This is a genomic window from Thioalkalivibrio sp. XN8 (genome assembly GCF_011058255.1).
In the GTDB taxonomy this organism is placed as follows: Bacteria; Pseudomonadota; Gammaproteobacteria; order Steroidobacterales; family XN24; genus XN24.
Map to the genome: position 1 here is coordinate 1 of NZ_JAALFH010000033.1, position 55,929 is coordinate 55,929.

The following is a 55,929-nucleotide window of genomic DNA, read 5'->3' on the forward strand; positions in this document are numbered from 1 at the left end:
CGCCGGCCTCCGCCGTGGCCGGGCCGGGCGTGCCCGGCGCCGGTGCCTGCAGCAGCGGCAGGACCAGGCAGGCGGCGAGCACGCCCCGGGCGGGCACCCGCCAGGCGCCGCCGAAACGCAGCAGCCACAGGCCGAAAGCCACGCCGACCAGCGCGGCCAGCAGCCAGCTCATGGCCAGCACGCCGGTCTGCTCGCCGTAGACCCACAGCAGCCAAACCACGGTCAGCAGCAGCGGGAAAGCCAGCAGCCGGCGGAAGGTGTCCATCCAGGGACCGGGCCGCGGCAGCCGCCGCGCCAGCCCGGGCACCCAGCCCAGTAACAGGATCGGCAGCGCCAGGCCCAGGCCCAGGGCGGCGAAGATCGCCAGCGCGCCCGGGACCGGCAGGGTCAGCGCCACGCCCAAGGCCACGCCCATGAACGGCGCGGTACAGGGGCTCGCGACCAGGCAGGCGAGCATGCCGGTGAAGAAGGCGGCGCGATCGCCGCGGCCCTGCGCCAGCCGCTGGCCGGCGCCGGCGAGGCGGCCGCTGAACTCGAACAGGCCGGCGAAATTCATCGCCATGACGAAAAACAGCAGCACCAGCGCCGCGACGAATGGCGGGGCCTGCAGCTGGAAGCCCCAGCCGAGCGCCTCGCCGGAGGCCCGCAGCGCCAGCAGCACCCCGGCGACCACGACGAAGCTGGCAACCACGCCGGCGGTGTAGAGCAGCCCGTGGCGGCGCAGCAGGGCGCGGTCGCCGCCGGCTTCCATGGCGCCCGCCGCCTTCAGGAAGAGCACGGGGAACACGCAGGGCATGAGGTTCAGGAGCAGACCGCCGAGCAGGGCGAGCCCGAGCGCGGCCAGCAGGCCCGGGGCGCCGCCGGCCGGACCGGGGCCGGTAGCGCCGGCCGCGGCGGCGTCCGGCTCGCCCGGCAGCGCGGTGAACAGCAGGCCGGTGTCACCCTGCGCCAGCAGGAACTCGAAGCGCTCCGGGGGGCTGACGAAATAGTCGCTCTTCGGCAGGACCAGCGCGGTCCCGCCGGCCGTGTCGAGCCAGCGCGGCGCCACCGCGTTCGAGGTGACCTGCGCCGTCACCGGGAAGTAGGTCCATCCGGGTCCCGGTCCTGGGGACAGTCCCCGCGGGAGCCGCAGCTCGACGGTCTCGGCGGTGTAGCTGACGCTGGCGGCCGCGGGGGCCGGGACGGGCTGGCGGCGCTCGGCCGCGGCGAAAACGTCGGCCCAGCGCGGGTCCGTGGCCGCGCTCGCTGCCACCGGCAGGCGCAGCGTATAGCGGCCCTCGCCGGGCAGGCACTCGACCCGGCAGATCAGCCAGTCGGCGCGGGCCTCGATCACCAGCTCGGAGCCGGCGAAACCCGCCGGTACCGTGACGTCCAGCGGCAGCACCAGCGTATCGCTGTAGCCGAAGTTCACCAGCGGCGGGACCGGCAGCCGCTCGGGGACGGGCCACTGGATCTCGCCGGCAGCGAAACCCGGCGGCAGCTCCAGCATGATGCGCGTCGGCAGCCCGGAGTCGCCGGGGTTGCGCCAGTAGGTGTGCCATTCGGGATCGTGCCGCAGCCACAGCCCGAGCCGCAGGGTGCTGCCGGGCACCACGGCGGTCTCGGCCGCCACCAGGCGCGAGTCCAGGTGATCCGTCCGCAGCGGCGTGTCCGCCGCCGCGGGCACCGGGGCGAGGGCGAAGAGCAGGGTCAGCAGCGGTCCGGGCAGTCGCATCGTCCTGGCTTTTCCCGTGGAGCGGCACGGCATTGTACGACCCGATCGCCGTTGGCGGGTTCCGGGCCGGCGGCGAGCCTGACTTATACTGCCGGCACGCGTGAGGCCCGGGAGGATGCATGCCAGACGTCGAAGGCGGCCTGCTGTCCGCCCTGCTGCTCGGCGGCCACATGCTGCTGGTGGCCGGCCTAGCGGTGCGGATCCTGGCGCGCAAGCTGCCGGTCGGCAGCACCCTGGCGTGGCTGGTGGTGCTGTTCGTGCTGCCGGTGGTCGGCCCCGCGCTGTACCTGTTCATCGGCGAGAACCGCCTGGGCAACAAGCGCGCGCGGCGCTGGACGGAAATCCACGATCTCTACCGCGGGTGGCAGGGGCGCCTCAGGACGCGCGCCGAGATCGACTGGAGCCGGCTGCACCCGCGCGCCCGGGCGCTGGCCAGCCACGGCGAGTCGATCACCGGCTTCGTCGCGCTGCAGGGGCATGCGCTCGAGCTGCTGGAAGGCTGGGACGATTTCGTCGAGGCGCTGGTGGCGGACATCGATGCGGCCCGCAGCACCTGCCACCTCGAGTTCTATATCTGGGAGTCCGCCGGGCGCGCCGCCGAGGTCGAGGCCGCGCTGGTGCGCGCCGCCGAGCGCGGCGTGATCTGCCGGGTGCTGGTGGACGATGTCGGCGCCGGCCGCTTCCTGCGCAGCCGTGCGGCCGGCAAGCTGCGGGCGGCGGGCGTGCAGGTCGTCCGCCAGCTCCCGGTGGGCCTGCTGCGCATGCTGTTCGTGCGCATGGACCTGCGCAACCACCGCAAGATCGTGGTGATCGACGGCGAGATCGGCTACACGGGGAGCATGAACCTGGTGGACCCGGCGCACTTCAAGAGCAACGCCGGGGTGGGGCGCTGGGTGGACGCCATGGTGCGGCTGCGCGGCCCCGCGGTGGAGGTGCTGAACGGCACCTTCCTCGAGGACTGGGAGCTGGAAACCGACGAGGGCATGGAGATCCTCGAGACGGCCGACCTGAAGGCCGTGCACGAGGAGGGCGACACGGTCGTGCAGGTGGTGCCCTCCGGCCCGGGCCTGAACCGGGCCTCGATTCACCAGCTGCTGCTGTCGCTGCTGTATTCGGCCGAACACGAGCTGGTGCTGACGACGCCTTATTTCGTGCCGGACGAGTCGATCCTGACCGCCCTGATCTCGGCCGCCCGCCGCGGGGTGACAGTGACGCTGAACGTGCCGGACCGGCTCGACTCGATCCTGGCGCGCTTCGCCGGGGAGGCCTGTTTCTCCGAGCTGCTGGCGGCGGGAGTCCGGATCGCGCGCTACGAGCCGGACCTGCTGCACACCAAGGCGATTACCGTGGACGGCCGCATCGCCGTGCTCGGCTCGGTGAACATCGACATGCGCAGCCTGTGGCTGAATTTCGAGATCTCGCTTTTCATCTACGACCGTGGTTGTGTCGGCCGCGTCCGCGACCTGCAGGCGCGCTACCTGCACGACTCGGTGCTGCTGCAACCCAGCGCCTGGGAGGGGCGGCCGCTGGGCGGTCGCGTGGCCGAAGGCGTGCTGCGGCTGCTGGGGCCGCTGCTGTGAACGGCTCCGGCGCCGCCCACGGGCGACGCGCGGTCATCAAGACGCCGCGCTACCCCTGCTAGAATCGGCCGCCATGGACAAGGCCGAGCTGTTGCAGCAGTTGAAAATCGAGCGCGAGGCCCCGGCGCCCCGCGGTGCGCGCCCGGCGCTGTGGATCGCGGCCGGGCTGGTCGTGGTGCTCGCTGCCGTGGCCGGCTATTTCTGGGTGGTTGCCGCCGACGAGGCGGTGCCGGTGCGGGTCGGCACGGTCCAGGCGCCGGCCGGGAATGCGGCCCGCTCCGTGCTGGATGCGACCGGCTACGTGACGGCGCGGCGCATCGCCACCGTGTCCGCCCAGGTCACCGGCCAGGTCGAGACCGTGTTGATCGAGGAGGGGATGGAAGTCGAGGAGGGCCAGGTCCTGGCGACCATCGACGACACCGAGTGGCGCGCCCAGGTGGCGCTGGCCCAGGCCCAGCTCGAGTCCGCCCGCTCGCAGCTGGTGGAGATTCGTGCCCAGCTGGCCCAGGCCCGGCGCGAACTCGCCCGGCAGGAGGAGCTGGTGGTGCGCGGGCTGGCCTCCCAGGCGGCGGTGGATGCGGCGGCTACCGAGGTCGAGGCCCTGGCGGCGCGGCTGGCCAGCGCGAGCACGAGCGTCGAGGTGTCGCAGCGCTCCCTCGAGCTGGCCCGGGTACGCCTCGACAACACCGTGATCCGCGCGCCTTTCGCCGGGATCGTGACGGTCAAGGCGGCGCAGCCGGGCGAGATGATCTCCCCCGTGTCCGCGGGCGGCGGCTTCACCCGCACCGGCATCGGCACCATCGTCGACATGGACTCGCTGGAGGTCCAGGTGGACGTGAACGAATCCTTCATCCAGCGGGTGCATCCCGGCCAGCGCGTGGAGGCCATCCTCAACGCCTACCCGGACTGGCGTATTCCCGCCGAGGTGATCGCCATCATCCCGACGGCGGATCGCAGCCGCGCGACGGTCCGGGTCCGGGTGGCCCTGCTGGAGCGGGACCCGCGGATCGTGCCGGACATGGGCGTGCGCGTCGCGTTCCTGTCGCCCGCGGAAGAGCCGGAAGGCGCGCCCGCGCCGCGGCTGCTGGTGCCCGCCGCGGCGGTGCGGGAGGAGAACGGGGCGGCGCACGTCTTCGTGCTGCAGGGCGAGCAGGTGGCGCGCCGCGCGGTGGAACTCGGCGCCGAGCAGGGCGGGTCCCGGCCCGTGCTGACAGGACTGCGCAGCGGCGAACGCGTGGTGCTGGATCCGCCTGCGGGGCTGGCGGACGGCGACCGGGTCAGGATCGAGTAGGCAGGCAGGTGCAAACATGAGCGCAATGATCGAGATTCGCGGCCTGAGCAAGGTCTACACGCGCGGCAAGCAGAAGGTGGAAGCCCTGCATGCCGTGGACCTGGACATCGAGCAGGGCGACTTCGTGGCCCTGATGGGTCCTTCGGGCTCGGGCAAGACCACCCTCCTGAACCTGATCGGCGGGCTCGACTCGCCGACCAGCGGCACCATCAAGGTCGACGGCCAGTCGCTGGAGCGCATGAGTTCGGGGGCGCTGGCGCGCTGGCGCGCGGCCCACGTCGGCTTCGTGTTCCAGTTCTACAACCTGCTGCCGGTGCTCACGGCACAGCGCAACGTTGAGCTGCCGCTGCTGCTGACGAAACTGTCGGCGGCACAGCGCCGGAAAAACGCCGCCGTGGCGCTGCAGCTCGTCGGGCTGGCGGACCGCGCCAACCACAAGCCGCGCGAGCTGTCCGGCGGCCAGGAACAGCGGGTCGCGATCGCCCGGGCCATCGTCTCCGATCCCTCGCTGCTGGTGTGCGACGAGCCGACCGGCGACCTGGACCGCGAGACTGCGGACGAGATCCTCGAGCTGTTGCAGATGCTCAATCGCGAGCACGGCAAGACCATCGTGATGGTCACCCACGACCCCAAAGCCGCCGAGCATGCGCGCCGGCTGGTGCGGCTCGACAAGGGCACGCTGCTGCCGGAGGACGAGGCGGCATGAAGTACCTGCACCTCGTCTGGTCCGGGCTGTTCCGCAAGAAGTTCCGGACCATCCTGACGCTGCTGTCGGTGATCGTGGCGTTCCTGCTGTTCGGCCTGCTGCAGGCGGTCAACGAGGCCTTCCAGGCCGGCGCCGACCAGGCCCGCGCGGACCGTCTCATCACCAACTCCCGTTACTCCATCATCGAGATGCTGCCGATCAGCTACCTGCCGCAGATCGAGTCGGTGCCGGGGGTGAAAGAGGTTGCTTTCGCCAGCTGGTTCGGCGGTTCCTACCAGGACCGGCCGGCCCAGTTCGCCGTGTTCCCGGTCGATCCCGAGCGCTACCTGCGCGTCGCGCCCGAGATCGAGCTGAGCGAGGAGGCGCGCGAGCGCTGGCGCAGCACGCGCGACGGCGCTGTCGTCGGCCAGTCGCTGGCAGAGCGCTACGGCTGGCAGGTGGGCGATCGCGTCACGCTGGTGGCGGACATCTGGCCCCAGCGCGGCGGCGGCAACGAGTGGAACTTCGAGATTGCCGGCATCTACACCAGCCCGGAGTCCGAGCAGGACGAAGGCGCCCTGCTGTTCCAGTGGGAGTATTTCGACGAGGCGCGCCAGTTTGCCCGCGGCACAGTCGGCTGGTTCATCCTCCAGGTGGAGGATCCCGACCGCGCCGAGGAAGTCTCCCAGGCCGTCGACGCGCTGTTCGCCAACTCCAGCAACGAGACCAAGACCCAGACCGAGAAGGCCTTCGCGCAGGGTTTTGCGCGCCAGTTCGGCGACGTCGGCCTGATCGTCACGGCCATCCTCGGCGCCGTGTTCTTCACCATCCTGGTGCTGACCGGCAACACCATGGCCCAGGCGGTACGGGAGCGAATTCCGGAACTCGCCATCCTCAAGACGCTGGGCTTCAGCGACCGGGCGGTGCTCGGCCTGGTCGTCGGCGAGGCGCTGGTGCTGATCGTGCTCGGCGGCATGCTGGGCCTGGGGCTGGCGGCGGCCGCGCTGGGCGGGCTGAGCGCCGCGCTGGCGGGGTTCGGCATCCAGGGCATCAGCCTGTCGGTCGTGGCCACCGGGCTGCTGCTGATGGTCGCGCTGAGCCTGGCAATCGGGCTGCCGCCCGCGGTGCGCGCCATGCGGCTGCGCGTGGTCGACGCCCTTGGCGGCCACCAGTAGGGGGAGGCGGAGCACATGAACACTCTCAGGCAGATCTGGGCCGTGTCGCTGATGAACCTGCGAAGCGTGCCCCAGCGCTGGAGCACCTCGCTGGTCATCGTCGTCGGCATCGCCGGCGTGGTCGGCGTCCTCACCGCGATCCTCGCCATGGGCGAAGGTTTCAGCGCCACGCTGGGCGCAGCCGGGAAGGAAGACCAGGCCATCGTGCTGCGCAGCGGCGCGACCTCGGAGCTGACCAGCGGCCTCAGCCGTGAAACGGTCGACCTGATCAAGCGGGCGCCCGGGGTGGCCCGTGGCGCCGACGGCGAGCCCGTGGCCTCGGCCGAGATCCTGGTCATCGCCGACCTGCCCAAGGCGGGTACCGGCACGCTGGCGAACGCGCCGATCCGCGGCGTCCAGCCCGGGGCCTTCGGCCTCAGGCCGGAGGTCCGGATCATCGAGGGCCGGAATTTCGAGCCCGGACCGCGCGAGCTGATCGTCGGGCGCGGCGCGGCCAGCCAGTTCGAGGGCCTGGAGGTGGGGGCGCGGGTCGCTTTCCGCGACGCCGACTGGACCATCGTGGGGATTTTCTCGGCCGGCGGCGGCGCGCACGAGTCGGAGCTGTGGGGCGATGCCGAAACCGTGATGTCGGCGTACCGTCGCGGCGGCTTCCAGTCCGTGACCGTGCAGCTCGAGAGTGCCGAGTCGATGGAGGCCTTCCAGGCCGCGCTGGCCGATGATCCGCGGCTGAACGTCGAGGCGCAGACCCTGCGGGCCTATTTCAGTGCCCAGTCGCGGCAGATGAGCACGCTCATCAACGTGCTGGGCTACACCGTGGGCTACATCATGGCGATCGGCGCCCTGTTCGGCGCGCTCAACACCATGTACGCCGCCATTTCCACCCGCGCGCGCGAGATCGCCACGCTGCGGGCGCTCGGCTTCGGCGGCACGGCCATCGTCACTTCCGTGATGATCGAGGCCCTGCTGCTCGCCGTGATCGGCGGCGCCATCGGCGGCGGCCTGGCCTGGGCGCTGTTCAACGGCTACACCGTGTCGACGCTGGGCGCCAACTTCAGCCAGGTCGCCTTCGACTTCAAGGTCACGGGCGAGCTGCTGGCCCAGGGCATCGCCTGGTCGCTGGTGATCGGCTTTCTCGGCGGGCTGTTCCCCGCGTGGCGCGCGGCCAGGCAGGAAGTGACCACGGCCCTGCGGTCGCTCTAGGACGGGCCGCGGGGCGCCGGTGCCTCGTCAGCGCGCGGCTTCGCGCTCCACGAGGTAGTTGATCACCTCGGGGACCGTGGCCGGCCCGCCGGGCTGGTCGGCGCTGACCACATACTTGCCGTTGATCACGACCGCCGGCACGAAGGTGAGCCGGTAGCGCCCGGCGCGGACCTGGGCGGCGCGCACCTCGGCGTCCACGCTGAAGCTGGTCAGCGCTTCCCGGGCCTGGTCCTCGGGCACGTCGTAGCGACCCAGGAACGCGACCATCGAGTCGATGGTGTTCAGCGGGTTACGCTCGACGTGGTACTCGTTGAAGATGGCAGCGTGCGTCTGCTCCTCGATCCCGAGCGCCTTGGTGGCGAAATACAGGCGCGCATGGGGCTGCCAGGCGGGATTCAGCGGCGCGGGCATGCGCACGTACTCGGCCGCCTCGGGCTTGTTCTTCGCCCAGGCCTCCAGGTACGGCGACAGCATGTAGCAGCCGCCGCAGCCGTACCAGAACATGTCCACGACCTCGACCTTGCCTGGCGGCACGTTGGTGGGCTGCGCCGGCTTCAGCACCCGGTAATGCTGGCCCTCCACGAACCGGGGGGCGGAGTCCTGGGCCTGGGCCGGGAGGGCGGCCGCGAACAGGGCCAGGGTGAGCAGGGCAAGGGCGGTGCGGATCATGTCCGGTCTCCTCGGGAATGCTTGGTCTTGTTAAGGCAGCCGGGCCGGCCAGGAGTTCCGTCTCAGCGCAGGCCCTGGATGTAGGAGGTCACGGCCTCGATGTCTTCCTCGGACATCCTGGAGGCGATGTCCTGCATCATGGCGTTGGCGCGCTCGCCGGAGGCGTAGGCGCGCAGGGCGAGGGCCGAATAGGCGGCATGCTGGCCCGCGATCATCGGGTAACCGGCCAGCGGGTTGCCCTGGCCGGTCGGGCCGTGGCAGGCGGTGCAGGCGGTGATGCCGCGCTCCTGGTCGCCGCCGAGGTAGAGCTGGCGGCCGGCGTCCACCAGCCCCGGGTCGGCTTCCAGCGCGGCGGGCTGCTGGGCCTCGTAGTAGGCGCCGAGATCGAGCATGTCCTGCTCGGTCAGACCGATCGCCATCGGGGACATCAGCGGGTTCTGCCGCTCGCCGGACTGGAAAGCCTCGAGCTGGGCGACGATGAACTCGGCGTGCTGACCGGCCAGGCTGGGCCATTCGGGGTTCATGCTGTTACCTTCGGGCCCGTGGCAGGCCAGGCAGACAGCCGCTTTCTGTTGGCCCGCTTCGACGGAACCCTCGGCCAGCACAGTGTCGTTCATCCCCAGGGCCGCGGCCATCGCGGCAACGGCGAGAAGCATCCTCATGGCTCTATATCTCCGGTGATTGTCCTGCCGACTTGCCAGCGCATCGTCCGGCGGGTAGAACCCGAAATTCTACACTACCTCCCGGAGTGACAGTCCACTGCCATGAGCGCCTATCCCGACGCGGAGTTCCTCACCAGCGCCAACAAGCGCTCCCAGTTCCTGCCGGACGAGGGCCGGGAGGTCGCCTTCGCGGGCCGCTCCAATGCCGGCAAGTCCAGCGCCATCAACGCCATCCTCGGCCGGCGCGGCCTGGCCCGGACCAGCAAGACGCCCGGCCGCACCCAGCTGGTGAATTTTTTCGGCCTGGGCCCCGACCTGCGGGTCACGGACCTGCCGGGCTACGGCTACGCGAAAGTGCCGGAGGCCGTGCGGCGCCACTGGGGGAAGCTGATGGATGACTACTTCCATCACCGCCGCTCGCTGGCCGGCCTGTTCATCGTCATGGACGCGCGCCGGCCGCTGACCGAGTTCGACCGCGCCATGCTCGGCTGGGCCGAGACGGCCGGCTGCCCGGTGCATCTGCTGCTGACCAAGGCCGACAAGCTCTCCCGCGGGGCCGCCGCAGCGGCGCTGCTCGGGGTGCGGAAGGAGGTTGGCGGCCTCGCGACGGCGCAGCTGTTCTCCGCGCTGAAGGGTACCGGGGTCGAAGCGGCGCGCGAGGTGCTCGACGGCTATCTCGGCGTGGCGCCCGCGCCGGGGCCGGGCGGCGGATAAAAAAAGCCCCGGGGGGCAAAAGCGCCCCGGGGCAATACTTGGTCCGGTTTGGGGGAACCGGACTGCTGGCCCGCCCAGGGAGGGTGGCGGGCGAGCGTCACGTTGGCGCTCACGGATACTGACTCCCGCGGTGCGGCAAAAGTTCCGGCCCGGCTTGCCGGGCCGCCGGAATCGGTAAAAAAACCTATATACGCCGGTGGATTGGCCCGGTGATGATCCCGGTCCAGGCCGGCGTTTGTGGCCGGATGGAACCACATGTGGCGAGTCGCCACGGCCAGGAAGCCGGCTGTTATGCCCAGGAAAACCAGGATCATTCTCGCCAGCGTCGCGCTGTCGCTCGGCGCCTGCGGCGGCGGTTCCGGGTCCGGCGGCGACGAGCCCGCCACCGCCTACTTTGTCTCGTCCCAGATCATGCTCACCGCGATCCAGGGCGAGCCTCCGCCGAGCTACTCGGCCCAGGTCTTGTTCGACGGAGTGCCTGCCGACCAGGTGTTCGCCGAGTTGTCCTTCAGCGGCGAAGGCGTGGCTGAAATGGAGTTCATCGCGTGGAACGCGAGCTATGCCACGGTGGAAATTCGCTTCACCGACCCGGCGGACCTGGATCCCTGGGAGCACAAGGGCCTCGTGGGGATCAGGTTGTGTCACGACGCAGCCTGCAGCCGCCCGCTTTACAACATGCCGCGGTACCTCAACACCAGCTACATTGTCCGGGCCGCCGCGCCGCCGGAGCCGGATCCGGACCCCGACCCGACACTGGGGGTCCTGCCGGTGCTCGACCGGGTCGAACTCGGCCACGATGTCGTGGATGCGGAATACAGCGCCGCGCTGGAGGCGATCGTCATGGTGTCCATGCAGCCCGAGAACGCGCTGCATGTGCTTTACCCGGCCACCGGCGTCACTCACTCCGTGCCGTTGAGCCGCACTCCGGTCGCCGTTTCGGTCGCCCCCGACGGGCGCACGGCGGCGGTCGGGCATGACGGCCTGGTCAGTCACGTCGAGCTCGAGACACTCGGGGACGCCCTGCCGCCGCCGCCAGTGGAACTGGCGCTGTCGGCCCAGGTTTTCGACCTGGTGCTCGACGGCCGCGGCCGCGCGCATGTGATTCCGGTGGAACTGATTCCGGTGAGTTACCCGAGGAGCTTCGTCTCGATCGACATCGCCAACGGTACCGAGCAGCTGGGCTCCAGTTCCGTAACGCCAGGACGAGCTCGCCTCCACCCGTCGGGAGACTTCATTTACGTCGCCACGCACTCATATCCCAATGACCTCGAAAAATGGGACGTACGATCCGGCACGGCGGAGCTCGTCGACGACTCGCCTTACCACGGCGACTACCCCATTTGCGAGGACGTGTGGCCCTCAGAGGACGGCCAGGTGCTGTATACGCCGTGCCGAGTCGTGTTCCGAGCCTCGTCGGACCCCGCGCGGGACATGACCTTCGCCGGCGTGTTCAACGATTCCTTCGAGGGATGGGGCCGTTTCGAAGCCCTCAGCCACTCCGGCGAACTCGGCGAGATCATGGTGGTCGACGTGGAAGTTCGGCCGGACTGCGAATTCTCGGTGTGGGCGCCCCCGTGCCACCGGCGGCTCGGGATCTATGAGGACGGCTTCCTCAACCGCATCGAGCAGTACTGGATTCCGCCGCTCTCGGTGGGAGGGCGGTCCTACGCGCAGGAAATACTGTTCGTCTTCCACAGCAGCAACGGCGCCCACCGCTACCTGCTCAGCCGGCTCCCGGGCGTCCCGGCAGACCCCCACTACCTGAGCGTGCTGCGCTAGGCGGGGCCTGTCCCCAGGACCGGTCCCTGGGACCGGTCCTGGGGACAGGCCCCATCAGTGGGCTTCGTCCCAGTTCAGGCCGGCGGCGGCATCGACCTTCAGCGGCACCGAAAGCTCGATCGCCTCGCCCATCAGGTGATCGAGCGCCTCGATCAGCGCCTCGACGTCGGCCTCCGCCACCTCGAACACCAGCTCGTCGTGCACCTGCATGATCAGGCGCGCGTCGACCTTGCCGACCGCCAGCCAGTCGGCCACCCGGATCATCGCCAGCTTGATGATGTCGGCGGCCGTGCCCTGCATCGGCGCATTGATGGCGCTGCGCTCGGCGTACTGGCGCCGCTGGCTGTTGCGCGAGCGGATCTCCGGCAGGTGCAGCCGGCGCCCCAGCACGGTGGTGACGTAGCCGTCGGTGCGCGCTTTCTCGCGGGTCTCGTCCATGTAGCGCTTCACGCCCGGGTAGCGCTCGAAATACAGCTCCACGTACTCCTGCGCCGCCGCCCGCTCGATGCCGAGCTGGCGGGCCAGGCCGAAGGCGGACATGCCGTAGATCAGGCCGAAGTTGATGGCCTTCGCCGAGCGGCGCTGCTCGGCCGTGACCTGCTCGAGCGGCGTCTCGAACACCTCCGCGGCCGTGGCGCGGTGGATGTCCTGGTCCTCGCGGAACGCGGCCTGCAACCCCTCGTCCCCGGACAGGTGCGCCATGATCCGCAGCTCGATCTGCGAGTAGTCGGCCGCCACCAGCCGGTAGCCCTCGGGCGCGACGAAGGCCTGGCGGATGCGCCGGCCCTCGGCCGTGCGCACCGGGATGTTCTGCAGGTTCGGGTCGGAGGAGGACAAGCGTCCGGTCGCCGCCACCGCCTGGTGATAGGAGGTGTGCACGCGGCTGGCCGCGTCGCACAGCTCCGGCAGCTTGTCGGTGTAGGTGGACTTCAGCTTCGCCAGGCCGCGGTACTCCAGGATCCGCCCCGGCAACTCGTGCTCGGCGCTGAGTTCCTCCAGCACGTCCTCGGCGGTGGAGGGCTGGCCGCCGGGCGTCTTGCGCAGGGGCTTCAGGCCGAGGCGCTCGAACAGGATCTCCTGCAGCTGCTTGCTGGAGCCGAGGTTGAACTTGCCGCCGGCCGCCGCGAAAGCGGCCGCCTCGGCCGCCGCCATGCCCTGCTCGAGCTCGCGGCTCTGCCGGCGCAGCAGCGCGGTGTCGAGCAGCACGCCGTGGCGCTCCATGGCATAGAGAATCGGCACCAGCGGGCGCTCGATTTCCTCGTAGACCTGCTGCAGGCCGGGGGTGTCCTTAAGCTGCGGCCACAGCGCCCGGTGCAGCCGCAGCGTCACCTCGGCGTCCTCGGCGGCGTAGGGCGCGGCCGTCGCCACCGGCACCTGGTCGAAGGTGATCTGCTTCGCGCCCTTGCCGGCCACGTCCTCGTAGCGGATGGTCTGGTGGCCGAGGTATTTCAGCGCCACCGAGTCCATGTCGTGGCGCGTGGCGGTCGAGTCCAGCACGTAGGACTCGAGCATGGTGTCGTAGCGCACGCCGGCCAGCGCGATGCCGTGGTTGGCCAGCACGTGCCAGTCGTACTTGAGGTGATGGCCGATCTTGCCGCGCGCCGGGTCCTCCAGCAGCGGCTTGAGCTTGGCCAGCGTGTCCTCGAGCCCCAGCTGCTGCGGCGCGTCCGGGTCGTGGTGTGCCAGCGGCACGTAGGCGGCGCGCCCGGGTTCGACCGCGAAGGACACGCCGACGATGCGCGCCTTCATGTAGTCCAGGCTGTCGGTCTCGGTGTCGAAGGCGAACTCGTCGGCTGCGCCGAGTTGCGCCAGCCAGTCGTCCAGCTGCGCCGCGGTGAAGACGGTCTCGTACTCGGCGGGGGGGGCCGGCGGGCTGTCGGCCGTGGCGGCCCCGGCCGGGTTGCCGTCCTCGTCCGGCAGCTTGCGCAGCAGGGTGTTGAATTCCAGCCGCGTGTACAGCTCGCGCAGGCGCTGGACGTCGGGCGGCGCCGGCGCCAGGTCGGCCGGGCCCTGCTCCAGCTCGACGTCGCAGCGGATGGTGGCGAGCTCGCGGGAGAGCTCGAGCTGGTCCAGGTGGGCGCGCAGGCTCTCGCCGATCTTGCCGCCCACCTCGTCCGCGCGCGCCTTGAGCGTGTCGAGGTTGCCGAACTCCTGCAGCCACTTGGTTGCGGTCTTGGGGCCGCACTTCGGCACCCCGGGGATGTTGTCCGAGCTGTCGCCGACCAGCGCCAGCCAGTCGATGATGCGCTCCGGCGGCACGCCGAACTTCTCCTCCACGCCGGCGCGGTCCAGTACTTTGCCGGTCATGGTGTTCACCAGCGTGACGTCGCCGTTGACCAGCTGCGCCATGTCCTTGTCGCCGGTCGAGACCAGCGTCGCCATGCCCGCCTCGTGCGCCTGGCGCGCCAGCGTGCCGATGACGTCGTCGGCCTCGACCCCGGGGACTTGCAGGATCGGCAGGCCCAGGGCCTGCACGATCTCGAGCAGCGGCCCGACCTGGGCCGAGAGCTCGTCCGGCATCGGCGGCCGGTTGGCCTTGTACTCGGCGAACAGCTCGTCGCGGAAGGTCTTGCCCTTGGCGTCGAACACTACCGCGAAGTGTTCCGCCTGCTGCTCGTCGCGCAGCTTCAGCAGCATGTTCACCACCCCGAGCACCGCGCCGACGGGCTCGTCGCGGCTGTTGGTCAGCGGCGGCAGGGCGTGGAAGGCGCGGTAGAGGTACGACGAGCCATCGACCAGCACCAGCTGCGGCTTGCTCACGGCAGCGCCTCCTTGAAGCGCGCCTCGCCGCGCCACAGCTCCTCGGTGGTCTCGCGCCGGCGCACCACCCTCGCCTCGGCCCCCGCCACCATCACCTCGCAGGCGCGCGGGCGGGCGTTGTAGTTCGAGCTCATGACGAAACCGTAGGCGCCGCCGTCGGCGACCGCCAGCAGGTCGCCGGGCACCACCGCGAGCTCGCGGTCGCGCCCGAGAAAATCGCCGGTCTCGCACACGGGACCGACCACGTCGATCGGCTCGGCGTCGGGCGCCGCGCCGGCCCGCGCCGGCAGGATGTCGTGCCAGGCTTCGTACAGCGCCGGCCGCAGCAGGTCGTTCATGGCCGCGTCGACCAGGGCGAACTTGCGTCCGTGGCCCTGCTTCACGTAAGCGACCCGGGTCAGCAGCAGCCCCGCCGGCCCGGCGATGGCGCGGCCCGGCTCGAGCACGATGTCCAGGCCGAGTCCCGCCAGCGCGCCCAGCACCACCTCGGCGTACTGCGCCGGCGTCGGCGCGACCTGGCCGTGATGATCGATGCCCAGCCCGCCGCCGGCGTCGACGTGGCGCAGGGCCACGCCGTCGGCCTGCACCGCGCGGGCGAAATCGGCCACCTGGGCGAGCGCGGCCGCCAGCGGCTCCAGCGCCATCATCTGCGAGCCGATGTGGCAGGCGACGCCTTCCAGTTTCAGGCCCGGCAGGGTCATAGCCCGCACCACCAGGGACCCGGCATCCTCCAGCGCGATCCCGAACTTGTGCTCGCGCCGGCCGGTGGATATGTGGCGATGGCCGCCGGCCTCGACATCGGGGTTCACGCGGATGGCGATGCGGGCCTCGCGCCCGGCCTCGACCGCCAGCTCCGACAGCCGGTACAGCTCCGGCTCCGACTCGACGTTGAAGCAGGCGATGTCCTGCGCCAGCGCCGCGCGGATCTCGTCCTCCAGCTTGCAGGCGCCGGAGAACACCACCCGCTGCGGGTCGCCGCCTGCGGCCAGCACGCGCGCCAGCTCCCCGCCGGAGACGATGTCGAAGCCCGCGCCGTGGCCCGCCAGCACATCCAGCACCGCCAGGTTGCCGTTGGCCTTGACCGCGTAGCACACGCGCACCGGATGCCCCGCGAAGGCGTCGACGAATGCCAGGTAGCGCGCCTCCAGGGCGCCGCGCGAATAGACGTAACATGGCGTGCCGAAGCGGGCGGCGAGATCCTCCACCGGCACGTCCTCGGCGTGCAGCCGGCCCTCGCGATAGGCGAAGGCGGGATTCACCGGCGCCCCGCGGCCTGCCCGCCGTCGGGCGGCGGTTGTTTCGGCTGCGCCGGGTTGTCCTCTTCCTCGGGCGCGGCCGGCTCTGTCGCTGCCTCGTCCCCGGCGATCGGTTCGAGCTCCTCGACTTCGGGCCGGGGCGCCGGCTCGGGCTCCTCGAGATACAGGTCGCCGTACATGCCGCAACCGCCAAGCAAGAGCAGCACGGCCAGCGGCAGCCAGGGGCGGGCAGCGGTCGGTCGCAGTGCCATGCTCAGCCCTCCTCGCGCGGCATGACCGCCATGGTCAGCCGCGAAATGGCGGTGAGCCGCCCGGACTCGTCTGTCGTGCGGATTTCCCACACCTGGGTCCGGCGGCCGATATGAATGGGACGCGCCGTGCCTGTCACCAGCCCGCTGCGCACGGAGCGCAGGTGGTTGGTGTTGATTTCCAGGCCCACCGCATAGTGCGTGGACATGTCCAGGCAGCAGTTGGCGGCCGAGCTGCCGAGCGTCTCGGCCAGGGCGGCCGTCGCGCCGCCGTGCAGCAGGCCGAAGGGCTGGTGGGTACGGCCGTCCACCGGCATGGTGCCGGCCAGGTAGTCGTCGCCGACCTCGGTGAAGCGGATGTCGACCTGCTCCATCAGCGTGCCTCGCGACATCGCGTTGAGCGCCTCCACCGTCGGCTTCCGGTGCCAGATGCTCATTCCCGGTCCTTTTTCCCGTGCCAGTGCCCCAGCTGCTTCAGTTTCTCGCCGACGCGCCGGTAGGCCTCGCGGAAGGACAGCCCTTCGTCGGTCACCAGCTGGTAGGCGTCCTGCGTGGCGTAGAGCTGCTGCTCCATGCGGATGTTTTCCGCGATGAAGTCCACTTCCGGCAGGGCGTGGGCCATGATGCCGAGCGTCGCCTCGGCCAGGTCGATGGCGCGGAACAGGGGCGCTTTCAACAGCTGCAGGTCGCGGTGGTAGCCCGAGGTCAGCTTGACCGGCACGGCCAGCGCCTCGTTCAGGCAGCCCAGCGTCGTGGCCGCCCGCGCTCGCACCAGCTCGAACACGTCGGGGTTGCGTTTCTGCGGCATGATCGACGAGCCGGTGGTCATCGAGTTGGGCAGCGCGACGTAGCTGAATTCCTGGCTGCAGAACAGGATCAGGTCGGAGGCCAGCCGGCCGAGGTCCTGCATCAGCAGGTGGATCTCGAACACCAGCTGGGCCTCGGCCTTGCCGCGCGACAGCTGCACCGCCGTCACCGGCTCGTGCACCGACTCGAAGCCCAGCGCCTCGCGGGTATGCTCGCGGTCGAGCGGCAGGCCCGGCGCGCCGTAGCCGGCGGCGGAGCCAAGGGGGTTGCGATCCGCGCGCCGCGCCGCGGCCAGCAGTCCGACGGCGTCGTCCCGTAGCTCGGCCGCGAAGCCCTCCGCCCACAGCCGCACCGAGCTCGGCATCGCCGGCTGCAGGTGGGTATAGCCGGGCAGGGGCGTCTCGGCCTCGCGCTCGGCCAGGGCGTCGAGCTCGGCGGCCACTTTCAGCGCACCGTCATGCAGCTCGCGGGCCGTCTCCTTCAGGTACAGCCGCAGCGCGGCCAGCACCTGGTCGTTGCGGGAGCGGCCGAGATGCATCCGGGCGGCCGCTTCCGGCGCCTGCAGCGACAGCCGGTGCTCGAGGGCGTTGTGCACGTCCTCCTCTTCCAGCCCGATGCGCCACTCGCCGCGGGCGTGCGCCGCGCCGATCTCCTCCAGGCCCTCGGCAATGGCGGCGGCATGCTCGTCCGCCAGCAGCCCGCGCGCGTTCAGCATGCGCACATGCGCGATGGTGGCGCGCACGTCGTAAGGCACCAGGCGGTTGTCCAGTTCGTGGTCTTCCCCGGCGGTGTAGGCGAGCACCTGGTTGTCCAGGGGATCGCCCTTGTCCCACATGCGGCTCATCAGTCCTCGTCCTCCGCTGCGGCCTGCTCGGCCGGCGTCAGCGTGCCGGTGTCCTCGACCACCAGCGTGCCGGTGCCCTCGTTGGTGAACACCTCCAGCAAGAGGCTGTCAGGCACCTGGTAGGAGATCACGTGCACCCGCGGCACCCCGCCCTTCACGGCCGAGCGGATGGCGTCGGCCTTGGGCTTCATGCCCGCATCGAGCCGGCCCTCGGCGCGCATGCGCTCCAGGTCGGCGAGATCAAGATAAGACAGCAGCGAACCCGGGTCATTGACGTCGTCGAGAATGCCGGGGGCGCCGGTCACCAGGATCAGCTTCTCCGCCTGCAGCGCCACGGCAATGGCCGCGGCCACGGTGTCCGCGTTGATGTTCAGCAGGACGCCGTCCTCGTCGGCGGACAACGGGCTGATGATCGGCAGGAAGCCGGCATCGAGCTGGCGCTGCAGCACCCCGCTGTCGACGCTGTCGATGTCGCCGACGAAGCCGTAGTCCACCGTGCCGCCTGCGGCGCCCTCGAGCTTCACGGGCGGGCGCCGGTGAGCGTGGATCAGGCCGGCGTCGACTCCGCTCATGCCGATCGCCGGTAGGTCGATGTCCCGGCAGATGGCCAGCACGCGCGTGTTGATGATGCCGTTGAGCACCATGGTCGCCACCCGCAGCGAGCCCTCGTCCGTGATCCGCCGGCCCTCGACGAACTGGGCCGGCACGTCGAGCGCGTTGGCCAGCGCGGTCGACTGCGGCCCGCCGCCGTGCACCAGCACCACCTTGATGCCGACCTCGTGCAGGATACCGATCTGCTCGATCAGCTCGCGGGTGCTCTCCTCGTCGCCGAACACGGCGCCGCCGGCCTTCACGATGAAGACCTTGCGCTTGAACATGCGGATGTAGGGGACCGCCGCCTTCAGGGCCGTGACTGCGATAGACCGCTCGCCGCGCGTGTGCATCATCGGGTTCACTCCGTCCCGCCCGCCAGCAGCCGGTGCAGGATCGCCATCTGTACCGTCATCCTGTTACGCGCCTGCGGCAGCACCCGGCTGCGCGGGCCGTCGAGGATTTCGTCCGCCACCACCACGTTGCGCCGCACCGGCAGGCAGTGCATGAACACGGCGTCCTGCCTGGCCTTGGCAAACCAGGATTCGTCCACCATCCAGTGCTCCAGCGCGGCGCGCTGCGCGCGGTCGTCGGCGGGACGCCCATAATAACGCGTGGACTGCCAGCTCTTGGCATAGACCACGTGGGCGCCCTCCATGGCCTCGGCGCGATCGTCGGTCTCGCGCAGCGAGCCGCCGGAGGCCGCGGCCGCGGCGCGGGCACGCCCCATGATGGCCTCGGGCAGCTCGTAGCCCTCCGGCCGCAGCACCGTCACGTCCATGCCGCGCATCGCCGCCATGTGCACTGCTGCCGAGGGCACGGCCAGCGGCAGCGGGTTGGGATGGTTGGCCCAGGAGAGCACGAAACGGCCGCCGGCTTTCGGCACGCCGATGTCGTCCATGGTCTTCCAGTCCGCCAGCGCCTGGCAGGGATGGTTCACCGCCGACTCCATGTTCACCAGCGGGGCGGGGCAGTAGCCCGCCATTTCCATGAACTTGCGCTCCTCGATGTCGGCCTGCAGGTCGATGCCGCCGGCGAAAGCGCGGATGCCGAGCACGTCGGCGTAGCTCGCCAGCACCGGCACCGCCTCGCGGATGTGCTCGGCCGCCTCGCCGTCCATGACGATGCCGTCGCGGGTCTCCAGCTTCCAGGTGCCCTGGCCCGGCGTGATCACGAAGGAGCCGCCGCCGAGGCGGGTCATGGCGGCCTGGAAGGAGGCCACGGTGCGCAGGGAGGGGTTGAAGAACAGCATGCCCATCACCTTGCCGCGCAGTGCGGTGGGCTCCGGATGGCGCTCGAGGCGGGCGGCGAGCTCGAGCAGCGCGGCGACTTCCTCGGGGCTGTGCTCGGCTAGGTCGATAAAGCGTTTCATGGCGCGATCTCCGTTAGGGCCGCCGCCAGCATGGCGACGTGTTCGGGTTCGAGGGTGAGGGGCGGCAGCAGGCGCAGCACCGCCGGGTCGGCGCTGGTCCCGGCGAGGATGCCATGTTCGAGCAGCTCGGCCTGGATCTCTTTCGCCGGCCGGCTGCAGACCAGGCCGAGCAGGAAGCCGGCGCCCTGGATGGACTGCACCGGCCCGACGCGGCAGGTCTCGCGGACCTGCTGCGAGACGGTGCGGATGTTGTCCAGCAGCTGCTCGTCGTGAATCACGCCGATCACCGTCTCGATGGCGGCGCAGGCCATGGGGCCGCCGCCGAAGGTCGTGCCCAGCTCGCCGATCTTCAGGCCGGCGGCGATCTCCGCCGTGGTGATGACGGCGCCGGCGGGGAAGCCGCCGGCCAGGCCCTTGGCCGTGGTGAGGATGTCCGGCGTGATCCCGTAGTAGTCGGCCGCGAAGGGCCGGCCGGTGCGGCCCATGCCGCACTGGACCTCGTCGAAGATCAGCAGCGCCCCGGCCGCGCGGGTCACTTCCCGCGCCGCGGCCAGGAACTCCGCCGGCAGGTCGACGGCGCCGGCAACGCCCTGCACCGGCTCGAGGATGACGGCGGCGGTGTCCTCGCCGACCTTGTGCCGGAGCGCGCCGACGTCGCGCGGCGAGACGAAGCTCACCTCGAAGGGCTTCTGCGGGAAGCCGTACCACTTCTCGCTGCCCCAGGTGACCGCGGCGGCGGCGGCGGTGCGACCGTGGAAGGCGCCCTCCACGGCGACGACACGGTTGCGCCCCGGTGCGCGGAAGGCCAGCTTCAACGCATTCTCGTTGGCCTCGGCGCCGCTGTTGACCAGGAACACCCGGTCCAGTCCGGGCGGGGCGAAGCGGGCCAGGGCCTCGCTGGCGCGGGCGCGCAGCGCGAGCGGCAGCAGGTTGCTCTGGAAGGTCAGGCGCTTGACCTGGTCCTGCAGCGCCGCCACGAGACGCGGATGGCCGTAGCCCAGCGCCGCGACGGCATGGCCGCCGTACAGGTCGAGAATGCGCCGGCCGTCGGCCAGCTCCAGCCAGGCGCCTGCGCCACCCACCGGTTCCAGCGCCAGCTGGGCGTAAACGGGCAGGGTCCAGGCGAGCTCGTCGGCTTGCGTGGTGCTCATGGCGTTCATATCCAGGCCGGCCCAGGCAGGCGGAGGCCGGCGTCCTCGGGCAGGTCCAGCAGCCGGTTGAGCCACTGCATGGCGCCGCCGGCGGCGCCCTTGACCAGGTTGTCGATGGCCGACATCACCACGAAAGCCTCGCCTTCGGCCGCGACCGACAGCCGCGCGCGGTTGGAGCCGGCCACGTCCTTGATGCGCGGCGGCGTGTCGATCACTTCGACAAAGGGCGAGCCGGCGTAGGCTGCCGCGAGGGCCTCCCGCAGGGCGGCCGCGGTCGCGGGCCCGGCCAGGCGGCCGTGGACCGTGGCATGGATGCCGCGCGCCCACGGTCCCGAGTGCGGCACGAAATGCACCTGGCAGGGCGCCGCGGCCTCGGCCGCGAGTTGCTCGATCTCCGGCCGGTGGCGATGAGTCAGCGGCTGGTAGGCGAACATGTTCGAGTGCCGCACCGGGTGGTGCGTGCCCTCGCCCAGCTTGCGGCCGGCGCCGGTGCTGCCGGTCACGGCCGAGACGAAAAACTCCGGCTCGGCCAGGCCGGCGCGCAGCAGCGGCACGATCCCCAGCAGCACCGAGGTGACGAAGCAGCCGGGGTGGCCGATGTGCTTCGCCGGCAGGCCGGCGACATGCTCCGGCACCGCGGCAGCGAACTCCGCCAGCCGCTCCGGGCAGGCATGCGGATGGCCGTAGACGCGCGCGTAAGCTGCCGGGTCGCGGAACCGGAAATCGGCCGACGCGTCCACTACGCTGAGTTCGGCGCCCGCCGCGGCGGCAACCCGGAGCAGCGTATCGATCCGTCCGGCCGCCGCGCCGTGGGGCGCGGCGCAGAACAGGGCGCGCACCCGGCCGTCACCGACCGCCTGCTCGAGCGCCGCCTCGTCGCAGAACGTCGCGGCCGGGAAGGCGCCCGCGAGGTTGGGGAAGGTCGCCGCGATCGGGGCGCCGGCCCGGCTCTCGGAGGAGGCCGCGACCAGCTCGAGCCCGGGATGGCCCGCCAGGAGCCGCAGGAACTCGCCCGCCACGTAGCCGGTGCCGCCGAGCACGGCGACGGGATGGCGCTTGCTCATGCCCCGGCCTCCGGACCGAACAGCACGCCGCGCAGGTGCTCGCCGAGCTCGGCTTCCTGGGTCAGCGCATTGAAGGCGGCGACGCCCATCTGCTCGCGGATGATCTTCACGCCCACCTCGTTGTCGGTCGACCGGCCGGTGACCATGGCCGGCTCGATGTCGAAGCGCTCGCGCAGCAGCTGCACACCGCCGAAGGCGCCGACCGGGTCGTTGGCGCACAGAATCACGGCGGATACCGCCTGGCGCACCTCGGGGTCCTTGAGAATGGCCTCGACGCCGTAGGCGCCGAGGATGCCGTCGCCGAGCTCGAACACGATCACGTCCGGCCGCGTCTCGGCCATGCGGTTGAGCATGGTGCGGGTGAGGCGCGGGCCGTTGCCCGGGGCGGTGGTGACGATGCCGAAGTCGGTGAAGATGGCAGTGGCACGGGCGCCGGCGTCTTCCATCGCCAGGATGTCACGGCGCAGCGACACGCCGGTCGCCTTGAAGGCCGCCACGCGGTAGCCGTAATGCGAGAAACGGCTGATGATGGCCGCCGCCGCGGCGGTTTTGCCGGCGTCCATGCAGGTTCCGGCCAGTGCCACGACCGGGATACCGCGCATGTCCACGACCGGGTTCTCCGGCAGCTTGATGCTGCCGACCCGCGCCGGGGTGCCGATGCGCTCGCCGAGATAAGGGAAGTGCAGCACCGTGCCGAGCACGCGGCACTCGAAGGGCTGGCCGCGGTCGCGGTTGACGGAGTCGCAGATGCCCATGACCCCGCCCAGGTTGAGCAGGTTGATGGTATCCCCCGGCGCGAGTTTTTCCGGGATGTGGCCCGAGTAACCGAACAGCGCGTGGCGGTGCCCCAGCGCCCCCACCACGATATCGCCGCGCTTGACCTGCGCCATGCGTCCCGAAGTCAGCTCGATGGTGTTGTAGGTGGACTTGTTGGACAGCACCTCGACGGCGATGACCACGCCTTCTTCGCAGGGAATTTCGCTGGCGATGCGCACCTCGCGGCCGAGCCGGCAGCTCTGCGCCACCGAGGCGATCTTGTCGACGACCAGTGGGCGCATCGCTCAGCCCCCCGCCCGCGTGTGCAGCATGCCCGCCAGCGCTTTCATGCGCGCCAGGCCCAGCGCGTCGGCCGCGCTCCATTCGCCGGCCGCCTCGCCGTACTTGCCCTTGGTGGCCGCCAGCAGCGAATGCGGCGAGCTGACGCCCTCGACGAACAGCGAGCCGGGACGGAACAGCAGCTTCACCTCGCCGGTGACGCGCGCCTGCGAAGAGGACAGCAGCGCCTCGATGTCGCGTGCCGCGGGCTCGAGATGCTGGCCCTCATGCACCAGGTCGCCGTAAACCAGGCCCAGCGGCTCCTTCACTTTCAGCTGCGTGCCGGTCAGCGTGAGCTTCTCCAGCTCGCGGTGGGCGCAAAGGAGGGTCTCGGCCGCGGGCGCTTCGAAGGCAACGCGGCCCTTGGAACCCAGGATGGTCTCGCCCAGGTGGATGCCGCGGCCGATACCGTAGGGGCCGGCCAGCGCCTCCAGTTGCTCGATCAGGTCCACGGGCTCCAGGCGCTTCCCGTCCAGCGCCACCGGCACGCCCCGTTCGAACATGAGGGTATGGCGGGCCGGCTCGCGCGGCGCATCGAAGGCGCCGGCCGTCACCACCCAGGCCGACTCGGGGATGGACTCCTGCGAGTCAAGGGTTTCCTTGCCGCCGATGGTGGTGCCCCACAGCCCCCTGTTGATGGAGTAGGCGCCGCCGCCGGGCGGGACGGGGAGGCCGCGCTCTTCGAGCCAGGCCACCTGCGCCGCGCGCTGCCAGTCGTGGTCGCGCACCGGGGCCAGCACCTCCAGGCCCGGCCGCAGCGTGCGCAGCGCGACCTCGAAGCGGACCTGGTCGTTGCCGGCGGCGGTGCTGCCATGGGCCACCGTGTCGCTGCCCAGCGTTGCCGCCTGCTCCGCCACCATGCGCGCCTGCAGGCCGCGCTCCGCACCCACGCACAGCGGATAGAGCTGGCCCTTGCGCGTGTTGCCGAACACCAGGAATTTCAGCACCGAATCGAAGAAGGCGCGCTTGGCATCGACGGTGATGTGGCGTTCCGCGCCCAGCGCCAGGGCACGCTGCTCCAGGGCCGCCGTATCGACCCCGCCGCCGGTGTCCACGGTCACGGTGACCACCGGGCGGCCCAGCGTCTCCTTGAGCCAGGCGACGCAGAAGGAAGTGTCGAGGCCCCCGGAGAAGGCCAGCAGGATCGGGCTTCCGCCCGCGGGGGGAGAGGCAGTCATGTTGTGCTTACCTTGGGAAGATCTGGGTGAGACGGGCGAGCAGGACCTGCTGGCCGCGAGCGGAAGCGGTGGCGACGAAGATTGTATCGTCTCCGGAGATCGTGCCCACCACCTCGCCCCAGCCCGCGCGGTCGACGGCCACCGCGACGCTTTGCGCCGCGCCGATGGAAGTGCGGATCACGGTGAGATGCGGGCCGGCCGCCGACCAGCCGGTGACGAAGCCCGCCAGCGCACCGAAGTCCGTGGCCGGGCCGCCGATGTTCTGTGGCGCCAGGTAGCGCTCGCCGACTTTCGCCACCCCCAGGTCGCGCAGGTCACGGCTGACGCTCGACTGGGTGGCCGGAAAGCCGCGCGCGGCCAGCAGGGCCACCAGTTCCGACTGGCGGGTGACGCGCTGCTGGCGCAGGAGGTCGAGGATGAGCTCCCGGCGCTCGTGTTGCTGGGTGTTGACGGCAGGCATGGGCTGGATGAGTGATCGGGCGGGTAAATATGCGCATGATTAGAAATTAATGCGCATGCGATGTCAACCCCCAACGGCCCCGCGCCGGCCCCGCCGGGGTTAAACTGCCGCCTTTCCGCCCGGACCAGTCACGGAGCCCCGCCAGCCATGAGCCTCAAGCTGCAGACCGTCGAGCGCGAAACCGGGCCTGAGCCCACCACCAGCGTCATCTGGCTGCACGGACTCGGCGCCGACGGCTACGACTTCGACCCCATCGTGCCGGCGCTGCGCCTCGCCGGCGGGCCCGCCACCCGCTATGTCTTCCCGCATGCCCCGGTCCGCCCCGTCACCATCAACGGCGGCATGGAGATGCGGGCCTGGTACGACATCTACGCCATCGAGCGCGGCGCGCGCGAGGACGCCAGCGGTATCCGCGAGAGCGCCGAGGCGGTCGGCGCGCTGATCGCGCGCGAAGGCGAGCGCGGCATTCCGCCCGAGCGGGTCGTGCTGGCAGGGTTTTCCCAGGGCGGCGCCATCGCCCTGCATGCCGGGTTGCGCTACCCGCAGCAACTCGCCGGCATCATCGGCCTGTCCACCTACCTGCCGCTCAAGTCGGCCGCCGGCGAGTTCCACGCCGCGAACCGCAGCACACCGCTGTTCATGGCCCACGGCTCGATGGATCCGGTGGTGCCGTCCTTCCTCGGCCAGGAGAGCGCCGAGCTCCTGGCGCAGTCCGGCTACCAGGTCGAGTACAAGACCTACGTGATGCCGCACGCGGTATGCCCGGAGGAGGTCGAGGACATCCGGAACTGGCTGCGCCAGCGCTTCGCCGCCTGACCACGGGTCCGCACCGGGCTCCTGGAAGACCTGGCCGCGCGGCCGGCCCCTGTAAGACCTGACCGCGAGGCCGCGCCATTCCCTCGGAGACCTGGCCGCGGGGCCAGCCCCTGTAGGGTCCCCTTCGCTTGGAAATCTGATGCCGCTCAGGGGACCCTACAGGACCCGACCCCGCTGCGACGTCACAGGGACCAGCGCTGATAGCGCACCAGGACTCGGTGCCCGGCGCCGGCACTCGCCGGCTCGGCTCGGTGCCAAGCGCGGCTGCCGGACCCGCGCAGCGCTGGCGCTGCTGGATGCTATGTGAGCCTGGCCCGTCGCCGCCGTGGCCGTGAAGCCTGTCCGTGCCGTCTCTGAGGTGGCAGCGGGGTCGTGACATGCATGGCGCCCTGAGCGGCATCAGATATCCAAGCGAGGGGTGCCATGCATGGCGCGGCCTCGCGGTCAGGTCTTACAGGGGCCGGCCCCGCGGTCAGGTCTTCAGCGGGCGCCAGGGGCCGAACTCGTGGTCAGTGCAACTTGGCGCCGCTGCCGAGGTCGAGCGCCGGCACGTCCCCGGCGGCCGTGACGCCGAGCACCCGGCAGAAGAACGCCAGCTCGGCCTCCAGCGCGGCCTGGATGTTCTCGGCGCGGCGGAAGCCGTGGCCTTCGTCGGGGAACTCGAGGTAGGCGGTCGGGATGCCGCGCGCGCGCAGCGCGGCGTGCATGCTGCGGCTCTGCTCCGGCGGCACGACCTTGTCCTCGCCGCCCTGGAAAAAGATCACGGGGCAGCGGATGCGGTCGGCGTGCCTTAGCGGCGAGCGTTCGTCGAACAGCCGCCGCGTGGCCGGTTCCTCCGGGTCGCCGATGAGCCAGCGGTCGTACCGGGACTCGAACTTGTGGGTGTGGCCGAACAGCGCGGCCAGGTCGCCGATGCCGTAGTAGCTGGCGCCGGCGCGGAAGGCGTCGGTGAAGGCCAGCGCGCACAGCACGCTGTAGCCGCCGGCGCTGCCGCCGCTGATGAAGGCGGCCCCTGGGTCGGCCAGGCCCTGCCGGGCGAGGAAGCGCACGCCGGCGACGCAGTCCTCGACGTCGGCCTCGCCCCAGCGGCCGTAGAGGCTTTCCCGGTAGGCACGGCCGAAGCCGGTGCTGCCGCGGTAGTTCACGTCCAGCACGGCGAAGCCGCGCGTGGTCCAGAACTGGACCTTGGCGTCGAAGGCCGGTGAGGTTGCGCCGGTCGGGCCGCCGTGACACTTGACGATCACCGGCGGCGTGGTGCCGGCCGGGGCGACCTGCAGCGGGTTGCAGGGCGGGTAGTAGAAGCCGTGCGCGGTTTCGCCGTCGCCGGTGGGGAAGCTCAGCGCCTGCGGGCGGGAGATCCACTCCGGCGGCAGGGGCAGCGGACCGTTGTCCGCCACCAGGCGCTCGCGCATGTTCGGTGCGTCGAGCACGTACACGCCCATGGCGCGGTCGGGTGCCCCGGCCAGCGCCACGGCCTCCCGGCCGTCGGTGGCGAAGTGGTTTACCGCCTCGAGCTGCCAGCGCTGGCGCGAGGGCAGGCCCGGCCCGAAATACCAGAGCTCCCAGCTGCCGTCGCGCGTCATCGCGCCCATCAGCCCGCCCGAGACCTCGCCCCAGGTGGACTGGCCGAAGACCCATTGCGGCAGGCCGCCCTCGGAGTCCATCTCGGTGAAGCGCTGGACGCCGCCAGGCCCCCAGGCGTAGTGGTTCCACCAGCCGTCGGGATCCGCGACGTAGCCGAGCCGCCCGTCGCGCAGCCACTCGGGCTGGAACACGGCGACGCCCTCGCCGCCGGCCACCTTGACGGGATCGCCGGGACGGCCGCCGGCGTCGAGCGGCGCCTGCCACAGGGTGGTGCCGTCCCAGGGCAGGCGCGGATGGTCCCAGGTGAGCCAGGCGAGGCGTTCGCCGTCGGAATCCAGCCGCGGCGAGGCATAGAAATCGTGGCCCTCCAGCAGCGTGGTGATGGTGCCGTCATCGCCGATGGCGACGATGCCGGCGCGCGGCTCGCCCGGCGCGCCGTGGTCTTCGCACACCGCGAGCAGCCGGTTCCGGCGGGCATCCCGTTTCAGGTCGGCGTAGCGGCGCCGGTCGGCCGGCGTCAGCCGGCGGATTTCGCCCCAGGGATCGCGGTGCCAGATCGCCTGGTCGGCGTCGTTGACGAACCAGGCCTCGGCGCCGAGGACGCAATATGCCCCGCCGCCATACTCGTGCGCGCGGCTGCGGACGCTGAAGGGCGTCGGCGTCAGCTCGCTGCGCCGTCCCTGCAGGTCCTGCATCAGCACCGTCCGGCCGCCCTCGGCCGGCCGGCGCTCCACCCAGCAGACCTGGTCGCCCTTGCGCCAGGGCTGCTCGAGCCTGATCCCGGCGGTGGCGACATCGGCGGCGGACAGCGGCGAGGACCAGCTGCCATAAGGGGCTTCCCGCGGTTTCATCTCAGGACTCCAGGGCGAATTCGAAGCGGCGCTCGTCGACCGCCGCGCCGGCCGGGTCGAAGCTGCGCTCGGCCAGCTCCATGCCGACACCTTTCGCCAGCCGTAGCACCGTGGAGCAGCGTGTGCCGTAGCGCGGGTCGACGATGAAGGGCGAGGACAACAGCCGCTCCCACTCGGGGGGCAGCCCGGTGTCCGGCAGCTCGTCCGCGGCGGCCGGCGTGCGGTCGGCCAGCATGCCGAGCAGCGCGCCGGTGTCGGCGCCGGCGCCGAGCAGCTCGGCAAAGCGGGCGCGGGTGCGTTCCAGCTTGGGCCAGGGCGTGTCGAGGAGATGGTTGGACAGGCCGTAGATGCCCGGCTCCAGCACCTCCGGGCCACGGCCGCGGTTGGACAGGTAGACCAGCCGGTCGGGTGCGCCGAGCAGCAGGTTGAAGCCGGCATAGTCGTCGCCCCGGGCCGCGACCCGGCGGGCCCACTCCTGCGGGCCGGTGTCGCCTGCGAGATAAGCACTCACCAGTTCGCCGCGCGACCTCGGGCCGCGGCCTTCCGCCATCGGCTCGCGGTAGTTCGTCACCACGGCAAAGCGGCCGTCGCGCGCGGCCGCCAGCCAGGTGCCGCCGGCGCGCAGGTCGCGGCCGCCGACGATGGGTCCGGGCCACCAGTCGGCCGGCGCGGCGGGGCGGTCGTGAAACTCGTCGCGGTTGCCCGCCAGCACCAGCGGGCGGGCGGCGGCGGTCTGCCAGGCGAAGACGAGGAGGCACATGGCTGCAATGCGCCTCAGGGCTCGGGCCGGGCGAGCCACGAGCCGGCCTCGGCCTCGCGTTCCAGGCAGCGGCCCGGCGCGGCGTCGAACCAGTGCTGGACCAGCCGCCAGGCGATCGAGACCCGCGGTGGCAGTATCACTTCGCCGGCCGCGATGTCGTCGCGGCTCAGCCAGCGGGCGTCTTCGAGCTCGCTGTCGCGCAGGGCGATCCGCCCGCCGGCTGCCCGGGCCGTGAAGCCGAGCATCAAAGAAGAGGGGAAGGGCCAGGGCTGGGAACTGTGATACTCGACCTGGTCCACGCGCACGCCGGCCTCCTCGGCGACCTCGCGCGCCACGGCATCCTCCAGGCTTTCGCCGGGCTCGACGAAACCGGCGATGGTCGAGTAACGGCCGGGCGGCCAGGACGGCTGCCGCCCGAGCAGGCACTGGTCGCCGTCGGCTACCAGCACGATGATGGCGGGGTCCACGCGCGGGAAGTGCTTGGCCTCGCAGGACGTGCACTGCCGCGCATGGCCCGCCTCGATGCTGCGGGTCGGCGCGCCGCAGCGGCTGCAGTGGCCCTGGTGCTCGTGCCAGGCAAGCATGGCCCGCGCATAGGCGAGCAACGCGGCGTCGCCGGGCTCGAGCAATTCGCCGAGCCCGCGGATGTCCTCGAAGCGGCCCAGCGCCACCGGGGGTTCCTCCCCGCCCACGGCGAAGGCGAAGCACGGCACGCCGGCGCGCTCGCCGAGCAGCACCCAGTCCTGCCCCGCCTCCGGCATTGCATCGGCCGCGAGAAACAGCGGCCGCGGCGCAGCTTCCGCGCTGACCAGCACCTTCCGCCGCCAGAGCGCGACCCAGTCGCCGCGCTCCCGGGCGGCCGCCAGCCACGCCTCGTCGCGCCGCAGGTGGCCGATGCGGTCGAGGGGCGCGGCGGCGAGGAAGTTGCTGCGCGCGGCGCTCATTCCCCCGCCAGGTCCAGCGTCCGCGCGGCGACCACGACACCGTCGGCGTCGGCATAGAGGTGCTCGCCCGGGCGGAAGGTCACGCCGGCGAAACTCAGCGACACCTCGCGCTGGCCGTCGCCGCGCTTGTGGGTCTTGAGCGGAATCGTGCCGAGCGCGCGTACGCCCAGCTCCAGCTCGTCGATCGCGGCGGAGTCACGGATGCAGCCGTTGATGACCAGGCCTTTCCAGCCGTTCTTCACCGCCAGCTCGCCGAGCATGTCGCCGAGCAGGGCGCGGCGTTTCGAGCCGCCACCGTCCACCACCAGCACGCGGCCCTCGCCCGGCTCAGACAGGGCTTCACGGACCTTGGAGTTGTCCTCGTAGCACTTCACGGTAGCGATCGGCCCGTCGAAGACCGTCGCGCGCCCGTAGGCCGTGAACAGCGGCTCGAGCACGTGCAGGTCGGCCTCGTGGTCGTCGCAGAGGTCGGCGGTGTGATAGCCCATGTCAGCTCCGGGACGGGGTGGAGCCACTATTCTACGCGCCCCCGGCAGGGGCCGGGCAGGGCCGGGCTACCCGCGCCGGCAAGCCGGAATCACGCGGCAGGTGGGGCAGCGCCGGCCGTCCAGCGCGAGGGCGTCCTGGACGTAGAGGGCGTGGCAGTCGCCGCAGTCGAGCAGCAGCAGTTCTCGCCGGGCGGTCAGGGCGTCCAGCATGTTCCAGGCATGCTCGAAGCTGAGCGGGCTCGAGGGACTGATCGCCTGGAATTCCTCGAAGGCGTCGCAGAAGCGCTGGCCCCGGGTGACCGGATCTTCCACGCGGACAGCCGGCGTGCTCAGGTCGGGCAGGATCTGCAGCAGGCCCCAGTTGGCGAACAGGTGGGCCAGCAGCGACGCGTCGGCCTGGATCCAGGGATTGCGCACGAAGAACTCGATGCTCGAGGGCGACTTGCCCCGATGGCGCCGAGCCCCGGGCGTACGCGGGTTCGAATCGCGGAAGCGCTTGCCCCACAACTTGCGAATGCGGTCCTGGCTGAAGCCGGTGCAGGCCGTAATGAGGTGAGTGCGGGCCTCGTGACCCAGCATGCGAATCGCCAGTTCGAGTCGAGCCTGGTCCTGGTCTGGTGTCGCGTTGATCTTGTTCATGGCGCCTCCCGTCTGTGGAACGCACTCTGGCTCATTCAAGCCCGGCATTAGAAATACCATATTTGGGCTTTAAAACCCAAATATGGTATTAGTTCTCATGAATCTGGTCGGTCAGACGGCAAATTCCGGGATCACTCCGGATCGCCGGAGGCCTAGGCTGTCAGCTGGGAGGGGCTGAACAATGACTAACCGGACACTGCGACGCGATTTCACCGAGCTCAACCAGGACTTCCTCGGACTGGCCGTGAACGGACTCGAGGTCGGCCTGGCGCCGATCGTTCAGGAGCGGCTTACCGCGCTGGGAGGGGGCGGGGCACAAGCTCTTGCGCGCCTGCCGTTCGCCCTGTTCGGGCTGGGCTTCGAGGAGGAAGGCGCGTGGACTACGCTGCTGTCGCCCTGCGTGCGGGACCTCGAGCCCGGCTATACCGCGGCCCGTGCACCTGCAGAGCGCTTCACGCTGCTGGCCCTCAGCACCCTGCGTACCCACCTCCGGCTGTTGCCGCGGGCGGTGTCCGCCTGGATCGGGCTGCCGCCGGCCACGCAGAGCCGGCTGGCGACGGTGGAGATCGGGTTGCTGGCGCCCGTGGCGGCCTGTGCGGCGCAGCGGCTGCGGGCCCGCCGGGTGCTGCGCGAGGCGCTATGGCTCCGGCTGGCCGACGCGGCAGCCCGCCGGGACCGGCGCCAGCTGGCGCTGCTGGCGGCCTGGGGCCACCAGTGGTCCATCCGCCGCTCGCTCGGCATCAAGACGGTTACCGCGGGGCGCCACGCGTTCCGGCGCTGAACGGGCGGGGCCGCCCGGGCGGCCGGACTTGTTAGAATGAGGGACTTTGCCGGGCACCCGGCCGCGCCTGCCGCGCGGTAGCGTCCGGCTTCCAGGCAGTCGCATGAAGGCCCTCGAACTCGAAAACCTGAGCAAGACCTACCCCAACGGGGTACGGGCGCTGGACGGCATCGACCTCGCGGTGGACGAGGGCGATTTCTTCGCCCTGCTCGGCCCGAACGGCGCCGGCAAGAGCACCACCATCGGCATCGTCACCTCACTGGTCACCAAGACCGGCGGCACGGCACGCATTTTCGGCCACGACATCGACCGTGACTTCTCCGCCGCCAAGGCCTGCATCGGCCTGGTGCCGCAGGAGCTGAATCTCAACCAGTTCGAGAAAGTCGAAAGTATCGTGGCCACCCAGGGCGGTTATTACGGTTTGGGCCGGCGCCAGGCGCTGGCGCGGGCCGAGAAGTACCTGCGCGAGCTGCAGCTCTGGGACCGCCGCCACGACATCGCCCGCTCGCTGTCCGGCGGCATGAAGCGGCGCCTGATGATCGCCCGGGCGCTGGTGCACGAGCCGAAGCTGCTGATCCTGGACGAGCCGACCGCCGGCGTGGACATCGAGATTCGCCGCTCGATGTGGGCCTTCCTGCGCCAGGTCAACGAGGCCGGCACGACCATCATTCTCACCACCCATTACCTCGAGGAAGCGGAGAACCTGTGCCGCAACGTAGCCATCATCGACCACGGCCGCATCATCGAGCATGACCGCATGAGCCGCGTGCTGCGCAAGCTGCACATGGAGACCTTCGTGCTCACCATGGACCGCGAGCATGCCGCGCCGCCGGCGCTCGATGGCTACACCAGCCGGCTGGTCGATCCGCTGACGCTGGAGGTGGACGTGGAGAGCCAGCACGGCATCAACGAGCTGTTCCAGTCCCTGTCCGCCGCCGGCATCAAGGTGACCTCCATGCGGAACAAGGCCAACCGCCTGGAAGAACTCTTCATCCGCCTGGTCGACCAGGGCGGCGACGGCCGGGCGGCCTGAGGAGCGCGCATGGACCTGCACGCCCAGTGGAACGCCTTCGCCACGCTGGTGGTCAAGGAATACAACCGGATCGTGCGGATCTGGGTGCAGACCATCGTGCCCCCCGCGATCACCATGACGCTGTACTTCATCATCTTCGGCAGCCTGATCGGCCGGCGCATCGGCGAGATGGACGGTTTCAACTACATGGAGTTCATGGCGCCGGGGCTGATCATGCTGTCGGTCATCACCAACTCCTACGGCAACGTGGTCAGCAGCTTCTTCGGCGCCAAGTTCGGCCGCCACGTCGAGGAGATGCTGGTCTCGCCGATGCCGAACTACCTGATCCTGTGGGGTCACGTGGCGGGCGGCGTGGTGCGCGGGCTGTTCGTCGGCGCGGTGGTCACGGTCGTGGCGCTGTTTTTCACGCGCCTCGAGGTGCAGCATCCCTGGATCGTGCTGACGACGGTCGTGCTCACGGCCATCGTGTTCTCGCTCGGCGGCTTCATCAACGCGGTCTTTGCCAAGAAGTTCGACGACATCAGCATCGTTCCCACCTTCATACTGACGCCGCTGACTTACCTCGGGGGCGTGTTCTACTCCATCTCGCTGCTGCCCGAGTTCTGGCAGAAGGTGTCGCAGGCCAATCCGATCCTCTACATGGTCAACGCCTTCCGCTACGGCGTGCTCGGCACCTCGGACATCCCGATCGGCACTGCGTACACCATCATCCTGGCGGCCATTGCGGTGCTCTACGCCGCGTCGATGTACCTGCTCAACCGGGGCATCGGCATCCGCGAGTGACATGTGCGGCCGCTACGCCCTCTACACCCCGATCGAGGCCGTGGCGCGGCTGTTCGGGGTGAGCGAGCTGCACGCCCACGACCTGGACCCGCGCTACAACATCGCTCCCACCCAGGAGGTGCCGATCGTGCGCCGCTCGCCTTACCCGGTGGCGGAATCCGGCGCCGAGCCAGCCCGCGAGCTGGCGCTGGCCCGCTGGGGCCTGGTGCCGTTCTGGGCCAAGGACCCCTCGATCGGCAACCGCATGATCAATGCCCGCGGCGAGACCGCGGCCGGCAAGCCGGCCTTCCGCAATGCTTTCCGCAAGCGCCGCTGCCTGGTGCCGGCCGACGGATTTTTCGAGTGGCAGAAGACGGCGGACGGCAAGCAGCCGTGGTACATCCGCGACGCCAGCGGCGAGCCCATGGCGCTGGCCGGGCTGTGGGAGCTGTGGGATCCGCCGGAGGGCGGTGAGCCGCTGGCCAGCTGCGCCATCATCACCACGGCGGCCAACGAGCTGATGCGGCCGCTGCACGACCGCATGCCGGTGATCCTGGACCAGGCCGGCCGCGAGGCCTGGCTGGACCCGGCGGCAAAGCCGGAGCGCCTCGAGGCGCTGCTGGCGCCGGCGCCCGACGGGATTCTCGAGGCCTGGCCGGTGAGCCGGCGCGTCAACAGTCCCTTCAACGAGGACCCGTCGCTGGTGGAGCCGGCCTGACCGCCCGAAGACCTGGCCGCGGCGCCGGCTCCTGTAGGGTCCCCTTCGCTTGGAAATCTGATGCCGCTCAGCGGACCCTACAGGACCCGACCCCGCTGCGACGTCACAAGGCCCAGCGCTGGCGCTGCTCGATGCCATGTGAGCCTGGCGCGCCGCCTTCGTGGCCGTGAACCCTGTCCGTGCCGTCCCTGAGGTGGCAGCGGGGGCGTGACATGCATGGCGCGCTGAGCGGCATCAGACTTCCAAGCGAAGGGTGCCATGCATGGCGCGGCCTCGCGGTCAGGTCTTCCAGGGGCCGGCGCCGCGGTCAGGTTTCAGGGGTTGAGTGGTCAGGTGTCCAGCCGCTGCAGCGCCACGACCAGCGTCCCCGGCCCGCCATGCACACCCAGCGCGGTGCCGATCTCGGTCACGAACGCCTGCTCGAGGCCGGGCATCCTGTCCTCCAGCGCGGCCAGCAGCTCGCCGGCGGCGGCCGGCGCGTCGGCATGCCCGACGGCCAGGCGCTGACCCTGGGCCGGTCCGGCGCGCCGGGCGATCCAGCGGGCGAAGCGGTTGATGCGGTTGTGGTGCCCGAACAGCGCCCCCGCCGTGCCGATGCGCCCGTCGGGGAAGGTCGCGAGGATGGGCTCGAGCCGGAGCAGCCGTGCCAGCATGCGCTTCGACGGCGGCACACGGCCGCCGCGCACCGCGTGCTCGATGCTGCCCAGCAGCGCCCAGGTGCGGGTGCCGGCCACGATCCGGTCCAGTGCCAGCACGATCTCGTCCGCGCTATGCCCCTCGGCCGCCAGCTCCGCGGCGCGCAGGGCCACCAGGCCCTGGCCGATCGATGCGCTGCGCGAGTCCACGGCCAGCACCGGCGCTTTGGTGCCGGCCCGGTCGGCGGCTGATTGCGCGGCCTGGAAGGTGCCGCTGCCCCAGCCGGTGACATGGATGGAGACGATGCCGGCGTGATGGCTGGCGAGAATCTGGTAGAGGCGGCGGAAGTCGCCGGGCGGCGGCTGCGAGGTGGTCGGATGGACCTCGCTCTCGGCCATCATGCGGTAGAACTCGCTGGTGTCCAGGCTGACCTTGTCGAGGTAGCTGCGCCCCCCGAAATGGATCCGCACCGGCACGGTATGGATGTCCAGGGAAGTCAGCAGTTCCTCCGGCAGGTCCGCGGCGCTGTCGGTGACGACCGCCACCGTGCCGGCGCCGCTGCGGGCAGCCTCCTGCTGGGCCTGCATATCGTCGGCCTTTCTGCCACTCACCTCGCCGAAGCGGGCAGCTGCGCGGAATACCTCTGCCGGGTCGTCGACATGGATATGGATCCGGGCGCGGCGCGTGCCGCCGGCGATGACGAGGCTGCTGCCGAGGCCGGCGAGCGCCTCCCGCAGCCGGCGTCGGTCGAGGTCGCCGGTGACCAGGCACTCGGTGCACCAGCGATGGCCGCCGGCATCCCCGGCGTCGAAGAAGCTTGCCTCGGGCGCCCGGCCGGCCGCGCCGGGTTCGAGGGAGACGTCCTCGCTGCGGCGGCGCAGGGAGCCATGCCGGACGAAGTCGGTGATCCCCTGGAGGAGATCGACGAAACCCTGTGCGCCGGCATCGACCACGCCGGCCTTGCGCAGCGCCTCGAGCTGGTTGGTGGTGGCGGCCAGGGAGCGCTGGGCCCGGGCCAGCCCGGCCTCGAGGAGCGCCGCGAAGTCCTGCCCGCCGCTGGCGATCTGCTCGCCCAGCTCGGTGGCGAAGTCGCGTACCACGGTCAGGATGGTGCCTTCCCGGGGCTCGCTCAAGGCTTCCCGCGCGTAGTCCGCGCCGCGTTCCACGGCCGTCACGAAAAGGGGGGTGGTGAGCAGCTGCCGGTCCTGGGTGGCGTCGCAGAGGCCGTGAAAGAACTGGGCCAGGATCGCTCCTGAATTGCCGCGAGCCCCATCCAGGGCGGCGTCCGCCACGATCTCGAGCAGCCGGCCCGCATGGCGCTCCTGCTGGCGCAGCAGCGCGGCGCGCACCGCGCCGAGCATCACTGCCAGGTTGGTGCCCGTGTCGCCGTCGGGCACGGGGAAGACGTTGATCCGGTTGAGATGCTCGGCGTCCGCGGCAACCCGCGCGATGCCCGCCAGCAGGCCGCGTGCGAGGCGCTGGCCGTCGAGGTACGCGATGGCGGTGACAGCGGTGGCCAACGGGCGCTAGTTCCGTGTCAGGAGAAAACGCTGCCCACGGTGATCCATCACCACGCCGCCCGGCACGATCCGCTCGACCCGGGGCCCCTCCGCCGTCGCTTCGCCCTCGTTGTAGCGTTTCATGTTGATGAAGACGAAGCGCTGCGCGGGGTCGCCGCTGTAGACATGAATGTCGAGATGCATGTGCGGCACGTTGAGCTCGCCGCGGACCACGAGGTCCGCGAAACGCGGCAACTGGGCGTCGGCCTCGGCCCGCGCGCCGGCGTCCGCCGGCGGCGCGGCCGCGGCTGGTGCACCGGCCTGCTGCGGGGCGGACGCGGCAGCGCCTCCTGTGCCGGAACCGGTGGCGGAGCGAACCGGCGCGGTCGGCAGTTCGGTCGTCAGTGGCCGGACCTCGCTGGTCGGCGGTCGCGCGGGCAGTGCCACCGGGCGGCGCTCGGTCTCCCGGTCTGCCGCCGCGGGCGCGGGTCGGGCCGGGGTGGCCGCAGCGGGCGCCGGCCGGGCCGGCTCGGTCGGCGCGGGTCCGGAGTCGCGCAACAGGACCAGGGCCAGCACCACCACGTTCAGCGCCAGCAGGGCGACCAGCGCCGGCATCCAGCGCGGCCTGCGCTGCACGGGCGGGCTCTCGGGGACGACGGCCAGCGCGGGTCCGGCCTCGCGTTGCCGCTGGTGCTCGGACTTGCGCAGGGCGTCGAGGATCAGGGACATCAGTCGATCTCGACCAGTCGCGGCCGGCCGGGAAGATCGAGCGCGTTGTGCAGCGCGATCATCGTCATGGCGCCGGCGATGCCGTCCACCTCGAGGCGGGCGGAGCGCTGGAACTCGCGCACGGCGGCGGCCATGGCCGGGTCGTAGGTCGCGGAGTCCGGCGGCAGGATCGGGTTCCCGCGCAGCTCGCCCAGCGCCCGGCGCAGCCAGAGGACGTCGGTGCCGGACTGGTTACGCGTCAGGGTCCGGCCCTCGCCCGCTTCCGGCCGCCACAGCAGCAGGTACTCGCCGAACCACAGCGTGAGCAGCTCGCCCAGGGGCACCGTCACGGACTCGCCCCCGGCGCTGAGCTCGGCGGCGCCGTCCAGGATCCGGTTCAGCACCAGCTGGTGCTCCCGGCCGTCGGCATCGGCCAGCACCATGATCACCGGCCGGTTGAGCACCGCCAGCTCGCCCCAGGTGCCCCGCCGCAACAGGCAGCGCAGGCCCTCGGCGGCCGCCTGCTCACAGGCCGGCCCGTCTTCCGGGCGGTAAGCCAGGCCCCAGCGCTCGAACAGGGTCGCGAACGCGGTGTCCGTGCCCGTCGGCAGCAGGCCGGCGGCCAGCCGCGCGGCCAGCGGTTCCGCCACCGGCGCCGCGACCGGTTCCGGCGGCTCAGGCTCGATCGTTGCCGGAGCGTCCGGCGACGCGTCGATGACGCCCGCCGCGGCCGCGGCAGGCGGCTCCGGCCGGATGACGGGGCTGGCCACTGGCGCACGACTCGCCGGCTGCGCCCCGGGCAGGTTGGCGCCGCCGTCCGCGCCGCGCTGCAGCAGCAGGTAGATCACCACCGCCAGCGCCACGATCACCACGGCGGCCAGGCCCAGCAGCACGGCGGCGGTGCCCGGCGCGCGACGCACCTGTTTCCTCACCCGGTCGCCGAACACCTCGCGGGCGGCCTGGCGCGTGAGCCGGCCGTCGACGCTGCGGGTTTCTTTCGACCAGGCGCCCAGCAGGGCGCGGTCGGCGATAACGTTGGCGAGCCGCGGGATGCCGTCCGAGCTGCGGTGCAGCTCGCGGATTGCCGCCATCGTGAAAATCTCTCCGCGTCCGCCGGCGATCTCGAGCCGGTGCCGGACATAGGCGCGCAGTTCCTCCGGTTCCAGCGGCTCGAGGTGGTAGCGGCCGGTGATGCGCTGCGCCAGCTGGCGCAGGTCGCTGCGCGCGAGCAGGTCGCGCAGTTCGGGCTGCCCGACCAGGATGATCTGCAGCAATTTCTGCTTGGCCGTCTCGAGATTGGTCAGCAGCCGGATCTGTTCCAGCACCTCGGTCGAGAGGTTCTGCGCCTCGTCCACGATGAGGACCACGCGCCGGCCGGCGGCGTGCGCCTTCAGCAGCCGCAGGTTGAGCGCGTCGATGATGGCCTTGGGGCTGGCGCGTTCCTCGACCTCCACCTGCAGCTCGTCGCAGATGGTGAGCAGGAACTCGGTGGGCGAGAGCCGGGGGTTGAGGACCAGCGCGACCTCGGTGTTGGGCGGCAGCTGCTCGAGCAGGCTGCGCACCACGGTGGTCTTGCCGGTGCCGACCTCGCCGGTGAGCTGGATGAAGCCGCCGCTCTCGGTGACGCCGTACAACAGGTGCGCGAGCGCCTCCGCGTGACGCGGGCCGAGGTAGAGGTACCGCGGATCCGGCGTGATCGCGAAGGGTTTCTCGTTGAGCCCGAAAAAACTTGCGTACATGTTCTGTTGTCTTGGCGGACGCTCACGCCGCGGGGTCCCGGATGATGCACCGGGTCGCCGTGCCGGGGCAATCCGCTACAGGGTCACCGCAGTGTAGAGCAGAAGGCCGACGAAGGTGGTCACCAGGGCCAGGAGGTAGCTGAGGCCCATCAGCACGTACTTGAACAGGGTCAGCCAGAAACCCTGGCCGTAAACCCGGCGCAGTGCCCGGAACAGGTAGACCATGAGGTAGATGAAGGCCGCGGTGTTGATCAGGCCGGTCGGCAGGACGCCGGGCGCCAGCCGGGCGCCGCCCTGCTCGAGCAGGATCAGCAGCAGGCTGAACAGATAGAAGAACGAGTGGTAGTGGACCAGGAACAGCAGGTGTTCCGCGTAGTAGCGGCCCGACAGGGGATAGGCCAGCTTCATCACCAGCGCCATCACCGGCAGGAACAGGAACATCATGGCCGGGATATTGCTCAGCACGGCGCGCATGAAGCTGCGGCCACGGTCGAGGGTGATGCGCTCGCAGATCTCGCGTGCGCGCTCGGGCGGCACCAGCTCCTCGAACCAGGGCGGGACGCCCTCGTAGTTGACATTGCACATCTCGTCGAACTGGGCGCCCGCCACCGTCACGTCGACATCCGGCGGACCCGGCTCGGCAGTCTCCTGCTGCGGGGTATCCCCGTCGATCACGACGGCGTCGCCGATGCTGAAGTCCGCCAGCAGCGAGGCGACGAAGAAGAACACGATGCTGGCGGCGATGAACAGCCGGAAGGGCGGCACGTAGCGGGCCCGCTTGCCTTCCAGGTAGTCGACGGTGAGCCGGCCCGGCCGGAACAGCAGCAGGCCGAGGGTCCGCCAGAGCCGCGAGTCGAGCGAGGCGATCAGGTCGCCGGCATCTTTCAGCAGCTCCCACAGGGTGATCATGCGCGTGCGGGCGCGCTGGCCGCAGTTGGCGCAGTACTGGCCCCATAGCAGCTGGTCGCAGTTCGGGCAGGGGCGGGCATCGGTCAGCGCCGCGTCGCGCCCCTCGTGCACGATCCGCCGGCTGGCGCGAAAGCGGTCGCCGAAGCGGCTGGTGCCCTCGGCCCGCATCCGCGGTGCGTCCTCGCGCAGGTAGCGCTCCAGCGCCGCCTGGTTCTCGAGTTCGTAGCGGACGATGCGCAGGGCGGCGCCCGTCTCCGGGTTCTCGCCCTTGTGGATGGTGGCGCCGGTGAAGCCCGGCAGGGCGATCACGTCGTCGACGTGATACTCCAGCCAGGTCTCGAATTCGCGCAGGATGGCCGGGTCCGGCTCGAGCGTGACCTCGTAGGTGATGCGCTCGCCGGACACGGTCCTGGTCCCGCCCCGCTGCCGTCAGGCCTCGCTTGGCGCGGCCGCCTGCTGTGCCGACTTGCTTGCGCGCGGCTTGCGCGCCGCCTTCTCCGCCGGTTGCTGCACCAGCGGCGCCAGCTCCTCCGGCGCGAAATCGTCGACGTGGATGATCGCCATGATCTTCTCGTCGGCCGCGCGCAGCTTCTCGGCCTCCTCGGCCGTCAGGATGCCGGTGGCCACTGCTTCCTCCAGCTGGTCGGCCAGGGCGAGCGCGAGGATCTTGCCTTCCTTGGCGCCCTTGCGCAGCTTCTTCTCCAGCGGCGCGATCTCGATGGAGAGCTCCATCGCCTCCTGCAGCAGGCCGAGGTGGTTGCCGGGCTCGACGGTGCGGTAAACGCCCTCGCACAGGCCGTCGCGCATCTCGCCCGGGCTGATCACGCCCTCGACGATCCGCCGTGCCAGGCTGTCGCGGGGCGAGCTGAAGCTGCGGCCGCGGGGGAACACCACCAGGCGCAGCGCGTGCGCTACCCAGCGCACCGGGAAGTTGCGCAGGAAGCCGTGCAGCTGCTCCTGGGCGCGGTACAGCAGGAAGCGGCAGCTCCACTCCACCAGCGGCAGGTCGGCTTCGCGCCGGCCCTGGTTCTCCCAGTGCTTCAGCACCATGGACGCGAGGTACAGGTTGGAGAGGATGTCGCCCAGGCGGGCCGACAGCATCTCCTTCTTCTTCAGCGCGCCGCCGAGCGTCAGCATGGCGGTGTCGGAGACCAGCGCGAAGGCCGCACTGAAGCGGCTGATGTGCTGGTAGTAGCGCCGCGTCGGCCCGCGCGTCGGGCTCTCGGCGCCGCGGGCGCCGGACAGGCCGAGCACGAAGGCGCGGGCAGCATTGGAAAAGGCGTAGCCGATGTGGCCGAACAGCGCCCGGTCGAACGCTTCCAGCCCGGCTTCCTGGTCCGGGTCCTGCGCCGCATGCAGCTCCTTCAGCACGAAGGGATGGCAGCGGATCGCGCCCTGGCCGAAGATCATCAGGCTGCGCGTGAGGATATTCGCGCCTTCGACCGTGATCATCACCGGCACCGAGTTGTAGCCGGTGCCGAGGTAATTCTTCGGCCCCATGCAGATGGCCTTGCCGCCGTGGATGTCCATGGCGTCGTCGGTGACGTCGCGGCCGAACTCGGTGCAGTGGTACTTCAGGATGGCGGCCGGCACGGCCGGCTTCTCGCCCGCGTCCACTGCGGCGATGGTGACGCTGCGGGCGGCGTCCACGATGTAGGTGAAGCCCGCCATGCGCGCCAGCGCTTCCTGCACGCCCTCGAAGCGGCCGATGGACATGCCGAACTGCTTGCGGATGCGGCTGTAGGCGCCAGTGGCGAACACCGCCGCCTTGGCGCCGCCGTTGGCGTTGGACGGCAGCGAGATGCAGCGGCCGACGGAGAGACACTCCATGAGCATGCGCCAGCCCTGGCCGGCCATCTTCGGCCCGCCGATGATGGCGTCCAGCGGCACGAACACGTCCTTGCCCTCGATCGGGCCGTTCATGAACGGCACCGACAGCGGCAGGTGGCGGCGCCCGATCTCCATGCCGGGCGTCCCGGCGGGCACCAGCGCCAGCGTGATGCCGACATCCTTCTCCTCGCCCAGCAGCCCCTCGGGGTCGAACAGGCGGAAGGCCACGCCGACCACGGTCGCCACGGGCGCGAGAGTGATGTAGCGCTTGGAAAAATTCATGCGGATCCCGACGACTTCTTCGCCGTCGACTTCCTGCCTGCAGACCACGCCCGTGTCGGGGATGGACGCGGCGTCGGAGCCGGCGCGCGGGCTGGTCAGGCCGAAGCAGGGAATCTCGCTGCCGTCGGCGAGGCCGGGCAGCCAGCGGTTCTTCTGCTCCTCGGTGCCGTACTTGTGCAGCAGCTCGGCGGGGCCGAGGGAGTTGGGCACGGCGACCGTCGAGGCCAGCGTGGCGCTGCAGCTGGCGACCTTGGTCAGTACCTGGCTGTGAGCGAAGGCGGAGAACTCGAGCCCGCCGTAGCTCTTCGGGATGATCATGGCGAAAAAGCCGTTCTCGCGCAGGTACTTCCAGGTCTCGGGCGAGAGATCCTGCAGCGAGTGGGTGACCTGCCATTCGTCATTCATGCGGCACAGTTCTTCGCAGGGCCCGTCGAGGAAGGCCTGCTCTTCTTCGGACAGCTGCGGGGCGGGAGCACCCAGCAGCTTGTTCCAGCGCGGCACGCCGGCGAACAGCTCGCCTTCCCACCACACCGTGCCGGCTTCCAGCGCCTCGCGCTCCGTGCGCGACATCGAGGGCAGCATCTTGCGATACATCTTCAGCATCGGGCGGGTCAGCCGCTCGCGCCGGAAGTCCTCGATATTCAGCGCCACCAGCCCGGCGAACAGCACCCAGAGGACGAGGTTCCACAGGAACCCGCCGCTGCCGAAGAGGGTGTAGGCGACCAGCGCGGCGCCGGCGGCGGCGGTGAACACGCCCAGGCTGACCCGGCGGTAGGCCAGCGCGATCGCGCCGCCGAAGAAAACGAGGAACCAGAACAGAGTCGCCACGATGTACCCCCTCGAGCTTGCGGGCTGACGGCTCCCGGAAAAAGAAGCCATACAAGCGTTTGAATATAACCCCCGTGCCGGGGGTGCCGCAAAGATTTCGCGCGTCCGGCCAGAGCAGATTGCGCCGCGCGGGGGTGGCGGGAATAGAGGGCGCCGCGACCCGGCGGCGCCCCCCGGAGGCCTCAGAGCAGGTCCTTCACCCCGTCGCGCTCCTCGAGCAGCTCGGCCTCGGTGGCCTGCATGCGCTCGCGGCTGAAGTCGCTGGTCTCCAGCCCCTGCACGATCTCCCAGCGGCCGTCCTGGCACCGCACCGGGAAGGAATACACGATCCCTTCGGCCACGCCGTAGCTGCCGTCCGAGGGCACGGCCATGCTGACCCAGTCCTCGGCCGGGCTGCCCAGCGCCCAGTCGCGGATGTGGTCGATGGCCGAGGAGGCGGCGGAGGCGGCCGAGGACAGGCCGCGGGCCTTGATGATGGCCGCGCCGCGCTGCTGCACGGTGGGAATGAAGTCGTCCTTCGCCCAGGCCTCGTCCACCAGCGTCGGCGCCGCCTTGCCGGCCACCAGGCAGTGGCTGATGTCGGGGTACTGCGTGGCCGAGTGGTTGCCCCAGATGGTCATCTGGCGAATGTCCTTCACCGGCGTGCCGGTCTTGAGCGACAGCTGCGCCAAGGCGCGGTTGTGGTCCAGCCGCGTCATGGCGGTGAAGCGCGCATGATCCAGGTCCGGCGCGTTCGAGTAGGCGATCAGCGCGTTGGTGTTGGCCGGGTTGCCGACCACCAGCACCTTCACCTTGCGATGGGCGTTGTCGTTCAGCGCCTTGCCCTGGGCGGAGAAGATCTTCGCGTTCTCCAGCAGCAGGTCCTTGCGCTCCATGCCGGGGCCGCGCGGCTTGGCGCCGACCAGCAGGGCATAGTTCGCGTCGCCGAAAGCCTCGGCCGGGTCGTCGGTGGCGACCACGCCGGCCAGCGTCGGGAAGGCGCAATCCAGCAGCTCCATCTCCACGCCCTTGAGCGCGCCCAGCGCCGGGGGAATCTCCAGCAGCTGCAGGATGACCGGCGTGTCGGGGCCGAGCATCTGGCCGGAAGCGATGCGGAAGGCGAGCTGGTAGCCGATCTGGCCGGCGGCGCCGGTGATGGCGACTCGGGCGGGCTGGGTCATGGAGGACTCCCTGTTCTTGTTGCTGGCGGGACGGGGTGGGGCCCGGCCGTGGAGCGGCGGGGCGACCTCCGCATTTTAGCAGCGGCCGCCTGCCGGTGGGCCGGGTTGCGCAGGGGGGGTTGCATTCCTTCGAACTAGTGTTATAGTTCACTACAACACCGGCTCAGACACAGGCGGACAGCCGCCAGCGAGAACTGCCATGAAGACGCACATCAAGACGCAGATGACCCGCGAACAGACCATGCGCATGCTGACGATTTTCGCGATTGCCTGCCTGACGCTCGCGTCCATCGCCGCCTGAGGCACAAGGAGTCACCCATGGAAGGCGAGTGGAACGATAGCCAGCCTATCTACCGCCAGCTCCGCGACCGCGTGGTGAAAATGATCCTCGAGGGCGTGCTCGGCGACGGCGACGCACTGCCCTCGGTCCGCACCGTGGCGGCCGAGTACCGGCTCAATCCCCTGACGGTCCTGAAGGGCTACCAGGAACTGGTCGACGAAGGCCTGGTGGAGAAGCGCCGGGGCCGGGGCATGTACGTGCGGGACGGCGCCCGCAAGGCGCTGGTCAAGGACGAGCGCCAGGCGTTCCTGGACGAGCAGTGGCCGGAGGTGGTGCGCACCATCCGGCGCCTGAAGCTGGACCTGGACGAGCTGCTGGCATCGGCCCGCCGGCAGCTCGATGACGAGGAGAAGCCGCAGTGAGCACCGTGATTCGCGCCCGGGGCCTGTCGCGCCGCTACGGCAGCACCGTGGCCCTGGACAATGTCGACTTCGAGATCCAGAGCGGCCGCATCGTCGGCCTGGTCGGGCCCAACGGCGCCGGCAAGACCACGGCGTTGAAGGCCGTCCTGGGCCTGGGCCATTTCGACGGCGAGCTGGAAGTGCTGGGCCTGGACCCGCGCCGCCAGCGCGCCGAGCTGATGCAGCAGGTGTGCTTCATCGCCGACGTGGCGGTGCTGCCGCGCTGGCTGAGGGTGCGCCAGGCGCTGGACTTCGTGGCGGGGCTGCACCCGCGGTTCAACCGCGAGCGGGCCGAGGCTTTCCTCGCCCAGACCGAGATCAAGCGCGACAGCAAGGTCAGCGCCCTGTCCAAGGGCATGATCGTCCAGCTGCACCTGGCGCTGATCATGGCCATCGACGCCCGGCTGCTGGTGCTGGACGAGCCGACGCTCGGGCTCGACATCCTCTATCGCAAGGACTTCTACGCCACGCTGCTGAACGACTATTTCGACGGCGAGCGCACCATCCTCCTGACCACCCACCAGGTGGAGGAGGTGGAGCACATCCTCACCGACCTGATGTTCATCAGCCACGGCAAGCTGGTGCTCGACGAGCCGATGGAGTCGCTGGGCGAGAAGTACCTGGAGCTGGTCACGCGGCCGGACCAGGCCGAGGCCGCCCGTCGCCTCGGGCCGCTGTCGGAGCGCCAGGGCCTGGGCCGGCACGGCTTCATCTTCGAGAACCGCAGCCGCGAGGAACTGGCGCCGCTGGGCGAACTGAAGGTGCCGGGCGTAGCGGACCTGTTCGTCGCCAAGGTCAGGAGGACTGCGTCGTGAACCAGATGATGACCCTGTTGCGCCGGGAACTGGTCGAGCATCCCGCCAGCTGGATGGTGCCGGCGGTGCTGGGCGCGCTGTTCGTGGTTGCCGCGCTGTTCGCCGTGTTCGGCATCGCGCGGGTGGGGATCGACGAGATCCAGTTCGACTCCGACCTGATGGCCGAGGCGGCCGACCCGATGCAGATCCGTGCGGTGCTGACGGTCATGTTCCTGTCGATCGCCACGCTGTTCTCCGGGGTGATCAGCGTGATCATCGCCTTCTACCTGCTGGACGCGCTCTACGCGGAGCGCAAGGACCGCAGCATCCTGTTCTGGAAATCGCTGCCGGTCAGCGATCTCAAGACGGTGGGTTCCAAGTACCTGACCGGCTTCCTGGTGATGCCGCTGCAGGCGCTGGCCATGTTCCTCGCCACTGCAGTGCTGGTCTGGCTCATCGCGGGCCTCGCGGGCGCCGTCGCCGGCACGGGCCAGTTCCTGTTGCAGGGACCGCTGGCCCTGCTGCAGGCGGCGATCGTGATGGCCTACGGGCTGATCGCGTTCGGGCTCTGGCTCGCGCCCGTGCACGCCTGGCTGCTGCTGGTCTCCGCCTTTGCCCGGCGCGCGGTGCTGGCCTGGGCGGTGTTGCCGCCGCTGCTGGCCATCGTCGCGGAGAAAGTCCTGTTCGACACCAAGTACTTCGCGTTCCTCCTGGGGCAGCGCCTGTCCGGCGGCATGGAACTCGCCTTCAGCGGCGAGGGCAGCGCCGCCATCGTGGCGGAGGACGAGGGCTTTTCGGCAGTTTTCCCCGCGCTGTCCGACCTCATGACGCCGGGGCGTTTGCTGGCTGCCCCAGAGCTGTGGGGCGGTCTGGTGGTGGCCGCGGTTTTCCTGGCCGGCGCCGTCTGGCTGCGGCGCTGGCGCGACGATTCCTGATCCTGCGCCTGGCGCGCAGCCCTGTCTTAGTTCACGGAGGTTCGAGAGTCATGTTGACCAAGTTCAAGCAGCCCCTGGTCCCCGCCCTGGCGCTGTGCGCCGTCGCCCTCGCCGCCGGCGGGTGCGTGGTGGTGGTGGATGGGGAAGGCGTCCACCGGGGGAAGAGCGACGTGGAGTGGGCCAAGGTGGGCGATTCCGCCCCGGCGGCGGCGTCGGCCGCGGCCGACGGCGCCCTGGCGCGCGAGGTCCGCAACCGCTTTGAGGCCGACACGGCCCTCGCCGGGGAGGACATCACGGTGTCGTCGAGCGGCGATGTCGTGACCCTGCATGGCCGCCTCGGCGAGCCGGCGCTGCTCGAGCACGCGCTGCGGGTAGCGGCGGAAGTGCCGGGCGTGACGCGCGTCGTGTCGCGGCTGACGATCGAGATGGAGGGACAGTGAAATGCAGATGATCAGCCACAAGTCATGGCCGGCCGTCCTGGCGCTGGCCGCACTCGTCGCCTGGCCGGCAATGGCCGCCGAGCGCGTGGTCGAACTGGAGCTTGATGCGCCCACGCTGCGCGTCACCAATCTTGCTGGCTCGGTGCGCATCGTCCCGGGCGACACCGGGCTGCTGCGCGCCACCATCAGGTCGGCTGACGCGGACCTCGGCGATGCCGTCCGCATTGACCAGGAGCGCGACGGGGACACTCTCAGCGTGACGGTCCGGCTGCCGGGTCGCCTCGATGAGGTGCGCTACGACGACGACCAGTTCCGGCGGCTCGACGTGCGGCTCGAGTACGAGGGCGACCGGATCCGCGTCCGCAGCAACGACGGCCAGCGCCTGCGCGTCGACCTCGAGCTGCAGCTGCCGGCCGGTGCCCTGCTCGAGCTGCGCCAGGGTGTCGGCGAGATCAGTGCGGCCGGGGTCGATGCCGACCTCAACCTGAGCCTCAACTACGGGCGCATCCGTGCGATGGACGGGCAGGGGGCGCTGGTGGCGGTGACCCGGGCGGGCGACATGGACATCAGCAGCCAGCGCGGCCAGCTCGACGCGCGCTCCGGCTCCGGCGACCTGCGGATCGAGAACGTCCTCGGCACCAGCCGCGCGCGCACCGGGTCCGGGGACATCATGCTGCGGGGCGCGGACGGCGACATGCAGGTCGAGACCGGCTCGGGCAACCTCGAGCTCGGCGACGTCATCGGCTCGCTGCGGGCGCGCACGGGCTCCGGCGACGTCGAGATCCGCAATCTCGGCGCGCGCGCCCAGCTGGACATCGCCACCGGTTCGGGCGACGTCGAGGCCGACGGCGACCTCGGTGCGCTGCGTGACGTGACCATTCGCACCGGCAGCGGCGATGTCGACCTGCAGAGCACCGAGCCGCTGTCGCTCCGGCTCAGCCTCGGCACCGGCAGCGGCAGCATCAAGGTCGACGTGCCGGTGATGGGCGAGGTGGAATCCGGCCGGCGCAGCTTCCGGGCCACGGTCGGCGCCGGCGAGGGTGAAGCCCGCATCAACACCGGCAGCGGCGATATCCGTATCAAGGCGCCCTAGAGGCTGATCCGCACCGCTTCGGCAACGCGTCGCGCCCTGGCCCGCGCCTCCTCCAGGCTCTCCCCGCGGGCCAGGGCCACGCCGAGCCGGCGCCGGCCGTGGAGTTCCGGCTTGCCGAACAGCCGCAGGTCCGTGTCCGGTTCCACCAGGGCATCCGACACGCCGGCGTAGCGGATGTGGCTGGAGTCGCCCTCGCCGAGGATGGCGCAGGAGGCCGACGGCCCCCACTGGCGGATCGCCGGGACCGGCAAGTCCAGGATCGCGCGCAGGTGCAGCGCGAACTCCGACAGGTCCTGCGACACCAGGGTCACCAGCCCCGTGTCGTGCGGCCGGGGCGAGACCTCGCTGAACAGCACCTCGTCGCCGCGCACGAACAGCTCCACGCCGAACAGGCCATGGCCGCCGAGGCGGCCGGTGATCGCTGCCGCGACCTGCTGCGCCCGCTCCAGGGCCAGCGCCGTCATCGGCTGCGGCTGCCAGGACTCGCGATAATCGCCGTCGACCTGCAGGTGGCCGATCGGCGCGCAGAAACTGGTGCCGTCGCGGTGGCGCACCGTGAGCAGCGTGATCTCGTAGTCGAACTCGACGAAGCCCTCGATGATGACGCGGCCGGCGCCGGTGCGGCCGCCCTGCTGCGAGTAGGTCCAGGCGCGCTCGATGTCGGCCTCGCTGCGGACCGTGGACTGGCCCTTGCCGGAGGAGCTCATGACCGGCTTCACCACGCAGGGCAGGCCGATCTCGGCGACCGCGGCGCGATACGCCTCCTCGGTGTCGGCGAAACGGAAGGGCGAGGTCGGCAGGCCGAGTTCCTCCGCCGCCAGCCGCCGGATGCCCTCGCGGTCCATGGTCAGGCGCGCCGCCACGGCGGTCGGGATGACGTTCCAGCCTTCCGCCTCCAGGGCCTGCAGCTCGGGCGTGGCGATGGCCTCGATCTCCGGCACGATCAGCGCCGGCCGCTCCTGCTCCACGACCGCCCGCAAGGCGGCACGGTCCAGCATGTCGATGACGTGGCTGCGGTGGGCGACCTGCATGGCAGGGGCGTTGGCGTAGCGGTCCACCGCGATCACCTCGACCCCCAGCCGCTGGGCCTCGAGCGCCACTTCCTTGCCGAGCTCGCCGGAGCCGAGCAGCAGCAGCCGGGTGGCGGTATCGCTGAGGGGAGTGCCCAGGGTAGTCATAGCAGCCTCGCCGAGGTCGGGTTCAAGCAGCGGGTCGCGGCCAACGATACCGTCGCGCCGGATGGCTGTCACGAGCGCGCCGTTGCGCTCAGGCGGGCGGCCTGCCCGGCCTGCCCGGGCCGCCCACGCCATGCTTGCGGAGCAGGCCGCGCAACTGGTCGTAAGTCAGCCCGAGTGATTCGGCGGCGACGCGGCGGTTGCCGTCCGCCGCGTTCAGCGCGCGCAGCACCAGGCGCTGCTCGAAGCGGTCGACCTCGGCGCGGAAATCGAGCGGCAGGGCGGACCCGGGCGGGAGCTCGCCCGCGGCCTCGTCGGGCGCCGCCGCGTCGGGCGCAGGCGCATGAGGCGTGGCGAAGGGATCGAAATGAATTTCCTCGAGCGGCTGCGCCGGGTCACTGGCGCGATAGATCGAGCGCTCGACGGCGTTCTTGAGTTCGCGCACGTTGCCAGGCCAGGGCCAGGCCAGCAGCGCCTCGACGGCCCGTTCCGAGAGCCCGGGAAAGAACGGACGGCGCAGCTCGGCGGTGAAAGCCACGGCGAAATGCTCCGCCAGTTCCAGCACGTCTTCCGGCCGCGCGCGCAGGGGCGGCACATGGACGACGTCGAAGGCCAGCCGGTCGAGCAGGTCGGCTCGAAAGCGGCCCTCTCGCGCGGCTGCCGGCAGGTCTTCGTTGGTCGCGCCGAGAATGCGCACATCGACCTGGAGCGTCTCGCTGCCGCCGACCCGCTCGAACTCGCCGTACTCGATGACCCGCAGGATCTTCTCCTGCATCCGCGCCGGCAGGGTGCCCAGCTCGTCCAGGAACAGGCTGCCGCCGTCGGCGCGCTCGAAGCGGCCCGTATGCCGCCGGGTGGCGCCGGTGAAGGCGCCGGCCTCGTGGCCGAACAGTTCCGACTCCAGCAGGCTCTCCGTGAGCGCGGCACAGTTGAGCTTCACCAGCGGCTGCTCCCAGCGCGGCGACAGGTAATGCAGCCGGGCGGCCACCAGTTCCTTGCCGGTGCCGCGCTCGCCGAGGATCAGGGCCGGCCGGTCGAGCGGCGCCAGGCGCGAGACCTGCTCGAGCATGGCGCCGAAGGCCGGCGAACTGCCCAGCATCGGTGAACCGGTATCGTGATCCATGGGCGAATAATGCCGAGTTTGGGCGCTAATCACCAAATTTAATTGGCAGGCTACGCCGATTTTCCTCAGCGCCCCGAAAAATTTGCATTTAAAACAGTCAGTTGTGAGCCGCCTAGAGCTGGCACGGTTCCTGCAACTACCTGGTCAGGACAACGGAGGAACCGCCATGGGCATCTTTTCCCGCTTTTCTGACATCGTGAATTCGAACATCAACGCCCTGCTGGAGAAGGCCGAGGACCCGGAGAAGATGGTCCGGCTGATTATCCAGGAGATGGAAGACACCCTGGTCGAGGTGCGCTCTGCCGCGGCTCGCGCCATCGCCGACCGCAAGCAGCTCTCCCGCCGCCTGGCCGAGGCGCAGCGCGAGGCCGAGGACTGGGGCCGCAAGGCTGAGCTTGCGGTGCGCAAGGGCCGGGACGACCTGGCCCGCGCCGCCCTGACCGAGAAGTCGCACGCCGAGCAGCGCGTGGCCACGCTGGAAGAGCAGGGCGTCCAGGTCGAAGAGGCGCTGGCCCGGCTGAACGACGACATGGCCCGGCTGCAGGAGAAGCTCGCCGACGCCAAGGCGCGCCAGAAGGCGATGGTCGTGCGCCACCACACCGCCGGCCACCAGCTGGAGATGCGGCGCCAGATCCACGAGTCGAGGATCGACGACGCGCTGGTGAAGTTCGAAAAGTTCGAGCGTAAGCTCGAGGACGTCGAGGGCCGGGTCGAAGCCTACGACCTGGGCCAGCGCAAGGACCTGGGCCGCGAGTTTGCGAGCCTCGAGTCCGAGGAGTCGATCGAGGCCGAGCTGGCCGCGCTGAAGCAGCGCGTTGGCGGCGAGACCCAGGACAAGGCCTGAACGAGGGCTTGAGGAGCCGGCACGATGGAAGAGTTCATTGGCGCATTCATGATCATCCTGGCGGCCGTCGTGCTGCCGCTGGTGGTGATCCTGCACTACGTCACCAAATGGAAGTCCTCGCGGACCCTGTCGGGCGACGAGCAGCGCATGCTCGAGGAGCTGTGGCAGGACGCGCAGAAGATGGAAAGCCGGATCAATGCGCTGGAGACCATCCTCGACGACCAGGTGCCCGACTGGAGGAGACGGACATGAACCGCGGCCTGCGATCCCTGCGCAGCGTGCGCCTCTACCGCGACAGCGAGCGCGGCATGGTGATGGGCGTCTGCGCCGGCCTGTCCGACCAGTTCGGCTTCCGGCTCGGGCCGCTGCGGATCATCACCCTGGTCTCGCTGCTGCTGTTCACCCTGCCCACGCTGCTGGTGTACGTGGCCGCCGGCCTGCTGCTGCCCGACAAGCCGTTGCGCTATTACGGCAGCCGCGACGAGCGTGACTTGTGGGGCAGCCGTTCGGGGAGGATGGAAGCGTGAAGCGCGAGCCCAATCCCGCCCGTTTCTATCGCGATCCCGAGGCCGGGCGGCTCGGCGGCGTGTGCGCCGGCATCGCCGATTACTTCGGCTTCGACCTGACGCTGACGCGGGTGCTGACCATCATCGGGATGCTGTTCTTCCCGACACTGATCCTGGTTTACGTCGCCCTGTGGTGGCTGTTGCCGACCAAGCCGGGCAAGCTTTACCGGGACGCGGAGGACCAGGAGTTCTGGCGCGGCGTGCGCGTTTCGCCGGCCGCGACCTTGTCGGACGTGCGCCATCGCTTCCGCAGCAACGAGGCCCGGCTGCAGCGCATGGAGCGCTACGTCACCTCGCGCAATTTCGGTCTCGACCGCGAGTTCCAGGATCTCGAGCGCGGCGATTGATCAGCCCGCGCGGCGTGGGCCGCCCGGGCGGCGGGAAAGACAACAACAGCAACAACAACCAGCAGGAGAGTTTCTGGTGAACGTCTTTGAAATGGTCATCATCATCGTCTTCCTGGGCATCGCCTCGGAGATGTTCTCCAAGTGGCTCAAGCATAAGAAGCAGGTCGCGCCCGCGAGCGACCCCCGCATCGAACGACTCGAGGAGCGCGTTCGCGTGCTCGAACAGATCGTCACCGACTCCGGCTACGAGCTGCGCCGCCAGTTCCGCGACCTGGAGCGAGGCAGCTGAGGCGTTCGCCGCCTGATATCCTCTGTTTCCGCGCGGCTCCGGCCTGACAATCAGCAGAAGGAGATCATCAGGTGCATCCATTCGAACTGGTCGCCATCATTGTCTTCCTCGGCATCGTGTCGAAGATGTTCTCCGACTACATGAAGAACAAGAAAGAGAGGCCGCCGGCCGAGACCGACGACCGCATCGAGCGGCTCGAGGAGCGCGTCCGCGTGCTCGAGCAGATTGTCACCGACTCAGGCTACGAGCTCCGGCGCAAGTTCCGCGACCTCGAGCGCGAGGACTGAGGTCCGCGCCCGCCTGATATCCTGAGCTTCCGCGCGGCCGGTCCGCGCCGTCGCAGGAGTCGCAACCGGACGGTCGCGACGCGCGAAGACGTGGCGTACGCCGCGAGGAAGCCCAGATGCCGCCGCACCAGACCACTGTCCACGTCCGCCTCCAGTCCGTCAGCAAGGACTACGACGAGCACGGCCAGCCCCATCCCGTCCTGCGCGAAGTCACGGCGGAGATCGCCCGCGGCGAGCTGATCGTGCTCGTCGGGCGCTCGGGCTCCGGCAAGAGCACGCTCCTGAACATCATCGGCGGGCTGGACCGCCCGACCCGCGGCGAGATCACCATCGCCGGGCAGCCCCTGTCCGGGCTGTCCGAGGACGGCCTGGCGCGGTTGCGCCGCCGCGAGATCGGCTTCGTGTTCCAGTTCTTCAACCTGGTGCCGACCCTGACCGCGCTGGAGAACCTCCTCCTGCCGCTGGACCTGCTGGGGGTGGACCGGGCCGAGGCGCGGCAGCGCGCCGAGGACTGGCTGGCGGCGGTGGGGCTCGCGGGGCGCGGCGGCTCCTTCCCCGAGGAGCTGTCCGGCGGCGAGCAGCAGCGAGTGGCGCTGGCGCGCGCCCTGATTCACCGCCCGGGCCTGGTGATTGCCGACGAGCCAACGGGCAACCTGGACCTCGAGACCGCCCAGCAGGTGCTCCGCCTGCTGGACGACCTCTGTCGCCGCGAGGGCACCACGCTGGTGATGGCGACCCACAGCCCGGAAGTGGTGGGCGTGGCCGACCGCGTGTTCTCGATCCACGAGGGGCGGCTGGAGATCTCGACGCCGTGAGCCGCCTGCTGGCCCGCTCCGGACGGCGCTTTTTCATCCGCCATCCCTGGCAGTACGTGCTGGCGGTGATCGGCGTGGCGCTGGGCGTGGCCGTGGTGCTCGGCGTGGATCTGGCCGGCGCCAGTGCCCGGCGCGCCTTCGACGCCTCGACCGAGATGGTGATGGGCCGGGCGACGCACCAGGTCCTGCCGCGGACGGGCGGGCTGGAGGAGATGCTGTACCCGGAGCTGCGCCGGACGATGCATGCCCGGCCTGGCGGCGGCGCGGCGGCCCCCGCCGTCGAAGGTGCGTTGACGCTGCCCGGTGGGCGCCGAGCCCTGCTGCTCGGCCTGGATCCCTTCGTCGAGGCCCCCTTTCGCGACGAGCTGACGGCGTGGAGCGGAGACGTGGACCTGCTGTCCCTGTTGGCCCGCCCCGGCGCGGTGGCGCTGCCGGCCCCGCTCGCGGCCGAGCTGGGCATCGCCCGGGGCGACCGCATCGAGGCTGTCACCGCCGCCGGCCCGATCCAGCTCGAGGTGGCCGGGATCGTGGTCCCGGACGAGGCGCAGGCGGCCGCCGCCTCGGGCTATGTCTTCGCCGACATTGCCACTGCGCAGGAGCTGCTCGGCATGGTGGGCGAACTCAGTCGCATCGACCTGATCGTCGACGACGCCCTGGCGGCGGAGCTGGCCGCAAGCCTGCCGCCGGAAGTCGAACTGGTCGAGGCCTCGGCCCGTTCGCGCGCCACCTTCGGCATGACCAGCGCCTTCCGGCTCAACCTGACCGCACTCTCGCTGCTGGCGCTCCTGGTCGGCGCCTTCCTGATCTACAGCACCATGAACTTCCTGGTGGTACGCCGGACCCGGACCATCGGCATCCTCCGCAGTGTCGGCGTCGATCGCGCCGGGATGGTTCGCAGCATCCTCGGCGAAGCCCTGGTGGTCGGCGTCCCGGGCACGCTGCTCGGCCTGCTGCTGGGCGCCGCGCTGGGCTCCGGCCTGACCGGGCTCGTGGTGCAGACCATCGACGATCTCTATTTCCGGCTGCGCGTGGATGCGCTGGCACTGGCCGGCTGGCCCTTCGCCAAGGCGGCGGCGCTCGGGGTGGGCGCCACCATTGCGGCGGCCCTGGGCCCGGCCCTGGAAGCGGCGAGCATCCCGCCGCGGGCGGTGCTGTCGCGCGCCTCGATGGAGCGGCGTACCCGCCGGCGCCTGCCATGGCTGGCGGCGGGCGCCGGCCTGGCGCTGGTCCTGGCGGTCGCCCTGCTGGCCGCCGGCGGCAACTCGCTGGTGATCTCCTTCGCGGGCCTGTTCGGCGTCTTCCTCGCCGCCGCGCTCGCCACGCCGCCGGGGACTGCCGGTCTCATGGCCCTGCTGGACCGTGTGCTGCCGGCCCGGCTGCCGGTGCCGGCGCGCATGGCCATCCGCGGCACCACCGCTTCGCTCAGCCGCACCGGCGTCGCCGTGGCCGCCCTGGCCGTAGCGGTGGCCACGGTGATCGGCGTCGGCCTGATGGTCAGCAGTTTCCGCCTCAGCGTGGACGAGTGGCTGCGCCAGACCCTGGTGGCTGATTTCTATCTCGCGGTGGACGAAGCCTGGTGCGAGGGCGCCGCCGGGCTCGACCCGCTCGCCGCCGACCTGTACCGCCTGCCCGCCATCGACGAGGTCACCTACTCGCAGCGCATTCGGGTGCAGGCCGGCGGCGAGGAGTGGCGCCTGTGGGCCGTGGATCCCGGCAGGCGGGGCCTGGGCTCGGCCATCCTCCAAGGCGATCCCGCCACTGCGCGGGCACGTTTCGACGCCGGCGAGGCCGTGCTCGTCTCCGAGCCCTGGGCCAATCGCCGCGGCACCCGCGTCGGCGAGATCATCAGCCTGCCCACGCCCCGGGGCATCGTCGACTTCCCGGTGGCGGGCGTGTTCCGCGACTACACCTCCGATCGCGGCGTGATTGCGCTCCACCGGGACCGCTACCGCGAGTTGTGGGGCGACGCCTGCAGCGAGGGGGTGGGCGTGACCTTCGCGCCCGGCACCGACGATGCGACCGCGCGGCGCGCCATCGAGAGAGTGCTGCCCGAGGGCAGCGCCATCTGGCTGTCGAACAACGCCGAGCTGCGCGCCGCCTCGCTGGCGGTCTTCGACCGCACCTTCACCATCACGCGCGTGCTCCAGGTGCTGGTCGGCCTGGTCGCCTTCCTCGGCATTCTCTCCGCGCTGCAGGCCCTGCAACTCGAGCGAGTGCGCGAAACCGCGGTGCTGCGCGCCGTGGGCTGGCTGCCGCGCCAGCTCCGGGCCCTGGTGGTGGCCCAGACCGGGCTGCTCGGCCTGGCCGCGGGCCTGTTCGCCGTGCCGCTGGGCATCGTGCTGGCGGGATTGCTGGTCTTCGTCATCAACCGCCGCGCCTTCGGCTGGACCATGACTTTCGAGGTCGGCGCCGGCGAGCTGCTGCAGGGACTGCTGCTCGCGCTCATCGCGGCGCTGCTCGCGGGCGTCTACCCCGCCTGGCGCACCAGCCGCCGGCCGGTGGCCGAGGACCTGCGCGAGGAGTGACCCACGTCCGCCGGCCGGCCATGACCCCGTCCCTGACCGCGGCTCGGGGCATTGCAGGGTCCCCTTCGCTTGGAAATCTGATGCCGCTCAGGGGAGCCCGCAATACCCCGGCCGCTGCCCCGGAGGCCCGTCAAACCCGCGGGCGCAGGTCAGCCCCGAGCCCGGTGCCGACCCTGTTACCTGCGCAGCGGCTGGGTATGACAGGGTCCTGTGAGCGGCATCAGATTTCCAAGCGAGCAGGACCCTGTCATGGCCAGCCGGCGGACGGGTCTTCAGGGGCCGTCACCGCGCGGACGGTCAGCCGTGCGAGGGGACCAGCACCGCAGCGCCCTGGAGCCGCCCGGCGCGCAGGTCGTCCAGCGCCTCGTTGGCGCGCGCCAGCGGGTAGGGCACGACCTCGGTCTGGATGGGAATCGTGTCGGCCAGGGCGAGGAAGTCGACCGCGTCGGCGCGGGTCAGGTTCGCCACGGAGCACAGCACGCGTTCGCCCCAGAGCAGCTCGTAGGGGAAGGCCGGGATGTCGCTCATGTGGATGCCGCCGCACACGACCGTGCCGCCCGGGCGTACGGCAGCCAGCGCGGCCGGCACCAGTTCGCCGACCGGGGCGAACAGCAGGGCGGCGTCCAGCGGCTCCGGCGCCGGCTCGTCCGAGCCGCCCGCCCAGCAGGCGCCCTGGGTCCGGGCGAAGTCCAT

General features: G+C 70.7%; 54 protein-coding genes (1 of these 54 only partly in view). 25 read left to right on the forward strand and 29 right to left on the reverse strand.

Going from position 1 to position 55,929, the window contains the following annotated elements; translation table 11 throughout:
- Window positions 1-1,714: protein-disulfide reductase DsbD domain-containing protein (locus tag G6N75_RS03375; protein ID WP_165346658.1), on the reverse strand; the 1,714-nt coding region annotated here is incomplete at its 3' end.
- Window positions 1,715-1,833: 119 nt separating this feature from the next.
- Here G6N75_RS03375 and cls point away from each other — a divergent pair.
- The 5 genes from cls (at window position 1,834) to G6N75_RS03400 (ending at window position 7,645) form a co-directional block, all read left to right on the forward strand.
- Window positions 1,834-3,294: a cardiolipin synthase gene (gene cls, locus G6N75_RS03380; protein WP_165346659.1), complete on the forward strand. Its 1,461-nt coding sequence runs from the start codon at window positions 1,834-1,836 to the stop codon at window positions 3,292-3,294.
- Window positions 3,295-3,367: 73 nt separating this feature from the next.
- Entirely contained in the window at window positions 3,368-4,585 is a 1,218-nt protein-coding gene (locus G6N75_RS03385) for an efflux RND transporter periplasmic adaptor subunit (RefSeq protein WP_165346660.1), read from the forward strand.
- Window positions 4,586-4,601: 16 nt separating this feature from the next.
- Complete coding sequence (locus G6N75_RS03390; RefSeq protein ID WP_165346661.1) at window positions 4,602-5,291, forward strand: ABC transporter ATP-binding protein; 690 nt, start codon at window positions 4,602-4,604, stop codon at window positions 5,289-5,291.
- Window positions 5,288-6,445 (forward strand): ABC transporter permease, encoded by a 1,158-nt coding sequence (locus G6N75_RS03395; RefSeq protein WP_165346662.1) that lies wholly within the window; start codon window positions 5,288-5,290, stop codon window positions 6,443-6,445. Before G6N75_RS03390 ends, G6N75_RS03395 begins: the two co-directional genes overlap by 4 nt.
- A gap of 15 nt (window positions 6,446-6,460) precedes the next feature.
- On the forward strand, window positions 6,461-7,645 hold the full coding sequence (locus G6N75_RS03400) for an ABC transporter permease (protein ID WP_165346663.1): 1,185 nt from the start codon (window positions 6,461-6,463) through the stop codon (window positions 7,643-7,645).
- A gap of 27 nt (window positions 7,646-7,672) precedes the next feature.
- Here G6N75_RS03400 and G6N75_RS03405 read toward each other — a convergent pair whose 3' ends face one another.
- Window positions 7,673-8,314, reverse strand: a complete 642-nt coding sequence (locus tag G6N75_RS03405; RefSeq protein ID WP_165346664.1) for a thiol:disulfide interchange protein DsbA/DsbL — start codon at window positions 8,312-8,314, stop codon at window positions 7,673-7,675.
- A 62-nt stretch (window positions 8,315-8,376) separates the two neighbouring features.
- Complete coding sequence (locus G6N75_RS03410; protein WP_165346665.1) at window positions 8,377-8,976, reverse strand: c-type cytochrome; 600 nt, start codon at window positions 8,974-8,976, stop codon at window positions 8,377-8,379.
- Between the two features lie 102 nt (window positions 8,977-9,078).
- Between G6N75_RS03410 and yihA the strand changes: the two genes are divergently transcribed.
- Window positions 9,079-9,690, forward strand: coding sequence for a ribosome biogenesis GTP-binding protein YihA/YsxC (yihA, locus tag G6N75_RS03415; RefSeq protein WP_165346666.1), 612 nt, complete (start codon window positions 9,079-9,081; stop codon window positions 9,688-9,690).
- A 291-nt stretch (window positions 9,691-9,981) separates the two neighbouring features.
- Window positions 9,982-11,469, forward strand: coding sequence for a hypothetical protein (locus G6N75_RS03420; protein ID WP_165346667.1), 1,488 nt, complete (start codon window positions 9,982-9,984; stop codon window positions 11,467-11,469).
- A 54-nt stretch (window positions 11,470-11,523) separates the two neighbouring features.
- On the opposite strand, the gene polA is transcribed toward G6N75_RS03420, so the two are convergent.
- The 12 genes from polA to G6N75_RS03480 are packed head-to-tail and all read right to left on the reverse strand — an operon-like array spanning window position 11,524 to window position 24,295.
- On the reverse strand, window positions 11,524-14,229 hold the full coding sequence (gene polA / locus G6N75_RS03425; protein ID WP_165346668.1) for a DNA polymerase I: 2,706 nt from the start codon (window positions 14,227-14,229) through the stop codon (window positions 11,524-11,526).
- Window positions 14,226-15,488 (reverse strand): diaminopimelate decarboxylase, encoded by a 1,263-nt coding sequence (gene lysA, locus G6N75_RS03430; RefSeq protein ID WP_165346669.1) that lies wholly within the window; start codon window positions 15,486-15,488, stop codon window positions 14,226-14,228. The genes polA and lysA overlap by 4 nt, the downstream gene beginning before the upstream one ends.
- On the reverse strand, window positions 15,485-15,736 hold the full coding sequence (locus tag G6N75_RS03435) for a hypothetical protein (protein ID WP_165346670.1): 252 nt from the start codon (window positions 15,734-15,736) through the stop codon (window positions 15,485-15,487). Before G6N75_RS03435 ends, lysA begins: the two co-directional genes overlap by 4 nt.
- 2 nt (window positions 15,737-15,738) lie before the next feature.
- The gene (locus G6N75_RS03440; RefSeq protein WP_165346671.1) at window positions 15,739-16,170 is read right to left on the reverse strand and encodes a hotdog fold thioesterase; all 432 of its coding nucleotides are present in this window, start codon (window positions 16,168-16,170) and stop codon (window positions 15,739-15,741) included.
- Window positions 16,167-17,384 carry an argininosuccinate lyase gene (gene argH, locus G6N75_RS03445; RefSeq protein WP_165346672.1) on the reverse strand — a complete coding sequence of 406 codons (1,218 nt, stop codon included), beginning with the start codon at window positions 17,382-17,384 and terminating at the stop codon, window positions 16,167-16,169. The genes G6N75_RS03440 and argH overlap by 4 nt, the downstream gene beginning before the upstream one ends.
- Window positions 17,384-18,331: an acetylglutamate kinase gene (argB, locus tag G6N75_RS03450; protein ID WP_165346673.1), complete on the reverse strand. Its 948-nt coding sequence runs from the start codon at window positions 18,329-18,331 to the stop codon at window positions 17,384-17,386. Before argB ends, argH begins: the two co-directional genes overlap by 1 nt.
- Before the next feature lie 5 nt (window positions 18,332-18,336).
- The gene (locus tag G6N75_RS03455; protein WP_165346674.1) at window positions 18,337-19,347 is read right to left on the reverse strand and encodes an N-acetylornithine carbamoyltransferase; all 1,011 of its coding nucleotides are present in this window, start codon (window positions 19,345-19,347) and stop codon (window positions 18,337-18,339) included.
- Entirely contained in the window at window positions 19,344-20,498 is a 1,155-nt protein-coding gene (locus G6N75_RS03460; RefSeq protein WP_165346675.1) for an aminotransferase class III-fold pyridoxal phosphate-dependent enzyme, read from the reverse strand. Before G6N75_RS03460 ends, G6N75_RS03455 begins: the two co-directional genes overlap by 4 nt.
- A 5-nt stretch (window positions 20,499-20,503) precedes the next feature.
- Window positions 20,504-21,562, reverse strand: coding sequence for an N-acetyl-gamma-glutamyl-phosphate reductase (gene argC, locus G6N75_RS03465; protein WP_165346676.1), 1,059 nt, complete (start codon window positions 21,560-21,562; stop codon window positions 20,504-20,506).
- Window positions 21,559-22,620: a molybdopterin-guanine dinucleotide biosynthesis protein B gene (locus tag G6N75_RS03470; protein WP_165346677.1), complete on the reverse strand. Its 1,062-nt coding sequence runs from the start codon at window positions 22,618-22,620 to the stop codon at window positions 21,559-21,561. Before G6N75_RS03470 ends, argC begins: the two co-directional genes overlap by 4 nt.
- A 3-nt stretch (window positions 22,621-22,623) precedes the next feature.
- On the reverse strand, window positions 22,624-23,835 hold the full coding sequence (gene argG / locus G6N75_RS03475) for an argininosuccinate synthase (protein ID WP_165346678.1): 1,212 nt from the start codon (window positions 23,833-23,835) through the stop codon (window positions 22,624-22,626).
- A 7-nt stretch (window positions 23,836-23,842) separates the two neighbouring features.
- Window positions 23,843-24,295, reverse strand: a complete 453-nt coding sequence (locus G6N75_RS03480; RefSeq protein ID WP_165346679.1) for an arginine repressor — start codon at window positions 24,293-24,295, stop codon at window positions 23,843-23,845.
- A 147-nt stretch (window positions 24,296-24,442) separates the two neighbouring features.
- On the opposite strand from G6N75_RS03480, the gene G6N75_RS03485 reads away from it, so the two are divergent.
- Window positions 24,443-25,111: an alpha/beta fold hydrolase gene (locus G6N75_RS03485; protein WP_165346680.1), complete on the forward strand. Its 669-nt coding sequence runs from the start codon at window positions 24,443-24,445 to the stop codon at window positions 25,109-25,111.
- A 509-nt stretch (window positions 25,112-25,620) separates the two neighbouring features.
- Here the strand turns inward: G6N75_RS03485 and G6N75_RS03490 are convergent.
- The 5 genes from G6N75_RS03490 to G6N75_RS03510 all read right to left on the reverse strand — a co-directional run bounded on the left by G6N75_RS03490 (window position 25,621) and on the right by G6N75_RS03510 (window position 30,377).
- Window positions 25,621-27,546 (reverse strand): S9 family peptidase, encoded by a 1,926-nt coding sequence (locus G6N75_RS03490; protein WP_165346681.1) that lies wholly within the window; start codon window positions 27,544-27,546, stop codon window positions 25,621-25,623.
- 1 nt (window position 27,547) lies between these two features.
- Complete coding sequence (locus G6N75_RS03495; RefSeq protein WP_165346682.1) at window positions 27,548-28,306, reverse strand: NRDE family protein; 759 nt, start codon at window positions 28,304-28,306, stop codon at window positions 27,548-27,550.
- Window positions 28,307-28,320: 14 nt separating this feature from the next.
- A complete protein-coding gene (gene nudC, locus G6N75_RS03500; protein WP_165346683.1) occupies window positions 28,321-29,250 on the reverse strand; it encodes an NAD(+) diphosphatase in 930 nt (309 codons plus the stop codon).
- Window positions 29,247-29,738 (reverse strand): ribonuclease E activity regulator RraA, encoded by a 492-nt coding sequence (gene rraA / locus G6N75_RS03505; protein WP_165346684.1) that lies wholly within the window; start codon window positions 29,736-29,738, stop codon window positions 29,247-29,249. Before rraA ends, nudC begins: the two co-directional genes overlap by 4 nt.
- Before the next feature lie 66 nt (window positions 29,739-29,804).
- Window positions 29,805-30,377, reverse strand: a complete 573-nt coding sequence (locus tag G6N75_RS03510; RefSeq protein WP_165346685.1) for a FlhC family transcriptional regulator — start codon at window positions 30,375-30,377, stop codon at window positions 29,805-29,807.
- 181 nt (window positions 30,378-30,558) lie between these two features.
- Between G6N75_RS03510 and G6N75_RS03515 the strand changes: the two genes are divergently transcribed.
- From G6N75_RS03515 to G6N75_RS03530, 4 genes are all read left to right on the forward strand, one after another.
- Entirely contained in the window at window positions 30,559-31,158 is a 600-nt protein-coding gene (locus tag G6N75_RS03515; RefSeq protein WP_165346686.1) for a hypothetical protein, read from the forward strand.
- A 103-nt stretch (window positions 31,159-31,261) separates the two neighbouring features.
- The gene (locus G6N75_RS03520; protein WP_165346687.1) at window positions 31,262-32,191 is read left to right on the forward strand and encodes an ABC transporter ATP-binding protein; all 930 of its coding nucleotides are present in this window, start codon (window positions 31,262-31,264) and stop codon (window positions 32,189-32,191) included.
- Window positions 32,192-32,200: 9 nt separating this feature from the next.
- The gene (locus G6N75_RS03525; protein WP_165346688.1) at window positions 32,201-32,974 is read left to right on the forward strand and encodes an ABC transporter permease; all 774 of its coding nucleotides are present in this window, start codon (window positions 32,201-32,203) and stop codon (window positions 32,972-32,974) included.
- A 1-nt stretch (window position 32,975) separates the two neighbouring features.
- Entirely contained in the window at window positions 32,976-33,671 is a 696-nt protein-coding gene (locus G6N75_RS03530) for an SOS response-associated peptidase (protein ID WP_165346689.1), read from the forward strand.
- 329 nt (window positions 33,672-34,000) lie between these two features.
- Here G6N75_RS03530 and G6N75_RS03535 read toward each other — a convergent pair whose 3' ends face one another.
- The 6 genes from G6N75_RS03535 to G6N75_RS03560 form a co-directional block, all read right to left on the reverse strand.
- Window positions 34,001-35,827 carry a DegV family protein gene (locus G6N75_RS03535; RefSeq protein ID WP_165346690.1) on the reverse strand — a complete coding sequence of 609 codons (1,827 nt, stop codon included), beginning with the start codon at window positions 35,825-35,827 and terminating at the stop codon, window positions 34,001-34,003.
- A 6-nt stretch (window positions 35,828-35,833) separates the two neighbouring features.
- Window positions 35,834-36,535, reverse strand: a complete 702-nt coding sequence (locus tag G6N75_RS03540; protein ID WP_165346691.1) for a general secretion pathway protein GspB — start codon at window positions 36,533-36,535, stop codon at window positions 35,834-35,836.
- On the reverse strand, window positions 36,535-38,253 hold the full coding sequence (locus G6N75_RS03545) for an ExeA family protein (RefSeq protein WP_165346692.1): 1,719 nt from the start codon (window positions 38,251-38,253) through the stop codon (window positions 36,535-36,537). Before G6N75_RS03545 ends, G6N75_RS03540 begins: the two co-directional genes overlap by 1 nt.
- Window positions 38,254-38,328: 75 nt before the next feature.
- The gene (locus G6N75_RS03550) at window positions 38,329-39,567 is read right to left on the reverse strand and encodes a DUF4286 family protein (RefSeq protein ID WP_165346693.1); all 1,239 of its coding nucleotides are present in this window, start codon (window positions 39,565-39,567) and stop codon (window positions 38,329-38,331) included.
- Between the two features lie 24 nt (window positions 39,568-39,591).
- A complete protein-coding gene (locus tag G6N75_RS03555) occupies window positions 39,592-42,102 on the reverse strand; it encodes an acyl-CoA dehydrogenase (protein WP_346765482.1) in 2,511 nt (836 codons plus the stop codon).
- A 182-nt stretch (window positions 42,103-42,284) separates the two neighbouring features.
- Window positions 42,285-43,262, reverse strand: coding sequence for a malate dehydrogenase (locus tag G6N75_RS03560; RefSeq protein ID WP_165346695.1), 978 nt, complete (start codon window positions 43,260-43,262; stop codon window positions 42,285-42,287).
- 318 nt (window positions 43,263-43,580) lie between these two features.
- Here G6N75_RS03560 and G6N75_RS03565 point away from each other — a divergent pair, with 318 nt between their 5' ends.
- The 5 genes from G6N75_RS03565 to G6N75_RS03585 are packed head-to-tail and all read left to right on the forward strand — an operon-like array spanning window position 43,581 to window position 47,265.
- Entirely contained in the window at window positions 43,581-43,964 is a 384-nt protein-coding gene (locus G6N75_RS03565) for a GntR family transcriptional regulator (RefSeq protein ID WP_165346696.1), read from the forward strand.
- Window positions 43,961-44,818 (forward strand): ABC transporter ATP-binding protein, encoded by an 858-nt coding sequence (locus G6N75_RS03570; protein ID WP_165346697.1) that lies wholly within the window; start codon window positions 43,961-43,963, stop codon window positions 44,816-44,818. Before G6N75_RS03565 ends, G6N75_RS03570 begins: the two co-directional genes overlap by 4 nt.
- A gap of 5 nt (window positions 44,819-44,823) precedes the next feature.
- Window positions 44,824-45,732 (forward strand): ABC-2 transporter permease, encoded by a 909-nt coding sequence (locus tag G6N75_RS03575; RefSeq protein ID WP_240900915.1) that lies wholly within the window; start codon window positions 44,824-44,826, stop codon window positions 45,730-45,732.
- 50 nt (window positions 45,733-45,782) lie between these two features.
- Window positions 45,783-46,172 (forward strand): BON domain-containing protein, encoded by a 390-nt coding sequence (locus G6N75_RS03580; protein ID WP_165346699.1) that lies wholly within the window; start codon window positions 45,783-45,785, stop codon window positions 46,170-46,172.
- Window position 46,173: 1 nt separating this feature from the next.
- The gene (locus G6N75_RS03585) at window positions 46,174-47,265 is read left to right on the forward strand and encodes a DUF4097 family beta strand repeat-containing protein (RefSeq protein WP_165346700.1); all 1,092 of its coding nucleotides are present in this window, start codon (window positions 46,174-46,176) and stop codon (window positions 47,263-47,265) included.
- On the opposite strand, the gene purT is transcribed toward G6N75_RS03585, so the two are convergent.
- Window positions 47,262-48,443, reverse strand: coding sequence for a formate-dependent phosphoribosylglycinamide formyltransferase (gene purT, locus G6N75_RS03590; protein WP_165346701.1), 1,182 nt, complete (start codon window positions 48,441-48,443; stop codon window positions 47,262-47,264). The two genes, G6N75_RS03585 and purT, sit on opposite strands and share 4 nt — an antisense overlap.
- A gap of 88 nt (window positions 48,444-48,531) precedes the next feature.
- Window positions 48,532-49,563 carry a phage shock protein operon transcriptional activator gene (pspF, locus tag G6N75_RS03595; RefSeq protein WP_165346702.1) on the reverse strand — a complete coding sequence of 344 codons (1,032 nt, stop codon included), beginning with the start codon at window positions 49,561-49,563 and terminating at the stop codon, window positions 48,532-48,534.
- A gap of 166 nt (window positions 49,564-49,729) precedes the next feature.
- Between pspF and pspA the strand changes: the two genes are divergently transcribed.
- The 8 genes from pspA to G6N75_RS03635 all read left to right on the forward strand — a co-directional run bounded on the left by pspA (window position 49,730) and on the right by G6N75_RS03635 (window position 55,236).
- Entirely contained in the window at window positions 49,730-50,407 is a 678-nt protein-coding gene (pspA, locus tag G6N75_RS03600) for a phage shock protein PspA (protein WP_165346703.1), read from the forward strand.
- A 24-nt stretch (window positions 50,408-50,431) separates the two neighbouring features.
- Entirely contained in the window at window positions 50,432-50,659 is a 228-nt protein-coding gene (gene pspB, locus G6N75_RS03605) for an envelope stress response membrane protein PspB (RefSeq protein WP_165346704.1), read from the forward strand.
- On the forward strand, window positions 50,656-50,934 hold the full coding sequence (locus G6N75_RS03610) for a PspC domain-containing protein (protein ID WP_165346705.1): 279 nt from the start codon (window positions 50,656-50,658) through the stop codon (window positions 50,932-50,934). Before pspB ends, G6N75_RS03610 begins: the two co-directional genes overlap by 4 nt.
- Entirely contained in the window at window positions 50,931-51,320 is a 390-nt protein-coding gene (pspC, locus tag G6N75_RS03615) for an envelope stress response membrane protein PspC (RefSeq protein ID WP_165346706.1), read from the forward strand. The genes G6N75_RS03610 and pspC overlap by 4 nt, the downstream gene beginning before the upstream one ends.
- 76 nt (window positions 51,321-51,396) lie before the next feature.
- Complete coding sequence (locus tag G6N75_RS03620; RefSeq protein WP_165346707.1) at window positions 51,397-51,609, forward strand: hypothetical protein; 213 nt, start codon at window positions 51,397-51,399, stop codon at window positions 51,607-51,609.
- 71 nt (window positions 51,610-51,680) lie between these two features.
- Window positions 51,681-51,896 carry a hypothetical protein gene (locus G6N75_RS03625; protein ID WP_165346708.1) on the forward strand — a complete coding sequence of 72 codons (216 nt, stop codon included), beginning with the start codon at window positions 51,681-51,683 and terminating at the stop codon, window positions 51,894-51,896.
- Window positions 51,897-52,012: 116 nt separating this feature from the next.
- Window positions 52,013-52,711, forward strand: coding sequence for an ABC transporter ATP-binding protein (locus G6N75_RS03630; RefSeq protein WP_165346709.1), 699 nt, complete (start codon window positions 52,013-52,015; stop codon window positions 52,709-52,711).
- Complete coding sequence (locus G6N75_RS03635) at window positions 52,708-55,236, forward strand: FtsX-like permease family protein (protein WP_165346710.1); 2,529 nt, start codon at window positions 52,708-52,710, stop codon at window positions 55,234-55,236. The genes G6N75_RS03630 and G6N75_RS03635 overlap by 4 nt, the downstream gene beginning before the upstream one ends.
- Window positions 55,237-55,533: 297 nt before the next feature.
- Here G6N75_RS03635 and G6N75_RS03640 read toward each other — a convergent pair whose 3' ends face one another.
- On the reverse strand, window positions 55,534-55,929 hold the final stretch of the coding sequence (locus G6N75_RS03640) for a zinc-dependent alcohol dehydrogenase family protein (protein ID WP_165346711.1). 594 nt of this gene lie beyond the right edge of the window; the window shows 396 of its 990 coding nt (coding positions 595-990); its start codon lies off the right edge, out of view — the gene reads right to left on this strand; the stop codon is at window positions 55,534-55,536.

Coding starts and splice junctions, on each gene's coding strand:
- cls (WP_165346659.1), top strand. CDS start 1,834: ATGCCAGACGTCGAAGGCGGCCTGCTGTCCGCCCTGCTGCTCGGCGGC.
- G6N75_RS03385 (WP_165346660.1), top strand. CDS start 3,368: ATGGACAAGGCCGAGCTGTTGCAGCAGTTGAAAATCGAGCGCGAGGCC.
- G6N75_RS03390 (WP_165346661.1), top strand. CDS start 4,602: ATGAGCGCAATGATCGAGATTCGCGGCCTGAGCAAGGTCTACACGCGC.
- G6N75_RS03395 (WP_165346662.1), top strand. CDS start 5,288: ATGAAGTACCTGCACCTCGTCTGGTCCGGGCTGTTCCGCAAGAAGTTC.
- G6N75_RS03400 (WP_165346663.1), top strand. CDS start 6,461: ATGAACACTCTCAGGCAGATCTGGGCCGTGTCGCTGATGAACCTGCGA.
- G6N75_RS03405 (WP_165346664.1), bottom strand. CDS start 8,314: ATGATCCGCACCGCCCTTGCCCTGCTCACCCTGGCCCTGTTCGCGGCC.
- G6N75_RS03410 (WP_165346665.1), bottom strand. CDS start 8,976: ATGAGGATGCTTCTCGCCGTTGCCGCGATGGCCGCGGCCCTGGGGATG.
- yihA (WP_165346666.1), top strand. CDS start 9,079: ATGAGCGCCTATCCCGACGCGGAGTTCCTCACCAGCGCCAACAAGCGC.
- G6N75_RS03420 (WP_165346667.1), top strand. CDS start 9,982: ATGCCCAGGAAAACCAGGATCATTCTCGCCAGCGTCGCGCTGTCGCTC.
- G6N75_RS03435 (WP_165346670.1), bottom strand. CDS start 15,736: ATGGCACTGCGACCGACCGCTGCCCGCCCCTGGCTGCCGCTGGCCGTG.
- G6N75_RS03440 (WP_165346671.1), bottom strand. CDS start 16,170: ATGAGCATCTGGCACCGGAAGCCGACGGTGGAGGCGCTCAACGCGATG.
- argH (WP_165346672.1), bottom strand. CDS start 17,384: ATGAGCCGCATGTGGGACAAGGGCGATCCCCTGGACAACCAGGTGCTC.
- argB (WP_165346673.1), bottom strand. CDS start 18,331: ATGATGCACACGCGCGGCGAGCGGTCTATCGCAGTCACGGCCCTGAAG.
- G6N75_RS03455 (WP_165346674.1), bottom strand. CDS start 19,347: ATGAAACGCTTTATCGACCTAGCCGAGCACAGCCCCGAGGAAGTCGCC.
- G6N75_RS03460 (WP_165346675.1), bottom strand. CDS start 20,498: ATGAGCACCACGCAAGCCGACGAGCTCGCCTGGACCCTGCCCGTTTAC.
- argC (WP_165346676.1), bottom strand. CDS start 21,562: ATGAGCAAGCGCCATCCCGTCGCCGTGCTCGGCGGCACCGGCTACGTG.
- G6N75_RS03470 (WP_165346677.1), bottom strand. CDS start 22,620: ATGCGCCCACTGGTCGTCGACAAGATCGCCTCGGTGGCGCAGAGCTGC.
- argG (WP_165346678.1), bottom strand. CDS start 23,835: ATGACTGCCTCTCCCCCCGCGGGCGGAAGCCCGATCCTGCTGGCCTTC.
- G6N75_RS03480 (WP_165346679.1), bottom strand. CDS start 24,295: ATGCCTGCCGTCAACACCCAGCAACACGAGCGCCGGGAGCTCATCCTC.
- G6N75_RS03485 (WP_165346680.1), top strand. CDS start 24,443: ATGAGCCTCAAGCTGCAGACCGTCGAGCGCGAAACCGGGCCTGAGCCC.
- G6N75_RS03490 (WP_165346681.1), bottom strand. CDS start 27,546: ATGAAACCGCGGGAAGCCCCTTATGGCAGCTGGTCCTCGCCGCTGTCC.
- G6N75_RS03495 (WP_165346682.1), bottom strand. CDS start 28,306: ATGTGCCTCCTCGTCTTCGCCTGGCAGACCGCCGCCGCCCGCCCGCTG.
- nudC (WP_165346683.1), bottom strand. CDS start 29,250: ATGAGCGCCGCGCGCAGCAACTTCCTCGCCGCCGCGCCCCTCGACCGC.
- rraA (WP_165346684.1), bottom strand. CDS start 29,738: ATGGGCTATCACACCGCCGACCTCTGCGACGACCACGAGGCCGACCTG.
- G6N75_RS03510 (WP_165346685.1), bottom strand. CDS start 30,377: ATGAACAAGATCAACGCGACACCAGACCAGGACCAGGCTCGACTCGAA.
- G6N75_RS03515 (WP_165346686.1), top strand. CDS start 30,559: ATGACTAACCGGACACTGCGACGCGATTTCACCGAGCTCAACCAGGAC.
- G6N75_RS03520 (WP_165346687.1), top strand. CDS start 31,262: ATGAAGGCCCTCGAACTCGAAAACCTGAGCAAGACCTACCCCAACGGG.
- G6N75_RS03525 (WP_165346688.1), top strand. CDS start 32,201: ATGGACCTGCACGCCCAGTGGAACGCCTTCGCCACGCTGGTGGTCAAG.
- G6N75_RS03530 (WP_165346689.1), top strand. CDS start 32,976: ATGTGCGGCCGCTACGCCCTCTACACCCCGATCGAGGCCGTGGCGCGG.
- G6N75_RS03540 (WP_165346691.1), bottom strand. CDS start 36,535: ATGTCCCTGATCCTCGACGCCCTGCGCAAGTCCGAGCACCAGCGGCAA.
- G6N75_RS03545 (WP_165346692.1), bottom strand. CDS start 38,253: ATGTACGCAAGTTTTTTCGGGCTCAACGAGAAACCCTTCGCGATCACG.
- G6N75_RS03560 (WP_165346695.1), bottom strand. CDS start 43,262: ATGACCCAGCCCGCCCGAGTCGCCATCACCGGCGCCGCCGGCCAGATC.
- G6N75_RS03565 (WP_165346696.1), top strand. CDS start 43,581: ATGGAAGGCGAGTGGAACGATAGCCAGCCTATCTACCGCCAGCTCCGC.
- G6N75_RS03575 (WP_240900915.1), top strand. CDS start 44,824: ATGATGACCCTGTTGCGCCGGGAACTGGTCGAGCATCCCGCCAGCTGG.
- G6N75_RS03580 (WP_165346699.1), top strand. CDS start 45,783: ATGTTGACCAAGTTCAAGCAGCCCCTGGTCCCCGCCCTGGCGCTGTGC.
- G6N75_RS03585 (WP_165346700.1), top strand. CDS start 46,174: ATGCAGATGATCAGCCACAAGTCATGGCCGGCCGTCCTGGCGCTGGCC.
- purT (WP_165346701.1), bottom strand. CDS start 48,443: ATGACTACCCTGGGCACTCCCCTCAGCGATACCGCCACCCGGCTGCTG.
- pspF (WP_165346702.1), bottom strand. CDS start 49,563: ATGGATCACGATACCGGTTCACCGATGCTGGGCAGTTCGCCGGCCTTC.
- pspA (WP_165346703.1), top strand. CDS start 49,730: ATGGGCATCTTTTCCCGCTTTTCTGACATCGTGAATTCGAACATCAAC.
- pspB (WP_165346704.1), top strand. CDS start 50,432: ATGGAAGAGTTCATTGGCGCATTCATGATCATCCTGGCGGCCGTCGTG.
- G6N75_RS03610 (WP_165346705.1), top strand. CDS start 50,656: ATGAACCGCGGCCTGCGATCCCTGCGCAGCGTGCGCCTCTACCGCGAC.
- G6N75_RS03630 (WP_165346709.1), top strand. CDS start 52,013: ATGCCGCCGCACCAGACCACTGTCCACGTCCGCCTCCAGTCCGTCAGC.